At 34.2% G+C, this 57,671-nt stretch carries 48 protein-coding genes (1 of these 48 running past the window's edge); 10 read left to right on the plus strand and 38 right to left on the minus strand.

Annotated elements, in window-relative coordinates; genetic code table 11:
• Window positions 1-674 precede the first annotated feature (674 nt).
• The 3 genes from LQ677_RS09065 to LQ677_RS09075 form a co-directional block, all read right to left on the minus strand.
• Window positions 675-1,613, minus strand: a complete 939-nt coding sequence (locus tag LQ677_RS09065) for a mechanosensitive ion channel (RefSeq protein ID WP_025907316.1) — start codon at window positions 1,611-1,613, stop codon at window positions 675-677.
• A gap of 196 nt (window positions 1,614-1,809) precedes the next feature.
• The gene (locus LQ677_RS09070) at window positions 1,810-2,295 is read right to left on the minus strand and encodes a GNAT family N-acetyltransferase (RefSeq protein ID WP_239748495.1); all 486 of its coding nucleotides are present in this window, start codon (window positions 2,293-2,295) and stop codon (window positions 1,810-1,812) included.
• 112 nt (window positions 2,296-2,407) lie between these two features.
• Window positions 2,408-2,737, minus strand: a complete 330-nt coding sequence (locus LQ677_RS09075; protein ID WP_239748511.1) for a DUF4889 domain-containing protein — start codon at window positions 2,735-2,737, stop codon at window positions 2,408-2,410.
• Window positions 2,738-2,928: 191 nt separating this feature from the next.
• On the opposite strand from LQ677_RS09075, the gene LQ677_RS09080 reads away from it, so the two are divergent.
• Window positions 2,929-3,819 (plus strand): fructose bisphosphate aldolase, encoded by an 891-nt coding sequence (locus tag LQ677_RS09080; protein WP_239748521.1) that lies wholly within the window; start codon window positions 2,929-2,931, stop codon window positions 3,817-3,819.
• Window positions 3,820-3,895: 76 nt separating this feature from the next.
• On the opposite strand, the gene LQ677_RS09085 is transcribed toward LQ677_RS09080, so the two are convergent.
• Window positions 3,896-5,347, minus strand: a complete 1,452-nt coding sequence (locus LQ677_RS09085; RefSeq protein WP_204205757.1) for a SulP family inorganic anion transporter — start codon at window positions 5,345-5,347, stop codon at window positions 3,896-3,898.
• Between the two features lie 94 nt (window positions 5,348-5,441).
• Here LQ677_RS09085 and LQ677_RS09090 point away from each other — a divergent pair, with 94 nt between their 5' ends.
• Window positions 5,442-5,984 (plus strand): recombinase family protein, encoded by a 543-nt coding sequence (locus LQ677_RS09090; RefSeq protein ID WP_191836303.1) that lies wholly within the window; start codon window positions 5,442-5,444, stop codon window positions 5,982-5,984.
• A 307-nt stretch (window positions 5,985-6,291) separates the two neighbouring features.
• On the plus strand, window positions 6,292-6,636 hold the full coding sequence (locus LQ677_RS09095; protein ID WP_239748530.1) for a hypothetical protein: 345 nt from the start codon (window positions 6,292-6,294) through the stop codon (window positions 6,634-6,636).
• 41 nt (window positions 6,637-6,677) lie between these two features.
• On the opposite strand, the gene betA is transcribed toward LQ677_RS09095, so the two are convergent.
• Both betA and betB read right to left on the minus strand, forming a co-directional pair.
• Window positions 6,678-8,360: a choline dehydrogenase gene (betA, locus tag LQ677_RS09100; protein ID WP_159315997.1), complete on the minus strand. Its 1,683-nt coding sequence runs from the start codon at window positions 8,358-8,360 to the stop codon at window positions 6,678-6,680.
• A gap of 39 nt (window positions 8,361-8,399) precedes the next feature.
• Window positions 8,400-9,890, minus strand: a complete 1,491-nt coding sequence (gene betB / locus LQ677_RS09105) for a betaine-aldehyde dehydrogenase (RefSeq protein WP_191836302.1) — start codon at window positions 9,888-9,890, stop codon at window positions 8,400-8,402.
• Window positions 9,891-10,098: 208 nt separating this feature from the next.
• On the opposite strand from betB, the gene cudC reads away from it, so the two are divergent.
• Entirely contained in the window at window positions 10,099-10,653 is a 555-nt protein-coding gene (gene cudC / locus LQ677_RS09110) for a choline uptake/conversion transcriptional regulator CudC (RefSeq protein ID WP_107565381.1), read from the plus strand.
• Window positions 10,654-11,080: 427 nt separating this feature from the next.
• Here cudC and cysC read toward each other — a convergent pair whose 3' ends face one another.
• The 16 genes from cysC to LQ677_RS09190 all read right to left on the minus strand — a co-directional run bounded on the left by cysC (window position 11,081) and on the right by LQ677_RS09190 (window position 28,194).
• Complete coding sequence (gene cysC / locus LQ677_RS09115; RefSeq protein WP_048540525.1) at window positions 11,081-11,680, minus strand: adenylyl-sulfate kinase; 600 nt, start codon at window positions 11,678-11,680, stop codon at window positions 11,081-11,083.
• 19 nt (window positions 11,681-11,699) lie between these two features.
• Window positions 11,700-12,878 carry a sulfate adenylyltransferase gene (sat, locus tag LQ677_RS09120; protein WP_239748540.1) on the minus strand — a complete coding sequence of 393 codons (1,179 nt, stop codon included), beginning with the start codon at window positions 12,876-12,878 and terminating at the stop codon, window positions 11,700-11,702.
• Window positions 12,879-12,893: 15 nt separating this feature from the next.
• Window positions 12,894-13,802 (minus strand): sulfite exporter TauE/SafE family protein, encoded by a 909-nt coding sequence (locus LQ677_RS09125; protein ID WP_239748543.1) that lies wholly within the window; start codon window positions 13,800-13,802, stop codon window positions 12,894-12,896.
• Window positions 13,803-13,823: 21 nt separating this feature from the next.
• Window positions 13,824-14,438, minus strand: coding sequence for an NAD(P)-binding protein (locus tag LQ677_RS09130; RefSeq protein WP_239748551.1), 615 nt, complete (start codon window positions 14,436-14,438; stop codon window positions 13,824-13,826).
• A 25-nt stretch (window positions 14,439-14,463) separates the two neighbouring features.
• On the minus strand, window positions 14,464-15,204 hold the full coding sequence (locus tag LQ677_RS09135; RefSeq protein WP_239748559.1) for a sirohydrochlorin chelatase: 741 nt from the start codon (window positions 15,202-15,204) through the stop codon (window positions 14,464-14,466).
• Between the two features lie 15 nt (window positions 15,205-15,219).
• Window positions 15,220-15,990, minus strand: a complete 771-nt coding sequence (gene cobA, locus LQ677_RS09140) for a uroporphyrinogen-III C-methyltransferase (protein ID WP_204255550.1) — start codon at window positions 15,988-15,990, stop codon at window positions 15,220-15,222.
• 20 nt (window positions 15,991-16,010) lie between these two features.
• Window positions 16,011-17,714, minus strand: a complete 1,704-nt coding sequence (gene cysI / locus LQ677_RS09145; RefSeq protein ID WP_374199839.1) for an assimilatory sulfite reductase (NADPH) hemoprotein subunit — start codon at window positions 17,712-17,714, stop codon at window positions 16,011-16,013.
• A 14-nt stretch (window positions 17,715-17,728) separates the two neighbouring features.
• The gene (locus LQ677_RS09150) at window positions 17,729-19,549 is read right to left on the minus strand and encodes an assimilatory sulfite reductase (NADPH) flavoprotein subunit (RefSeq protein WP_239748574.1); all 1,821 of its coding nucleotides are present in this window, start codon (window positions 19,547-19,549) and stop codon (window positions 17,729-17,731) included.
• 102 nt (window positions 19,550-19,651) lie between these two features.
• A complete protein-coding gene (locus LQ677_RS09155) occupies window positions 19,652-20,383 on the minus strand; it encodes a phosphoadenylyl-sulfate reductase (RefSeq protein WP_037590199.1) in 732 nt (243 codons plus the stop codon).
• Window positions 20,384-20,960: 577 nt separating this feature from the next.
• Window positions 20,961-22,583, minus strand: a complete 1,623-nt coding sequence (locus LQ677_RS09160) for a BCCT family transporter (protein ID WP_239748582.1) — start codon at window positions 22,581-22,583, stop codon at window positions 20,961-20,963.
• Window positions 22,584-22,922: 339 nt separating this feature from the next.
• On the minus strand, window positions 22,923-23,612 hold the full coding sequence (locus LQ677_RS09165) for an LrgB family protein (RefSeq protein ID WP_037560312.1): 690 nt from the start codon (window positions 23,610-23,612) through the stop codon (window positions 22,923-22,925).
• A complete protein-coding gene (locus tag LQ677_RS09170; protein WP_239748591.1) occupies window positions 23,609-23,992 on the minus strand; it encodes a CidA/LrgA family protein in 384 nt (127 codons plus the stop codon). The genes LQ677_RS09165 and LQ677_RS09170 overlap by 4 nt, the downstream gene beginning before the upstream one ends.
• A 148-nt stretch (window positions 23,993-24,140) precedes the next feature.
• Window positions 24,141-25,037, minus strand: a complete 897-nt coding sequence (gene cidR / locus LQ677_RS09175; RefSeq protein ID WP_037590204.1) for a cidABC operon transcriptional activator CidR — start codon at window positions 25,035-25,037, stop codon at window positions 24,141-24,143.
• Between the two features lie 26 nt (window positions 25,038-25,063).
• Window positions 25,064-26,398 (minus strand): sodium-dependent transporter, encoded by a 1,335-nt coding sequence (locus LQ677_RS09180; protein WP_159316009.1) that lies wholly within the window; start codon window positions 26,396-26,398, stop codon window positions 25,064-25,066.
• Between the two features lie 70 nt (window positions 26,399-26,468).
• Window positions 26,469-27,614: an FAD-dependent oxidoreductase gene (locus LQ677_RS09185; RefSeq protein ID WP_374199840.1), complete on the minus strand. Its 1,146-nt coding sequence runs from the start codon at window positions 27,612-27,614 to the stop codon at window positions 26,469-26,471.
• Window positions 27,615-27,630: 16 nt separating this feature from the next.
• Window positions 27,631-28,194: a PadR family transcriptional regulator gene (locus LQ677_RS09190; RefSeq protein ID WP_103361078.1), complete on the minus strand. Its 564-nt coding sequence runs from the start codon at window positions 28,192-28,194 to the stop codon at window positions 27,631-27,633.
• Between the two features lie 214 nt (window positions 28,195-28,408).
• Here LQ677_RS09190 and scdA point away from each other — a divergent pair, with 214 nt between their 5' ends.
• The 4 genes from scdA to LQ677_RS09210 all read left to right on the plus strand — a co-directional run bounded on the left by scdA (window position 28,409) and on the right by LQ677_RS09210 (window position 31,347).
• Window positions 28,409-29,092, plus strand: coding sequence for an iron-sulfur cluster repair di-iron protein ScdA (scdA, locus tag LQ677_RS09195; protein ID WP_204173497.1), 684 nt, complete (start codon window positions 28,409-28,411; stop codon window positions 29,090-29,092).
• A gap of 25 nt (window positions 29,093-29,117) precedes the next feature.
• Window positions 29,118-29,873 carry a class I SAM-dependent methyltransferase gene (locus tag LQ677_RS09200; RefSeq protein ID WP_204173498.1) on the plus strand — a complete coding sequence of 252 codons (756 nt, stop codon included), beginning with the start codon at window positions 29,118-29,120 and terminating at the stop codon, window positions 29,871-29,873.
• A 58-nt stretch (window positions 29,874-29,931) separates the two neighbouring features.
• Complete coding sequence (locus tag LQ677_RS09205) at window positions 29,932-30,369, plus strand: VOC family protein (protein WP_051575467.1); 438 nt, start codon at window positions 29,932-29,934, stop codon at window positions 30,367-30,369.
• 111 nt (window positions 30,370-30,480) lie between these two features.
• Complete coding sequence (locus LQ677_RS09210; RefSeq protein ID WP_239748611.1) at window positions 30,481-31,347, plus strand: nuclease-related domain-containing protein; 867 nt, start codon at window positions 30,481-30,483, stop codon at window positions 31,345-31,347.
• An 866-nt stretch (window positions 31,348-32,213) separates the two neighbouring features.
• On the opposite strand, the gene LQ677_RS09215 is transcribed toward LQ677_RS09210, so the two are convergent.
• From LQ677_RS09215 to LQ677_RS09235, 5 genes are all read right to left on the minus strand, one after another.
• Entirely contained in the window at window positions 32,214-33,182 is a 969-nt protein-coding gene (locus LQ677_RS09215) for a sugar phosphate isomerase/epimerase family protein (RefSeq protein ID WP_239748626.1), read from the minus strand.
• 12 nt (window positions 33,183-33,194) lie between these two features.
• Window positions 33,195-34,235, minus strand: coding sequence for a Gfo/Idh/MocA family protein (locus tag LQ677_RS09220; RefSeq protein ID WP_239748638.1), 1,041 nt, complete (start codon window positions 34,233-34,235; stop codon window positions 33,195-33,197).
• 17 nt (window positions 34,236-34,252) lie between these two features.
• Complete coding sequence (locus LQ677_RS09225; RefSeq protein WP_048540505.1) at window positions 34,253-34,969, minus strand: ThuA domain-containing protein; 717 nt, start codon at window positions 34,967-34,969, stop codon at window positions 34,253-34,255.
• Between the two features lie 15 nt (window positions 34,970-34,984).
• Window positions 34,985-36,061, minus strand: a complete 1,077-nt coding sequence (locus tag LQ677_RS09230) for a Gfo/Idh/MocA family protein (protein WP_239748647.1) — start codon at window positions 36,059-36,061, stop codon at window positions 34,985-34,987.
• A 237-nt stretch (window positions 36,062-36,298) separates the two neighbouring features.
• Window positions 36,299-36,865, minus strand: coding sequence for a helix-turn-helix domain-containing protein (locus LQ677_RS09235; RefSeq protein WP_204173502.1), 567 nt, complete (start codon window positions 36,863-36,865; stop codon window positions 36,299-36,301).
• A 112-nt stretch (window positions 36,866-36,977) separates the two neighbouring features.
• Between LQ677_RS09235 and LQ677_RS09240 the strand changes: the two genes are divergently transcribed.
• Window positions 36,978-38,447: an L-lactate permease gene (locus tag LQ677_RS09240; protein WP_239748656.1), complete on the plus strand. Its 1,470-nt coding sequence runs from the start codon at window positions 36,978-36,980 to the stop codon at window positions 38,445-38,447.
• 170 nt (window positions 38,448-38,617) lie between these two features.
• Here the strand turns inward: LQ677_RS09240 and LQ677_RS09245 are convergent, their stop codons facing one another.
• From LQ677_RS09245 to LQ677_RS09265, 5 genes are all read right to left on the minus strand, one after another.
• Window positions 38,618-40,270, minus strand: a complete 1,653-nt coding sequence (locus tag LQ677_RS09245; protein WP_058612102.1) for a Na/Pi cotransporter family protein — start codon at window positions 40,268-40,270, stop codon at window positions 38,618-38,620.
• A gap of 148 nt (window positions 40,271-40,418) precedes the next feature.
• Window positions 40,419-40,787, minus strand: coding sequence for a Na-translocating system protein MpsC family protein (locus tag LQ677_RS09250; protein ID WP_126477819.1), 369 nt, complete (start codon window positions 40,785-40,787; stop codon window positions 40,419-40,421).
• Window positions 40,788-40,816: 29 nt separating this feature from the next.
• Window positions 40,817-41,299 (minus strand): carbonic anhydrase, encoded by a 483-nt coding sequence (locus LQ677_RS09255; protein WP_239748664.1) that lies wholly within the window; start codon window positions 41,297-41,299, stop codon window positions 40,817-40,819.
• 51 nt (window positions 41,300-41,350) lie between these two features.
• Complete coding sequence (locus LQ677_RS09260; RefSeq protein WP_239748676.1) at window positions 41,351-43,900, minus strand: DUF2309 domain-containing protein; 2,550 nt, start codon at window positions 43,898-43,900, stop codon at window positions 41,351-41,353.
• Window positions 43,884-45,413 carry an NADH dehydrogenase subunit 5 gene (locus LQ677_RS09265; protein WP_239748687.1) on the minus strand — a complete coding sequence of 510 codons (1,530 nt, stop codon included), beginning with the start codon at window positions 45,411-45,413 and terminating at the stop codon, window positions 43,884-43,886. The genes LQ677_RS09260 and LQ677_RS09265 overlap by 17 nt, the downstream gene beginning before the upstream one ends.
• 387 nt (window positions 45,414-45,800) lie before the next feature.
• Here LQ677_RS09265 and mbcS point away from each other — a divergent pair, with 387 nt between their 5' ends.
• Window positions 45,801-47,387, plus strand: a complete 1,587-nt coding sequence (gene mbcS / locus LQ677_RS09270; protein ID WP_239748697.1) for an acyl-CoA synthetase MbcS — start codon at window positions 45,801-45,803, stop codon at window positions 47,385-47,387.
• Between the two features lie 702 nt (window positions 47,388-48,089).
• Here the strand turns inward: mbcS and LQ677_RS09275 are convergent.
• The 6 genes from LQ677_RS09275 to mqo all read right to left on the minus strand — a co-directional run.
• Entirely contained in the window at window positions 48,090-49,277 is a 1,188-nt protein-coding gene (locus LQ677_RS09275) for a thiolase family protein (protein WP_239748706.1), read from the minus strand.
• Between the two features lie 31 nt (window positions 49,278-49,308).
• Entirely contained in the window at window positions 49,309-51,567 is a 2,259-nt protein-coding gene (gene fadB, locus LQ677_RS09280; protein WP_239748722.1) for a 3-hydroxyacyl-CoA dehydrogenase/crotonase FadB, read from the minus strand.
• Between the two features lie 54 nt (window positions 51,568-51,621).
• The gene (gene fadE / locus LQ677_RS09285; RefSeq protein ID WP_239748725.1) at window positions 51,622-52,827 is read right to left on the minus strand and encodes an acyl-CoA dehydrogenase FadE; all 1,206 of its coding nucleotides are present in this window, start codon (window positions 52,825-52,827) and stop codon (window positions 51,622-51,624) included.
• A gap of 80 nt (window positions 52,828-52,907) precedes the next feature.
• Window positions 52,908-54,407: a long-chain-fatty-acid--CoA ligase FadD gene (fadD, locus tag LQ677_RS09290; RefSeq protein WP_239705854.1), complete on the minus strand. Its 1,500-nt coding sequence runs from the start codon at window positions 54,405-54,407 to the stop codon at window positions 52,908-52,910.
• Window positions 54,408-54,421: 14 nt separating this feature from the next.
• Window positions 54,422-55,999: a fatty acid degradation protein FadX gene (fadX, locus tag LQ677_RS09295; RefSeq protein ID WP_239748726.1), complete on the minus strand. Its 1,578-nt coding sequence runs from the start codon at window positions 55,997-55,999 to the stop codon at window positions 54,422-54,424.
• 787 nt (window positions 56,000-56,786) lie between these two features.
• Window positions 56,787-57,671 carry the 3' portion of a malate dehydrogenase (quinone) gene (mqo, locus tag LQ677_RS09300; RefSeq protein ID WP_239740768.1) on the minus strand. The gene runs 600 nt beyond the window's last position, so the window shows 885 of its 1,485 coding nt (coding positions 601-1,485); its start codon lies beyond the right edge, outside the window; its stop codon occupies window positions 56,787-56,789.

Genomic DNA, 57,671 nt, shown 5'->3' on the forward strand with positions numbered 1-57,671 from the left:
TTTTATTTTGAATTTAAAATCATACTTTTTCCTCATAAGAATGCACCCCAATAGTTTGATTTGTTTAGGTCAAATATTTGGGTTCACATCAGACTTGAACGATCTCTTGGCTTTATTCAGGACTTAAGCTATGACTTCTGCGATCTCTTGGCTTTATTCAGCACTTAAGCCAAGACTTGAGCTATCTCTTGGCTTTATTCAGCACTTAAGCCATGACTTCAGCTTTCTCTTGGCTTTATTCAGCACTTAAGCCATGACTTCAGCTTTCTCTTGGCTTTATTCAGGCGTTAAGCCATGACTTGAGCTATCTCTTAGCTTTATTCAGGACTTAAGCCATGACTTCAGCCATCTCTTGGCTTTATTCACTACTTAAGCCAAGACTTTGACGATCTCTTGGCTTTATTCAGGACTTAAGCTATGACTTCAACGATCTCTTGGCTTTATTCAGGACTTAAGCCAAGACTTGGACTATCTCTTGGCTTTATTCAGGACTTAAGCCACGACTTGGACTATCTCTTGGCTTTATTCAGGACTTAAGCCACGACTTGGACTATCTCTTGGCTTTATTCACTACTTAAGCCATGACTTGACTCATCGCTTACCTTCACTCACCCATTATATATATCCACAAAAAAAGCTGAGACACGGATGTCTCAGCTTTTTCGAATCATCTTTTATTTGTCATTTGATTCAGCTTTACGTTCAATTTTTGATAATGTTTTTTCTGCAAATGACTTACCACCGATACCGAATGAGATAGCAAATGCTACTGCTACAGCACCTAAGATTAGTAAGAATGCTACATTAACAATGCTTTGAGCAAAGTTTAATTGATCTAATGTCATAAATACTGAAACGATGATTACTAAATATTTAACGATTTCAGATACGAATACGTTACCTGTAGATTTTTTAATTAATTTAGATAGTAAGTTACCACCAATGAAACCAATTAATAAGATAATTGCTGCTGAAATTACTAATGGTAAGTATCCAATAATTGCTTCACCAATTGTATTTAACACTTCTAAATTAACTGTATTTAATGATTCAACAACAAAGAATAAACCAATGATTGTTGAAATTACCCAGCCTGCAGCTGAAGGAATATCAATACTTTCTTTATTCTCACCAAAGTTTACATAGTGATTATATTTACTAACATTTAAATTTGTTAATAAGTTTTTAACTAATGTACCTAATACTTTTGCGATGAATAAACCAACAACTAATATAACAATCGCAACAATAATTCTAGGTAAGAAGTCTAATACACTACCCATCATGTTCTTAATCGGTGTTGATACAGAAGTCATATTTAATGCATCAAACACTGATGGTAAGAATAGTAAGAATATAATGAAGTAAGCTAATTTACCAAATGTCTGAATTAAGCCTTCAGACCCTGATTTGCCACTTCCTGATTCAGTTAGCCCCTTTTTCTCTAGCCATTTTTCAAAACCAACTGCGTTTAATCCTTTCACAATAACTGTTTTAACAATTACTGCAATTAACCAAGCGACAATTAATAAGATAATTGCACTAATTAAGTTTGGTATGAATGCTATAATGCTATCTAAAGCATTTAAGAATGAATCTGTTATTTTACTCATATTTAATTCCTCCTTTCTTGATATGTTACCCTAGTATAATAATACTAATCATATTTTTTAGAATAATTTTTGATTTGTTTAAAAATCTATTCTGAAAACCTAAATAAATTGAATAAGTAATTAATATTTCTAAAAAAATAAACGAGCCGATGATCTAACATCTACTCGTTTCACGTAAAACACAATTCCATATGTATCATATTCTTTTCATCATTCTTACTTCTTTTAATTCTTTATCAATATCGCTTATTTCAGATTTACCATCTTTTTTAAAGCCATGTTTTTCATAAAATTTAATCGTAGGATGATTATCTTCAAAAACCCAAAGACTTAATTCATCATATTTATCCTTCATTTGTTTTTCCGCTTCTTGCATCAAACGTGTGCCTATCCCTTGGTGTTGATATGCTTCAAGTAAGTAAATGACCATAATTTCACCGCATGTATCACTTGTATCTTCATCTTTGTCTTTACCATACATTAGAAATCCAATCACTTCTTCATCAACCTCTGCAACAATACATGGCGCATTAAATTTATGGTGTCTTACAATATATGACGCTAACGTTAATTGATCCAAATAGCTATCTGGAACAATTCCTCTATATGTCGTCAACCAAGACTCATAATGAACCTTAGCAATCGCTTCAACATCTGATTCTTGTTTATTTCTGATTAACATCACTTTAACCACCCACATTCTAAAGAAGTTAAATGTAATTTTACTATATGTAACTATTAAATAAAATAGTAAAAGTCCGAGACATTAGCATTTGTCTCAGACTTTATATTTCTTACATTTCCATATCATGTATTTTCATCATTAAACCATGTGGTATGTCATCATGTTTTACGACTTCTTTTTTATAAAATGTTTTGCCGTTATCGTTTGAAATTAATTTTACAAAATCACCTTTTTTAGGTTTGAAATCACTTGTTGATTCGATTTTGATATTTTCCGTAACTTCATTATTTTTCTCACTGACTACTTTTTCTGCAGTTGTACTATTCTCCATATAGCCGTAGTATGTACTTTTTTGAGTTGAAAATAATAATAAAGCTACGACTGCTAAAGCTACAATAGCTAAGCTACCTATTAATAATATTGCTGATTTTTTATTCATTGAGAATCCTCCCTAATGTACATCATAATGCGTATAAGCTTTTTATGAAATAATCATGCGTCAATCTTCTTAAATTCGACATATTTATTGAGCATTTTCTCTCTTAAAAAAACCATTAAAAGTTGAATAACTTGCGATAAATGGTAAAAATCATCATACTATAAGTGAAAATATCTAAAGGAGTGGAAAAAATGAACCAAGAACAATTTGAAAAAATAAAAAATGGTAAAGGTTTTATAGCTGCACTAGATCAAAGTGGTGGTAGTACTCCAAAAGCTCTTAAAGATTATGGTATTGATGAAAATCAATACAGCAACGAAGATGAAATGTTTACACTTGTTCATGAAATGAGAACACGTATCGTAACATCTCCAGCCTTTACTTCTGAAAAAATATTAGGTGCTATTTTATTTGAACAAACAATGGACCGTGAAGTTGAAGGTCAATATACTTCTGACTACTTAGCTTCAAAAGGTATCGTTCCTTTCTTAAAAGTAGACAAAGGTTTAGCAGATGAAGAAAATGGCGTACAGTTAATGAAAGTCATTCCTGGTTTAGATGAGTTATTACAACGTGCAAAAGAACGTAATGTATTTGGTACAAAAATGCGTTCAAACATTCTTGAAGCAAATCAAGAAGCTATTGCTAAAGTTGTAGAACAACAATTTGAAATTGGTAAACAAATTATCGAAGCAGGATTAGTTCCAATTATCGAACCAGAAGTGAACATTAATGCTAAAGATAAAGAAGAAATTGAAGATATCTTAAAAGAAGAAATCGCGAAAGAATTAGATAAATTAAACGACGATCAATACGTTATGTTGAAATTAACAATTCCAACAAAACCAAACCAATATAAATCATTAATCGAACACCCTAACGTTGTTCGTGTCGTTGCATTATCAGGCGGTTACTCAAGAGAAAAAGCAAATGAATTACTTAAAGAAAATGACGGACTTATCGCAAGTTTCTCACGTGCATTAGTAACTGACCTATTCGCTGGACAATCAGCAGAAGAATTTAATAGCGGATTACAAGAAGCAGTAGATTCTATCTATGACGCATCAGTCAATAAAAATTAATAACATAACAAAAGGCTTGGACAATTCATTAGTGTCCGAGCCTTTTTTGTATTGGGGTTAAATAAAATTTCCAATCTTATGTTAAATGTGTTTCATTGAGCTGACTTAGTTCGGAAATAATTTTCCTACTATCTGTATTTAATTGTTTAACAAATACTGTATTGTTTTTATCTTCGAATTTTTTTACCATTGAATCGATTGCATTGACTGCTGAGTCATCCCATAAATGTGCGTGTGTAAAGTCTAATTCAATCTGACTATTTTCAATAGAAAAGTCTAGCTGATTCATCATTGAATCTATTGAAACAAAGAATATTTGTCCGGTGAATGCATATTTATAAAAATGATTTTCTATTGTTTGATGAACATGAACATTTGATATTTTAGTAGCAAAGAATAAAGAACTAAATATAACACCGACAATAACGCCTATAGCTAAGTTATGTGTAAATAACACGATGATCACTGTCAAAATCATAACGACAGCATCTGTTCTTGGCGCTTGCTTAACGTACTTAAATGATTTCCAATCAAATGTACTAATAGATACCATCACCATAATACCCGCTAAAATTGGCATAGGAATTTGTACAACTACATCTCCTAATAATAGGATGAGAATGATTAAGAAGACACCCGCTGTAAATGTTGATAATCTACTTGTTGCACCTGATTTTACATTGATGACAGATTGACCAATCATAGCACAGCCACCCATTCCTCCAAATAGTCCTGTGATGATATTGGCAATACCTTGACCTCTAGATTCTTTATTTTTATTACTATGAGAATCTGTTGCTTCATCAACAATTTTAGCAGTTAATAAACTTTCTACTAATCCTACAATTGCCATTGATAAAGAATACGGCAAAATGATAGTTAATGTCTCTAAGTTAAAAGGAACTTGTGGTATTAAGAAATTCGGAAATGCTCTCGTTATCGTACCTAAATCGCCAACTGTTCTTACATTAGAACCTGTTACCATATATAGCGTTGTTAATAAAATAATTGCGATAAGTGGTGCAGGAATTGCTTTGAAATATTTTGGTACAATATAAACAATGAGTAATGTAATAGCTATATAAATATATGTACTTATTGAAATACCGAATATATGCTCAAGTTGAGACATAAAAATCATAATTGCTAAGGCATTTACAAATCCAATCATGACTGACCTAGGTATAAACTTCATGAGTCTACCAATTTTGAGAATTCCTAATAATAACTGTATAATACCCATGAGTATCGTTGCTGCAAATAAATAATCGACACCGTGTTCTCTAACTAAAGGTGTTACAATAAGCGCAACAGCTCCTGCAGCTCCAGATATCATAGCAGGTCTACCACCTACTATTGAAGTTGTCGTAGCAATAATAAAAGCAGCGTACAATCCTACCATTGGATCTACTCCTGCAATTATAGAAAATGCAATGGCTTCAGGAATAAGTGCTAGCGCTACAACAATACCAGCTAGTAAATTTTTCCCTGGATTAGAAAGCCATTCTTCTATATAAGATTTAAACATTATACATACTCCTATTTTATATATTTTCAATAGTGCTATTATAAACAAAAGAGTTTCATATGTATACATTTATGAAACTATTGAGGTGAAATTTATGAATTATGGCTATATTAGACCAATCGAATTATATGATACAGTCGCTGAACAACATTCAAAGTTAAGCAAATTTTCATTAACAATTATTGAAGAATCTCATGCACAAACTGAAATCAGAAAAGAATTAAATACTTTATTTTATAGTAAATTACAAAGCGGGGATAAATTATACATAACTGATTTATGTATTCTTGCAGATACCTCATACCAATTAGAAGAACTCATTACAATTGCCCAGGAAATCAATGTGGACATTCATATTATTAATGCTCAAATAACAATTAGTCAGCATGAGCAAATGAATTTTAATAAATTTTTAAATCTACTTAATCAGTTTCAAAGCGATATGATTAAATTCAGAACTAAGTCAGGTATCGCAAAAGCCAAAACAGAAGGTAAGACTATCGGAAGACCGAAGCGAAATGATCTTAATTTAAAAAACGCCATCGAGATGTACCATTCTAAGAAATATACTTTAGAAGAAATTAAAGAAGCGACAAACATTAGCAGAGCAACATTATATAGACATTTAAATAAATAACAATTAGGGACAGAATTCTTGGAAATGTCCGTAAGAGGTGCTGTTAGAGACACAATTCGGAATTATGTCCTTTAGATACACTGTTAGGGACACAATTCTGAGTAATGTCCCTTAGACACACTGTTAGGGACACAATTCGGAATTATGTCCCTTAGATATGCTGTTAGAGACACAATTCGGAATAATGTCCCTTAGACATGCTGTTAGAGACACAATTCGGAATAATGTCCCTTAGATATGCTGTTAGGGACACAATTTCGAATAATGTCCCTTAGAAACCCATCTCTTATTACCATTATTCAGGATTATGGTAGTTAGAACTTTCTTATTACCACTTTTCAAAATTGTGGTAGTTAGCGACTTCTTATTACCACTTTTCGGAATTGTGGTAGTTAGCGCGTTCTTATTACCACTTTTCAGAATTATGGTAGTTAGCGACTTCTTATTACCATTATTCAGAATTATGGTAGTTACAGCTTTCTTATTACCACTATTCAGAATTATGGTAGTTAGCGCGTTCTTATTACCACTTTTCGGAATTATGGTAGTTAGAGCTTTCTTATTACCACTTTTCGGAATTATGGTAGTTAGCGACTTCTTATTACCATTATTCGGAATTATGGTAGTTAGCGCATCCCCATATAACAACTAAAGGCTGAGACAATTTCTGTCTCAGCCTTCATTCTTCTCCTATTATTTCACAACGCCTGCGTCTTTAGGGTGGACGCCGTGTTTATAGTAATCTATTTCTTCTGGTTCTAATGGTTTTTTACCACGAATGATGTCTGCTGCTTTTTCTGCTAGCATCAATACTGGTGCATGGATATTACCGTTTGTTGTACGTGGCATTGCTGATGCATCGACTACTCTCAAGTTCTCCATACCGTGTACTTTCATTGTTAATGGGTCAACTACAGCCATTGGATCTGATGCTGGTCCCATTTTAGCACTACATGATGGGTGAAGTGCTGTTTCTGCATCTTTTTTAACCCACTCTAAAATTTCTTCATCTGTTTGTACTGAAGGTCCTGGAGATATTTCTCCATCATTGTATGGTGCTAGAGCTGGTTGTTTCAAGATATTTCTTGCAACTCTAATTGCTTCTACCCATTCTTGTTCGTCTTCTTTTGTAGATAAATAATTAAAGACAAATTTAGGTTTTTCAAATGGATCTTTAGATTTAATCTTCAAGCTACCTCTAGAGTTAGAATACATTGGTCCGATATGTACTTGGAAACCATGTTTCGTATCTGCTTTTTGTCCATCATAACGTACTGCTAATGGTAAGAAGTGGAACATTAAGTTTGGATAATCAACTTTATCATTAGATCTTACAAATCCGCCACCTTCAAAGTGGTTACTTGCTGCTGGTCCTTTTCTACCGAAGATCCATTGTAATCCGATAAAAGGCATTCTAAATTTATTTAAACTTGGCTGCTCAGATACTGGTTTAGAAGATGCATGTTGTACATATACTTCTAAGTGGTCTTCAAAGTTTTCACCTACACCTGGCAAGTGTACACGTGTCTCTATACCTAATGAATTTAAATGTTCAGAGTCACCAATTCCAGAAAGTTGAAGTAATTGTGGCGTATTGAACGCACCACCTGATAGAATAACTTCTCCTGCAGCAACTGTATGTGTCTTACCATTTTTCTTGAATGTTACACCAGTTGCTCGTCTACCTTCATAATTGATTTCAGTAACAAAAGCTCTTGTTTGAACAGTTAAATTCTTACGTTTCATAGCTGGTCTTAAATAAGCAATTGATGCTGAAACACGTCGACCATTATGAATTTGGCTATCAAATGGACCAAATCCTTCTTGTCTAAAACCATTTACATCAGGTGTCTTATTGTATCCAGCTTGAACGCCCGCTTCAAAGAAAGCTTGGAATAATGGGTTTGTTGCTGGTCCTCTTCTCAATTTAATTGGTCCATTGTGACCACGATATTGATCTGATTTATCTGCTCCAAAAGTTTTTTCTAATCGCTTAAAGTATGGTAAACAATTCGCAAACTTCCATGTTTCCATGCCTTCAGGTTCTCCCCAACCTTCATAGTCCATTGGGTTTCCTCGTTGATAAATCATACCATTGATTGAACTTGAACCACCAAGTACTTTACCTCTTGTATGTGCTACTTTTCTACCGCCCATATGAGGTTCGCCATCTGTTTCATATTTCCAGTCATAGAAACGATTACCCGATGGATACATAAGTGCTGCTGGCATTTGAATTAATAAATCCCATGGATAGTCACTTCTACCCGCTTCTAATACTAATACGGTCTTATCTTTATCTTCACTTAAACGATTACCTAATACAGATCCGGCACTTCCGCCTCCAATAATTATATAATCATAAGATTGCTTCATCTCAAAATCCTCCTATATACTCTTTCTTCTTTGTTGTATTTATTTACTAAACCAATTCACTGGCTCAGGTTGAATATTTGTATAAATATGTTTAGAAATTAAATATTCTTCTAATCCTTCTTTACCTAACTCTCTACCTATACCAGATTGTTTATATCCACCCCATGGTGCTTGTGCAAAATATGGATGGAAGTCATTAATCCAAACTGTACCCATTTTCAATTTATTAGCCACACGATTTGCTTTAGCAATATCTTGCGTAAATACGCCGCCTGCGAGTCCATAAATAGAATCATTCGCTAATTCAATCGCTTCTTGTTCATTAGAGAATCCTTCAATTGTTACGACAGGTCCAAATACTTCTTCTTGTACAATTCTCATAGATGTATCACAGTTTGTAATGACAGTTGGTTCAAAGAAGAAACCATCTTGTAAGTCTGCTCTGTCTGGTCGTTTACCACCAGCAGCAATTGTCGTACCTTCTTCTTTCGCAACTTCTATATATTTTTCAACTTTATCGCGGTGTTCTCCTGAAATTAACGGTCCCATCTCAGTAGTTTCATCAAAACCATTACCGATTTTAATTTTATTAACACGTTCAACTAAAGCTTTTTCAAATTTATCTTTAATATCGTTATGTACGATAATTCGAGATCCAGCTGAACAAACTTGACCGGCATGGAAATAGCCACCATTTAAAGCTTGATCAATCGCTAAATCAAAATCTGCATCATCGAAAATAATATTCGGATTCTTGCCACCTAGTTCTAAAGCAATATTCGTTACATTGTCTGCTGCACGTTTCATAATATGCTTACCTGTTTGAATACCACCTGTAAATGAAACGAGATCGACTTCTTTATGAGATGCTAATACTTCACCAACTTCAGAACCTTTACCTAGTACAAGGTTGATGACACCGTTAGGAAATCCAACTTGTTCCATTAATTCAAATACACGAATTGTAGTTAATGGCGTAATCTCACTTGGTTTCATAACTAACGAACAACCTGTTACAAGAGCAGGTGCTATTTTCCATGAAGCTTGAAGTAACGGATAATTCCACGGCGTAATTTGCGTCACAACGCCTACAGGTTCTTTTACTAATTTACTTTCTGAATGAGGTATTGGGGAATCAATAATTTCACCACCATCATGTCCTGCTAAACCTGCAAAATACATAAATACATTATGAATATCATCCATATCTGCATATGATTCTTCTAATGTCTTACCAGTATCTAATGTTTCAAGTTCTGCTAGTTCTTCTTTATGTTCTTTAATTAAATCTGCAATTTCTCTAACTTTGCGACTTCTATTTTCAGTCGTCTCACCTGACCATTCACCAGCTTCAAATGACTGTCTAGCTGCTAAAATTGCTTTTTCAGCATCTTCTTCTGTACCTTCTGCTACTGAAATCACAACTTCTTGATTATATGGATTCACAATGTCGCGAGTCGCTTTATTAGAAGCTTCTACCCACTCACCATTTATAAATTGACGTCTAGATAAATGCTCTATATATCCCATTCAAAATACCTCCGTTAACTTTGTTAAATTTTTATTTAACGAACTTTACAGATTTTATGTTAGCATAGAATTATGAAAGGCGTCAAATTTCCAAAGTCCATTTATGATTTGTTTTTAATAGGTATTTCAAATAGACAAGTAATGGAAAAGCAACTACAATGTAAAAGGATTCATGGTACAATTAAGGTAACTATTGGAGGTGTATGTAGTGGTACGTTCAGATAACTACAAAAAACAACTAGACCAAGCTAAAGACATCGTGATTAACGGTATTGGAGAAACGATGGATTTATATGGTATTAATCGAAGTGTTGGAAATTTATACGGGACGATGGTATTTGAAGGTAGTATGACACTAGATGAAATGCGTGAACAACTTCAAATGAGCAAACCAAGCATGAGTGCTGGTGTTAAGAAACTACAAGAATTTGATATCGTCAAACAACAATTTACAAGAGGAAGTAGAAAACAACATTTCATCGCTGAAAAAGACTTCTTTATCTTCTTTAATAACTTTTTCTCAAGAAAATGGGATCGAGAAATTTCTATTAATATGGATTCTGTTAAAGACGCAGAAATCTTGCTACAAAAAATCATAGACGCAGATGATGTCGATGAAGAAACTAAAGAAGAAGCAATCACCATTCATACACAATTAGAAGAATCAAAAGTATATTATGAATGGTTAGCAAATATCAGTAACGCTATTAAAACTGGAGAGATATATAAGTATTTCCCAATACCAAGTCAAGAAGACAAATAAGTAAAAGCGCGAGGTAGCAATGCATACCCCGCGCTTTTGCTATTTTTGTTGGCACCAGTATTTGCACCTTTGACCAGAACTGCTAATAACGGTATCAGTATTTGCACCTTTGACCAGAACTGCTAATAACAGTATCAGTATTTGCACTTTTGACCAGAACTGCTATTAACGGTATCAGTATTTGCACCTTTGACCAGAACTGCTAATAACGGGGCCCATATTTACAAAACTCGTAAAAATTGTAAATACTGACCCTCTTATGAACACTTCTTGCCAAACTTGTTCGTAACAACACCCTTATGAACACTTCTCACTAAACTTGTTCATAACAACCGCCTTATGAACACTTCTCACCAAACTTGTTCGTAAGCACTCCACCACAAATCAAAAAGCTCACAACACTAGCCAGCGTTGTGAGCTTTCTTCATTATAAATATTGATTTTCTTTTAAGTATGCAACGATTTTCTCTACAGATTCTTCTACACTTTCGTTTTCTGTATCAATGACTATTTCAGGGTTTGATGGTTCTTCATATGGTGCATTAATGCCAGTGAATTCTTTGATTTCACCGCTTCTTGCTTTTTTATACAGTCCTTTTGGATCTCTTGATTCACACTCATCTAAACTACATTTAGTGAAGACTTCGATGAATTCACCATCTTCAAGGATATCTCTAACTGTATTACGGTCTTCTTCATATGGTGAGATGAATGCTGTCATTGTAACAACACCAGCATCTACCATTAATTTACCGACTTCACCGATACGACGGATATTTTCTTTTCGGTCTTCTGGACTGAATCCAAGGTTTTGGTTTAATCCGTGACGAATGTTATCTCCATCTAAACGATATGACGTGATATTTTGTTCAAATAATGCTTTTTCTAATGCTACAGATATTGTTGATTTACCTGATCCTGATAATCCAGTAAACCAAATCACAACACTTTTATGACCGTTACGTTCTTGTCTTTGTGCTTTTGTTACTTCAGAATCATGCCATGTAATATTTGTTGACGCGCTCATTATTCCACTCCTAAAGAAATTAATTTTGTCTTAAACCTTTAATTAATACTTCTGCTACTTCTGGTCTTGAGAATTCTTTTGGTAATTGTTCACCGTTACGAAGTTTCTCTCTCACTTTTGTTCCACTTAAATGAACATGATTTGATTTGTCATGAGGACATGTCTTAGCTGTTGTCATGTTGTCACAAATCGTACAGAAGAATGCATGTTCAAATTTAAAGATTTGAATACCTATTTCATCTTCATATTGTGAAATTAATTCTTGTGCGTCATATGTACCATAGTAGTCACCTACACCTGCATGGTCACGACCGACGATAAAGTGTGTACAGCCATAATTCTTACGTACTAATGCATGTAAAATGGCTTCACGTGGGCCTGCATATCTCATTGCTGCTGGATAAATCACAAGTCGTGTTCTTTCTTCTGGGTAATAATGTTTCAAGATAACTTGATAACTTTCCATTCTTATTTCAGCTGAAATATCATCAGACTTCGTTTCACCAACTAAAGGATTTAATAATAATCCATCCACTGATTCAAGCGCTATTTTTTGAATATATTCATGCGCACGATGAACTGGGTTTCTCGTTTGGAAACCTACAACTGTTTTCCATCCTAATTCTTTAAATAATTCACGTGTTTCACTTGGGTCTAAATGGAAATCACTAAATTCATCATGTTTTGGTCGATCAACTAATTGAATTGGACCAGCTAAATAAACATTACCTTTTTCATATACACGTTTCACACCTGGGTGATCCACATCTGTTGTGCCGTATACATTTTGAGCTTCTTTAGCTTTATCATACGTATATTTCTCTTCAAGCTTTAACACACCATATAAATGATTGTCTTCACCATATAAAGCGATGTCTGAACCTATTTCATAGTTGTTTGCTTCTTCTTCAGTAACAGGTAATGTAATAGGAATACTCCATACAAGTCCATTTTCTAGACGTAGATTTTCAACAACACTGATATAATCTTTCTCACCTAAAAATCCTGTCAGTGGACTGAAACCACCAATTGCGATTAATTCTAAATCGGATAGACTCCAAGGATTTAATGTTAATTTAGGATATGATTGTGCCGCTTCAATAAGTTCTGCTCTTTCTTGACCTGTTACTTGGCGATTAATTAATTCTCCACCATGAGCTTCGATTGTTTCTTTAGTCTTTTGAGTTACTGATACCATCAATATTCACTCCTATTAATTAATTTGATCTACTTCTTTTGATTTTTGATTTTGAATATTAAAAGGAAATTTATTATGTTGGTAAAGTGTGAATAGTACTAGACCTAACCAAGCAAGGATAATAACACCTTTTATAATATTGACTGTTGCTTCACTGCTAATTAAAGTACCTAATAACACGCTACTATTTGTAAATATGATTAGACCACCGACAAGTACCGCTAAAACATACACCGGTAAAGTCTTCACTAACCATGCTGAGAACGGTGCTGCTACGACGCCACCAAATGCTAACGCAACAACAAGTAAAATGTTTATTTGACTCCAACCTAAGAAGATAATAAATCCTAATGAAGTTGAAATTGTCACAAAGAACTCACTCGCTGAAACTGTTCCGATAACATATCTTGGTTCAATTTTATTTCTTGATAGTAATAATGGTGTATTAACTGGACCCCAGCCACCACCACCAATTGCATCTAAGAATCCTGCAATTGCACCTTGTGGAACAAGTAATAAAGCTGAAAATCTGCCGTCTTTCACTTGTTGGTTTTGTTGTTTTTTAAATACAAATTGATAAATAATATAAAGTCCCATTGATAATAAGAATAAGGCGATGAAGGGTTTAATAAAATCACTGTGCAAGTTACTCAATATACCCGCACCGATAAATCCAGTTATCGCGCCTGGTAAAGCAAGCTTTAGAATGATGGACTTATCAACATTTTTAAACTTTAAATGTGAAAGTCCTGATGCTGCTGTTGTTGCCACTTCTGAAAAATGAATGGTTGCAGATGCGATTGCTGGTGCCACTCCAAAAGTTAATAGTAATGATGAAGAGGTTGCACCAAATCCCATCCCAAGAGAACCGTCTATAAGTTGTGCTAAAAAACCTACTAATGCAAATATCGTTAACTTTCGCATACGCTACTCCTCTCTGGCTTTCTATTTAAGTTGTCGTTTCAACCAATTGATGAATTTATTTTGCTCAATCGTATCGAAATATTGATGAGACAAAATATTCTCTAATAATTGATTTTTTTCTGTTTGCTCTATTTCTAGTGATTTAATGATTGTGCGACATTCATATAAAAAATCTACATATTCTGTATAATCTACTGAATATTGTTGTTCTAAATCTTTCAAAATATTACGCACTAACTTTGGGCTTGCACCATTTGATGTGACGCTTATCTGCAACTTACCTCTATTTAATGTCCCAGGAAATATCACATTGCCATCTTGTGCATCACCGACCATGTTGATTAGACAATGTTTAGGGGCATTATCTTTAATGACATCGGTTATTTCTGGTGAGTTCGTGGCATTTATAATAAAATCAACATATTCTATATCAGATATTTCAAAGTCCTTTTTGTGCCATTTCAATTTCCTTTCAATTTCATACTGCTTTAACTTGTCAGTAAGTTCTGGTGAAATAACATGAATCAACGCTCCACTATTTATCAGTGCGTTCACTCTACGTTCAGCAATTTTACCGCCACCAATAACTTTGACGATTTTATCTTGTAAATCTAAATTGATTGGAATGTATGCCACAATAAATCATCCTTTAATCTGATATTTAAACTGTTTGAGTCGTTAGTGTTTCTAACACGCGATCTTTCAATGCTTCTTGTATGGATGGATGATGACCTAAATGTTCGCATACGATGATGTCGCTTTTCGTATTATGCTCCGCTGCTGTTTGCTCTATGTGACGCTCCAAGACACCTGTAAACCAAAGATATGGCGCAATGAATACTTGTGAATATTCTTCATGTAATGCATCTTGCAAAGCTTCTTCAAAAGATGGCTCACAGGCAGCTAAGTAACACACTTCAACATTTTTAAATGCTGTCGTTTCGTATAAGGATTGACCTATAGCTGTAATATCTATCTTCGTTTGCGGATTATAACTGCCTCTTCCAACAACAAGTAATTTAGCATCTTCTTGAATCGCAACTTTCGTTTCTTCAATACGTTCTTTAAGAATGGCTGTTAATCTTGGTTGAACACCTAAAGGCTCTCCATAAGTAAATGTTACTTCTGGATATTGTGTCTTAATTTCATCTATCTCTTTCGGTATATCTTTAAAATAGTGACCTGCACTTAGTAATAATACGGGTATAACGGATATCTCGGTTGCACCTTTTGCAATGAGCTTTTTGACGCCTTGATGAATATCTGGTTGTGCTAATTCTAAGAAACAAATTTCTTGTAACGGTATATCAATAGACTGTTTCACTGATTCAATAAAAGAAATTGCCTCATCTGTCGCTTCTTTAATTCTGCTTCCGTGACTGACATATAACACGCCTATCATTGTATCCCTCCAGTATTAATAAATAAGTTGTGGAACGTTCTGTTCTGATGCCACTTCTTCAAACCAGCTCATGCGTTCTCTCAGTTTGACGACTTCTCCAATAACAATCATTGCAGGGTTTGTAATTTGATGTGATTTCTCTACAATGTCTTCTAAAGTCCCTGTCACTGTGACTTGTTTTTGTGAAGTTCCACAATGAATTAATGCTACTGGTGTTTGAATATCTTTACCGTGTTTCACTAATAATTTTTGGATGTCAGGCAACTTCTTTACACCCATATAAATACAAAGTGTTTCAGGTCCTAGTGCTAAGTGTTTCCAATACTCATCTTCATCAACACTGTCTTTCATAACACCTGTTATAAAGGCAACAGATGAACTATAATCTCTATGTGTCACTGGAATACCAGCATAAGCTGGTGCCGCAACACCAGCAGTAATACCTGGAACCACTTCGAACGGAATATCATAGTTCTTTAATGTTTCTGCTTCCTCGCCACCACGACCAAAGATAAATGGATCGCCACCTTTAAGTCTTGTTACGGTGTAACCTTCTAGAGAAAGTTTTACGAGCAATTCATTAATTTCATCTTGAGTTAAAGAATGCTTATTCGGACTTTTACCGCAATAAATCATTCTCGTGTCTTCAGTTGCATAATCTAATAATGCTTTATTGACGAGTCGGTCATATAATATGACATTAGACTGTTTAATGGCTTTAATACCTTTAACCGTTATTAAATCTGGATCGCCCGGTCCAGCACCAACCAAGAATACTTTCCCCATTCTTACACCCCATTTTCTGATTAACTATGGAAGTCTTGTCCTGATTGCACTTCTTTAATTATGCCTTTACGGATAACAAAGTCTCCAAAGTGTTCTCCATCATTTTTTTCTTTACCGTATTGAATCAGAATTGGTTTTAAGCTTTCTAAAATCTCATCTTCACCAATATTTTCTTTAAATAATTTGTTTAAACGATTTCCAGTGAATCCGCCGCCAAGATACATATTATATTTACCTGGCGCTTTACCGATAAATGCAATTTCAGCTAATGCTGGTCTTGCACATCCATTTGGACAACCTGTCATTCGAATCGTAATTTCTTCTTCATTTAAACCTGCTTCATCTAAAAGTCCTTCAATTTTATTGATCAATGTTGGAAGGTAACGTTCTGATTCAGCCATTGCTAAACCACACGTTGGAAATGCTACACATGCCATTGAATTTCTTCTAAGTCCTGTATAATGTTCACCATCTGTTATGCCATATTGATCAATAATTTTTTGAATTTGTTGTTTTTTACTTTTGGCAACATTGGCAATGATTAAGTTCTGGTTAGGCGTTAAACGGAAGTCACCTGTATGAATTTCAGCTATTTCTCTAAGAGCTGTCTTCAATTTGTAATCAGAAGTATCTTTGACACGTCCATTTTGGATAAATAATGTAAAGTGCCATTTTCCGCTTCCTTCAGTCCAACCGTATCGGTCACCATTATGTTTAAATTCAAATGGTTTCGCCTCTTCAATTTCCCAACCTAAACGTTTATTCAATTCTTCACGAATAAAATCAACACCAAGACGATCAACAGTATATTTAAATCGTGCGTTCTTTCTGTTTTCTCTATTACCATAATCACGTTGGATAGTTAAAATCTTCTCACAAACATCTACCGCTTCTTCTTTAGGGAAGTAGCCTAATAGACGTCCTACTTGAGGGTATGTCTTCGTATCACCGTGTGTCATACCCATACCGCCACCGACTGTCACATTAAATCCGACTAATTGATCATCTTCAATAACTGCAATCAATCCGATATCTTGTGAATAAACATCAATATCATTTGATGGTGGTACAGCGATACCGATTTTGAATTTTCTTGGCAAGTATGTCTTACCGTACATTGGTTCAACTTCTTCTTTTGTATCGACTATTTTTTCATCGTCTAACCAAATCTCATGATACGCACCAGTTTGAGGTGATAAATGATCACTTATTTTTGTAGCAAGTGTGTCTACTTCTTTGTGCACGCCTGATTGATATGGATTTGGATTACACATGACGTTTCTGTTAACGTCACCACATGCTGCTAATGAATCCATAACAGCATGGTGGATACTTTGCATTGAACTTTTTAAGTTTCTTTTTAAGATGCCGTGGAATTGAAATGCTTGTCTTGTTGTCAGTTTGATTGTGTTGTTAGCGTATTCTGTTGAAATATCATCCATCGCAATCCATTGATCAGCAGTAGCCGTACCACCTGGAACTCTTACTCTAATCATGAAACTATATGCTGGTTCTAACTTTTGTTTACGACGCTCATCACGAATATCCCTATCATCTTGCATATAACTACCATGGAATTTAAGTAATTTAGTATCGTCTTCAGCAATTGCTCCAGTTATTTCATCTGCTAAACCTTCTTTAATTGTTCCTCTTAAATAATTACTTCTATTCTTAATGTGTTCCATTTCATCTAATTTGTCGGATAAATTAGTTTGAGTGCTCACAATATTGCCCCCTCTTAATAAATATCTCTTTGATATCTTCTCTCTTTTTTCAATTCAGTTAAAAATGCTTCTGCTTCTTCTTCGTTATAATGCCCTTCTTTTTGAATGACATTTAAAATGGATTGATGCACATCTTTAGCCATATGTTTTTCATCTCCACATACATAGATAGCTGCACCTTCTTGAATCCATTGATAAAATTCTTTACTGTTTTCTTCAATTCTATGTTGTACATATACTTTTTCTTCTGAATCTCTTGAGAACGCGACACTTAATTTATCAAGCACGCCATCTTTCAACCAACCTTGCCATTCTGTTTGGTATAAAAAGTCTGTCGTAAAGTGTTGTTCGCCGAAGAATAACCAAGCTTTATTAGTAAGCTCTAATTCTTCTTTTTCTTGAATATATGATCTAAATGGTGCAACACCTGTACCTGGACCAATCATAATGACAGGCGTTTCACTTGTTTTAGGGAACTTAAAGTTTGGATTCTTCTTCAAGTAAATTGGTACTGTATCACCAGGTTGTAATCGTTCTGCAAATTGAACTGAGCAAACACCTTTTCTATCTCTATCATGAGAATGGTAACGAACTGCTCCAATCGTTAAATGTACTTCATCAGGTGCTGCTTGATGGCTACTTGCGATTGAATATTCACGAGCTGGCAATTTTCTCAATATTTGATGTAAAGCATCTGGTTGTAAATCTTCAGGTGGAAAATCGTTTAATAAGTCTATAAAATCACGACCTTCAACGTAACCGTATATCCATCTATCTTTTTTAACTTTTTCAGATAACACGCCATTACCAAAGATATTCGCAGCTTTTGTAACGATTGGTTTAGTTAATTTAGTAATTTCGAAATGATTAGTTAATGCATCACGTAAAGTTAACGTATCGCCTGAATCATTAATTGGTACGATTTCTTCAGGATCCCAAACGAGTGTTTCAATTAACTCTGATACAATTTCAGGATCATTTTTCGGGAATATGCCGATACAATCACCTGGTTCAAATGAATCATTGAAACCTTCTAAAGAAAGTTCGATATGTCTAACTTCTTTATTTGAACCTCTACCGTTCAAGTTAATATTTTCTAAAATTTCTGCTTCGTATGGATTCGAGCGTGAATACGTTTGAGTTGCTGATAAATCTTCAGCTTCTAATTTAACGGGTTCTTCTGCTGTTTGACCGGATACTTGGCCAATTGAATTTAAAATGTCTTCCATCCATTTTTCAGCAGGTTCATCAAAGTCTAAATCACAATCTACTCTTGGATGTATTCTCTCTGCACCTAACTCTTCTAATCTCTTATCAAAATCTTTACCAGTCTGACAGAAGAATTCATACGATTCATCTCCAAGTGCTAGCACTGAGAATCTAACATCATTCAACTTAGGTGCCTTACGACTATGTAAAAACTCATGGAACGTAATTGCGTTATCTGGTGGATCTCCTTCTCCATGAGTCGCTGTGATAATAAATAAGTCTTCTACTTTCTTTAAATCTTTTGTCTTAAAATCTTCCATACATGCAAGATTGACATTGAATGATTTTTCTTTTAATTTACTTTCTAACGTTTCAGCTAAACCTTGAGCATTACCAGTTTCAGAACCAAACAATACTGTAATATCTCTCTTCTTAAACTTAGGTTCACTGCTTACTGCTGTAGATTGCTCAACAACAGGTGCACTTGCTTGACCACCTTGTACGACTGACGCCGATAAGTAACCACTCAACCAAATCTTTTGTTCATTTGTAAGTGTTGCAAATACTTGATTTAACTTTTCTGACTTCTCTTGATTAAAAGGGCTATTTGTTACTGATAATTCCAAAGATGTCACCTCATCCTGTCCAATTATTTAAGTTTTAAATACTATTCTTATGGGAATAGTCTGATTTATGCTAAAAAAAGATTAATAAATCTCTTAATTAGATTACTTAGGTTTATTATTTACTGTATGCAAACCACATTCAGTTTTGTTGAAATTCGTCCATCTTCCTTCACGTGAATCACCTGACGAAGATACTTGAGCTGTACAAGGAATACATCCAATACTTGGATAATTAAAGTCATGAAGTTCATTGTAGGTTAAATCGTGGCGTTCGATATATGCCCATACATCGTCCCAAGTCCAATAAATTAAAGGACAAACTTTTATAGATTTAAATCTTTCATCTTTATTAATAAAATCGGTATTTTGTCTACTTGGAGATTGTTCTCTTCTTAATCCTGAGACCCAAGCAGTAGCGCCCGATAATACTTCTTCTAACGGTTTAATCTTTCTGATATAACAACATTGATTCGGGTCACTTGTCCATAGTGCCGGTTCATATTGATCTGCTTGTTGCTCTAGCGTTAAATCTGGCTTTTTAAGTTCAATATTTAATGTTGGATATCTTTCTTTCACACGGTCTATCAAATCGTATGTTTCTTGAAAATGTAAGTCAGTATCTAAGAATACAATTTTGGCATCTGGTTTAACTTTTGATATTAAATCTATCAAAATCATACCTTCTGCCCCAAAACTACATGAATATACGATAGAATCTCCATAATGTTCATACGCCCATTTAATTATTTGATATGCACCTTTAGTTTCATCGTCAATATCAATATCTTTAAAAGGATCAGTGTCAAAACGTTCATATGTTAACACTTCGGTCATGATATATAACGTCCTCCTTATGCTTATTTCTACAAGCTTTTTAAGTTTAAAATCAATGTTTTTAACAGAATTTATTTTAAACAGATAAGTTTACTAAGAAATAATAAATTATGATGATTAGCATACCCGATACAGCATATGATGTCAACTGTTCTTTTTAAATTTTCAGTCAATTTAATGAAGAAATTATTCACTCAAAATGATAGTCGTTGCGAACACTTCAGTGTTAGTTTGTTTTTAACTGGGGGCTTAGTTACAAAACTCCCTGGATTTGTTACTAACGGCACCCTTATTTACAAAACTCCTTGAATTTGTTACTAACGGCGCCCTTATTTACAAAACTTCTTAGAATTGTTACTAACGGTCTCGTTATTTACAAAACTCCTCGAAATTGTTACTAACGGGCTCCTTATTTACAAAACTACTTGAAATTGTTACTAACGGCCTCCTTAGTTACAAAACTACTCCAATTTGTAACTACTCGTGTCGTTATTCACATTTCTTACTAAAACTGCTATTAACAAAATTAAGATATAAAAATTTCCAACAAAATCATGTGATTTTGTTGGAATTTTCTTTATAAGTTATCGTCTTCTTTTTCTGCTCGTACTTGAACGATTCTTAATGATCGTCGTTCAACTGCTTTTAATTTTTCAGCTCGTTCTTCTAATTTAATTCTATCTCCGCCTAGTGTCCGGATAAATGAAACCATCATCATCACAAATATAACAGTTAGTGGCACACTTGCTAATATGGATGCTGTCTTCAAGACGTCTAACGCACGTTCTCCACCTACTAACATTAATGAAAATGGCAATAAGCATAATGCAAACGCCCAGAATAAACGATTTGCCTTTAATGGTTCGTCTATGACTTCTTTTTGAGTTGCTGCTGCTAATATATATGATCCTGAATCAAATGTTGTTGCTAAATATAAGAATGCTGATATTAAGAATAGGACAATCATTACTTTTGGAAATGGTAATTGATGCATCACTTCTATTATAGTGGCTTCAGCGCTATGTTGATTCAAGAATTGATTGACATCAAATTGTCCTGAAATTTGTAAGAACACTGCATAGTTACCAAAGATACCAAAGAATAATACACACCCTAAAGTCCCATAAATAATTGTACCTAATACGACTTCTTTTAACGTACGACCTTTGGAAATTCTGGCAATAAATAAGCCAATAAATGGTGCATATACTAACCACCAAGACCAATAGAATATCGTCCAATCTTGAGGGAAGTTTGTTTCTTTTCTGTCACCAATACCGCCAAATGGTTCTAACCATGTAGCCATTCTAAAGAAATTCTTCAACATATTTCCTAATCCTGATACAGTCGTTTCCATAATAAATATCGTTGGTCCAACAATCAGTACGATTCCTAAAATTAAGAATGTTAGCCAAACGTTAATATCGCTTAATTTTTGTATACCTTTTTTCAGACCTGTATAAGAACTAAATGCAAAGATGACCGTAATGATGAGTAAGATAATACTTCTCATAACCATATTCTCACCGTCAAGTCCTGTGAGTCGCTCTATCCCTGCAGAAATCATTGGCACACCTAGTGCTAATGATGTCGCTGCACCGCCTAACAATCCAAAAATAAATAAAATATCTACAATTTTACCGAGTAATTTATCCGTTTGACCTTTTAAAATTGGTCTACATGCTTGGCTGATTTTATAGATTGGTTTCTTCTTAACAAATACTAAATAACCAATTGGCAAAGCAGGTAACACATAAATCGCCCAAGCTATTGGTCCCCAATGAAACATGCCATACATTGTTGCATACTCGAGTGCTTCATCTGTCATACTACCCGCACCATACGGCGGCACTTGATAATAGTATGCCCATTCGATGACACCCCAGTATAGAATGTCTGAACCGATACCCGCGCAAAACAGCATCGAAATCCAACTAAAATTATTAAATTCAGGTTTATCACTTGCTTTACCTAAAGTGACATTCCCGTATTTCCCAAACGCTATGTATAATACAAATGCAAAAACAATCAATCCAAGTAATAGATACCATGCACCTAATGAATCCGAAATAATATCATTGATACTTGTGATGACTTCTTGACTAGCTTTAGGGAATACCATCATCGGTATAACAGCGATAAGTAATACTGCAACCGTCCCATAAAATGTCCACCAGTCCATTACTTTATGTTTCTTCACTTCTGAACACTCCTCGTTGTCGATTAATGTACATCGTTAAATAATCATTTTTAATGAACACGATGATTTAAATCACAATGAAGACGATATAGAAGTTTTAATAAAAATGCAAATTACATACAATGAAAAGCATCATTACTTATGAATAAATATATATAATACGCATTTTATAATCATTATACATATTGCTACAACGGTTGTGTTAAGTTAAAATTTAACGAACATAACAAATCTAACGTACTTTTATTATGTATTTTTATACATGTTTTATGAATATAAATTTATATAAAAAAGAAGGAAATATGACATGAATTTTGCCATATCTCCTTCTATATCTCATTAAATATAAGTGGTCATTAAATAAAGTACTGGTAACATAATCGCACTGAGTACAGCTGTTAAAATCATACCAATTGTACTAAACGCACCTGCTTCAATATTAGATTCCAAAGCTTTTGCTGTACCAAATGCATGTGAAGCATTACCATACGTTAAACCTTTTGCTAAATCACTTGTAAACTTCGCTTTGCTAATATAAAAATTACCTAAAATACTACCAATTAAACCTGTCGCTATAATAAACATAACTGTTATCGTATCTGTTCCACCCATTTGGTGAGACACTTCAATACCTACTGCTGCTGTCATCGATCTAGGTAAAATTGTGACAATCGTTGAACTCGGATATCCCATTAAAAAGAGAACTCCATAAATAAGAACAAAGTTAACCATAATGCCTGCTAATACACTTGAAATAATAATTTTGAAGTTCGCAACAATCAACTTTCTATATTTATATAACGGATAAGCTAAACTCACAACTGAACAATCTAAAAATTGATGAATCCACGAACCACCTACCATGTAGTCTTTGTAATTCATACCTAACACTAATAAAATTGTGACAATCATAATTGAAGCAATCAGTGCTGGATTAAGAATAGGATGTTTATATTTAATTTGTAGTTTCTTAGCGATGATAAAACAAGCTAATGTTAAAAGTACCATCAATAAAGATTGTATAATCATGATGCATTCTCCTTATCCGTTTTATTAATATTTAAAAACTTTTCACATACATAACCAGATGAGAGTGCTACTAAACTTGTACTCACAATGAGTAACACGATCATAATGATATAACCTGGTCCAATCTGATCTGCAATATCCATTATGCCTACAATTGAAGGCACGAAAAATAAAATCATAACATTAATTAATTTATTAGCACCGACTTCTATCCATCGTTCAGGTAAAATACCTGTTAGAAGTAATAAAAATAATAATGCTAGTCCAACAATACTACCTGCAATTGGTATATGTAATATTTCTTGAAGCCATTTACCAATTTGAGTAATCATATATATGAGAGATACTTGAAATAGTATCTTTATAAACAATTTGATCATATGCGCTCATCCTTTTAATAAGACTTATAGACAATATTATAGGACGGTTCAAAGTATTAATAAAATACATATTATCGATTTAACATATTCCGTATTGGAATAGTTTAAACATGTCATTACTGCTCAAAGCAAAAAACAGGCTAGAACATTATGTTCCGGCCTGCTTCTTGATTAATGATTCTTTTAGAAATAATATCCATTCTTTCGTAACTCTGTTAACATAGGCACCTTTTTTCCAAATTAATCCGAGATGCCAATATATCTTTTCACCTTCAAGTTCAATCATTGTTACATCATCACTCATTTGTTCAGCAATACTTTGTGGCACAATAGATAGACCAAGTCCTCTTTCTATCATATTGCTGATAAAGGTAAGCTGTGATATTTTAGCAACTGTCTTTGGATAGAAACCTTCTTTCCGACAGTTCTCAATAATCATATCTCTTAAATAATAGTCATCGTGAAACAAGACAAATTCTTCATCTTTTAATTCACTGATTGATACTTGATGTCTCTTGGCAAGTTTATGTGACTTATTCACTACTAAAAACAATTCCTCTTTATAAAGTGGCACGCTGTTATATTTAGATGAGTCTACTGGTAATGTCGTCACACCAATATCTACTTCATCTTTATTAATATAATGTTCTACCGCTTTACCGCCACCTTCAGTAACTTCGTATGTGACGTTAGAATATTTACCATGAAAATTCTCGAGACTATCTGTTATAAGATCCACTTTAATCATAGGCGACAAACCTAATCTAATATGTCCACGTTGCACTTCAAAGATATCATTCAATTCGAGCGTCAAATGATCAAATAATGTTAAGAATTCTACCGCTTTATCGTAAAATACTTCGCCAGTATCTGTTAGTTTAATGTGTTTTTGTGAACGATCAAACAGCGTGACATCAAATTCATTTTCAAGATTTTTCACAGCTTTACTAATTGTAGATTGCGCTACAAATAAATGTTCTGCAGCTTGGGTCATACCACCATTTCTAACAATTTCCACAAAATATTTTAACTGTTTAAACTCCATTTGCTATACCTCATTTCATGACAGAATTAAAGCGAACATATAAATACGATAAGTATAATAATTGGAATGATATATCTCATTAAGAACTTCCATAATTTAAACCATTTTAAAGACAGTTGATTCCCCATTTGGAATTCTCTTTTTACAATAGCTTGATCCATTCTAAACGAAATAAATATAGCAATTAGTAAACAGCCAATTGGCAATAATATATTGCTCACTAAATAATCTGTAGCATCAAATATAGACTTTCCAAAAATCGAAACATCTGCAAGAACACCATATGACAGTGATGATGGAATACAAGCGATAAATGTCAGTAATCCTAATATCCACACTATTTTCGAACGTGATCTTTTGCCTTCTTTTTCGAAAGCTGAAATGATAATTTCAAATTGACTAAATGAAGAAGTCAATGTCGCAAATAAGAATAACAGTAAAAATAACGTTAAGAATACTGAACCAAATGCCATTTGGCCAAATACATTAGGTAATACGATAAATAATAATCCAGGACCTTCAGTAGGTTCTAATGAAAAAGCAAATACAACTGGGAATATCGCCATTCCCGCTAATATAGACACGATAATATTCATAATCGATACCGACATAGCTGACGTTGGTAAGCTTTCCTTTTTACTTAAATAGGAACTATAAGTAACCATACATGAGAATCCAACAGCTAACGCGAAGAATGACTGACCTAACGCATACAATACGCCTTCAGCTGAGAAGTCTTCAAAGTTGAAACTAAAGAAGAACGATAATCCTTCAGACGCACCTTCTAAAGTTACTGCTCTCACAACAAGAATAATAAAGAATATAAATAATAAAGGCATTAATACATTATTTGCACGTTCAATACCTTTTTTAATACCGAAGTTTAACACAACAACATTCATTAAAATAAAGACAAACACACCGATTAATACAGTAAATGGCTCTCCTATAATTTGTTCAAAGACTTTACCGTAGTTTGTACCATCAGATATAAGATTGCCTGTTAATCCCAATGCTGTATAAATTGTAATCCAACCACCTACAACACTGTAAAAGGATAATAATAAGAAACATCCAATAACACCAAGTCTGCCCGTTATTCTCCATGGTGATTTTGGTGCTAGCGTATCATAGGCTGCAACAGCTTCTTTGTTTGTTGCACGTCCAATGATAAATTCCGAAATCAACATCGGTAAGCCAATAAATAATGTAAATATAATAAATAACAATAAGAAGGCGCCACCACCGAATTGACCTGCAACATAAGGAAACTTCCATATTGCGCCAATACCGATTGCAGCACCTGCTGATGCCATAATAAATCCTATCTTAGATGACCATTGATCTCTTTGTTTGACCATGTTATCACTCCATTCAGTTCTTCCTTAATTGAAGTATAACGTAAATTAATCATCTACACAGTAAGAATTTTTATGACATTAGTTCTACATTTGTAAATATACTGCCCATTTTTTCAGCAGCATTATCCGAAAACATTAAATCTAAATTATCTTGAGATTCTTGTGCATGTTCTTCAGAAGCTTTGTACATTTCATCTTCGTATGCTGTTATCATATCTTCTAAATTGTCATGATTTTTAAATGCGCGTGCTAATAAATACGCATCATATAATGCTGTATTAACACCTTCGCCAGCGAATGGGCTCATAACGTGAGCCGCATCACCTAACAATGTCACATTCGATTGACGATCCCATTTGAAACCAATTGGCAATTTATAAATTCTTCTAAATAAAGCTTGATCATCAGCGTATGAAATGTATTTTAAAAGGTCTTTATCCCAATCTTTAAAATCTTGTAATAAACGTGATTTTAGTTGGTCAGGAGACAAAGCTTTATACGTATCTAAATCTTTATAAGGCATGCGATAAGTGACATAAACTTTAATCGATCCATCACCGTTCAATTGCCCGAGTATAGCTTGTTCACCGCCAAGCGCCATGATTTTACCATTCTTATTAAAAGCAGCTAAATCTGGAAATTGTTGTTTCACATCAGAAACGTTTAGTTCGACCATTGAAATACCTGTGTAGCTGATTTCTTGCTCTGTTATAAATGGTCTCACTTTAGAAAATGATCCATCTGCACCGACTACAACATCAAAGATTTCACTCACATTATGATTAAAAGTGACTTTAACTTTATGATTATCTAACGTTTCTATTGCTTTAAATTCATAATGATAGCGGATGTTTTCTGGATTGATTTCGTTAAGAATCATATCGCAAAGTTCACCACGGTCAATCTCTGGTCTTCCACCCTCACCTTCTGCATCATCTTCAAAATACAATGTGCCATCTGGTCCTAGTATTTTTGTATCTTCGCCTTCAAATCTTGCCATACTTTTAAATGTTTCAATAAGACCAGCTTCTTTAATCGGCAATTGTCCGGATTCTTCGTGAATGTCTAACGAACCTCCTCTATTGCCATTAATATTGCGCTCACCTTTTTCAAATATCGTAAATGGAATCCCTTGTTTCTGTAATAACAAACCGAGCATTAAGCCACTAGGACCTCCACCTATAATTGCGACTTTATTATTTTTATTGCTATTCAACATGTTTACCTTCTTTTTAATTTTTATATAAGTTTTTTGCTTTTTCTTTTGTTTCATTTATAAATGATTCGAATTTCGCTTTCTTCTCATCATCTTCTACTGCTTCTCTTCCCGCTAACATAATTTCTTTAAATAAATCTCTAAGTTGATTTCGTGCATCTTCCATTGCTTTAATATCAACATTTTGGAATCCTTCTAATCGTTTCGTAAATTCATCTTGATCGATGTTTTCATTTAAAAATGTTTCACCCTCATCTGTAATTGTATAAACTTTTTTATTACCATCTTTAGAAATTGATACAAAGTCTCTATCTTCTAACATTTGCAAAATTGGATAAACAGAACCTGGGCTTGGTGCATAGAATCCTTTGAATCTTTCTTCTAAATCTTTAATGACTTGATAACCATGTTTTGGTTCTTCTTTTAACATTTTTAAAATAATAAATTGTAAGTTCCCTTTCTTAAAGAAACGATCTCTTCCCGGATGTCCGCCAAAACCTCTGCCAAAATCAAAGCCATCACGATTCATCATATGACCTCTGTGATTGTTAAATCTTCCCTCAAAATTTCTTCTAAACATATAATCACCTTTCTTCTTTTCGATATATCGTTATATTATCCGATATATCGAAAAGAGTCAAGCGATATATCGGAATAAATTTTATCGACATCTTTTCATACCATATTTTTTACAATTTTATGTAATTTTCATGGAATTCCTTAATACTGAGAATGTTTCTCATATAATATAATTGAGATATATAGAAGGTAAATATTTTAAAGGAGGTCATTACATGATTACTAAAGAGCGTCATGTTGCTGATGTCGTAACAGATATTCCAAAGTCTGCTGATATTTTTCGTAAATACGGTATCGACTTTTGTTGTGGAGGTGATGTATCCATTGATGAAGCCGTGTCTAATAATAAAAAGGTCGATTTAGAAACATTGTTAAATCAACTCAATAGCATACCTGCCGATCAACAAAATGGCGGAATTGATATTAAATATTTAGATGCTGCTTCACTTATTCAGTACATTCAATCTCGATATCATGAAGGATTGAGAACTGAGTTCCAAAACTTAACACCTTATGTTACAAAGTTGGCTAAAGTTCACGGTCCAAGTCATCCATATTTATTAGAACTAAAGGACTTATATACTAAATTAAAGTCTGCATTATTAGAACATATTGATGAAGAAGATCATCAGTCGTTCCCTAAACTTTTAGATGTATCAGCAGGCAAACAAGTTGATCAATTAAACGAAACGATTACATCTTTAGTTGATGACCATGACGAAGCTGGACAATTATTACGAGAAATACGTACCATCACAAACGATTACCAACCGCCTCTAGAAGCATGTGGTACATGGAGACTTGTCTATCAACGTTTAGAACAATTAGAACGCGACACACATGAACATGTTCATTTAGAAAACCACGTATTATTTAAGAAATACAAACATCTACTTTAAAAACTTTTTAAAGGAATGATTCATTATGAAAAAAGAAGCTGGACATACATTTTTAGCGAAGTTAGGTAAGAAAAGATTAAGACCTGGTGGAAAAATTGCGACAGATTGGCTCATTAAAAAAGGACATTTTACGAAAGATAAATATGTATTAGAAGTTGGTTGCAATATGTGTACAACAGCTATGCAAATTGCGAAAACTTACGGATGTAGAATTGAAGGTGTCGACTTAAATGCTAAAGCTTTAGAAAAAGGTATTAAAAATGTATCATCTGCAAACTTATCTCATTTAATTAATGTTCAAAAAGCTAATGCGATGAACTTACCATTTGAAGATGAACAATTTGATATCGTATTAAATGAAGCTATGCTTACGATGCTGCCAATTAAAGCGAAAGAACAAGCATTAAAAGAATATTACCGCGTCTTGAAACCAGGTGGCATCGTATTAACACATGATATCGCCATTATTAATGTTAAATCTAAAGATGAAATTATCCATCATTTAAGTGATGCCATTAACGTTAAAGTAACCCCACTACCAACAGCAGAATGGTACAAACTTTATCAAGATGCTGGTTTCAAACAAATAGAATCGCATATTGGCGCGTTAACACTGATGACGCCAGCTGGCATGATACGAGATGAAGGTGTATTGGGTACGCTTAAAATTATAAAAAATGCCTTAAAAAAAGAAAATCGCTCTATGTTCTTTAATATGTTTAAAACAATGAAACGATATAAAAAAGATATGAATTATATTGTTCATGCTGTTAGGAAATAACCGTCTCAACAGATATAATAGTTATAATATAACTATTAACTGAATTGGAGATGTAAACATGAAATTAAATAAAATGGACCATGTAGGTATAATCGTTGAAGATTTAGAATCTGTTAAAGCATTTTTTAGTACGTTAGGATTGGAACTGATTGGAGAACAAAATATTAACGGTGAATGGATCGGCAATATTTATGGTGTAGATGCTTTAGAAGCAAGCATTGCTATGATGAAAGTTCCTCACGATGAAACAGCTATAGAACTCATACAATTTCGTGACCAATCATCAACGACCAACAAATCTATACATTTCCCAAGAAATGTAGGTGCTAGTCATTTTGCATTTTCAGTTCAAAATATTGAACAAGTTGTAGAACAATTGGCCACAACATCCTCTCAAGTGATTGGAGAAATTACGCAATTCGAAGACATCTACAAATTGTGTTATATCAAAGGTCCAGAAGGTATTTATATCGAATTAGCAGAAAAACTCAAATAAGTTATAATAAAAACATTTTGGAAATCAAGATAATCGGTTTCTAAAATGTTTTTATTTGTATTTTAGTGGAATATTATATATAATAAATGTAAAAAAATAGGAGGTTGATAGATGGTACTCACACGATATAACAAGGCAATCTTTGGTCGAATAGATGCCAATCAAGACACCCAAGAAATTTATCGACAAATCCAAGGAGAAGAAGGTGAACAAATTGTACAACAAATGTTAGAACAAGAACTTAAGTTAAATTATGTGCATAACATTGAATTAAATATAAAGAACCAAATTCAACTCGATTTCCTCATTGTAGATGATGATAAGATGATTAATTTAGAAGTCAAACACTATAAAGGCGACTACTATATCATCGATAATCAAATGAAAAATAGTTACGGGAACATATTCCAAACCCCCTTTTCACAAATGAAAAGAGCCGAATATGAACTTGAATTGATTAAATCACATCTCAATATTAAACGAGATATTATATCTTATCTCGTATTTACAAACCCCACATTTACACTTCACTCTGACATACCTAATCGTAAACAGGTACTGTTACCAACAGAGTTACACAAAATTCCTAAGTTATTTAATAATTTTAAAGTAGACGAAAATAGAGCCATCCTCAATAAAATCAAAACACTTAAACAAGATTTTTCGAAGACCTACCCTAGACATATAATTCCATTCGAACAAATCAAACCAGGCTTAAGATGTCCACATTGCCGTAAAATCAACCAAATACAATTAGATAAACGAATGAGATTCGGTCATTGTATGTATTGCTCAAGACATATACAGAGACAGTTACTCTACTTAGAAAATTTAAAAGAATTATACGTATTAAAGAATGGGCCATTTACTTTAAAAGAAGCAGAATTGTGGTGTGGTGGGGATGCGCATGCTATCAGAAGAGTGTGCAAACGTCATTTTAAGAAGAAGGGAAAACATAAAAGTTATTTTTATTTATAGAATAATGCCTTCTAAAGTAAGGAATTTGGGCTCTTCTTGGCTTTATTCCTGCTTTAAGCCAAGACTTGGGGGATCTCTTGGCTTTACTCCTTCTTTAAGCCAAGACTTGCGGGATCTCTTGGCTTTACTTCCTCTTTAAGCCAAGATTTGAGCCATCTCTTGGCTTTACTCCTTCTTCAAGCCAAGACTTGGGGGATTTCTTGGCTTTACTTCCTCTTTAAGCCAAGACTGGGGGATCTCTTGGCTTTACTCCTTCTTTAAGCCAAGACTTGAGCCATCTCTTGGCTTTACTTCCTCTTTAAGCCAAGACTTAGACAATCTCTTGGCTTTACTCCTTCTTTAAGCCAAGACTTGGGGGATCTCTTGGCTTTACTTCCTCTTTAAGCCAAGACTTGGGCAATCTCTTGGCTTTACTCCTTCTTTAAGCCAAGACTTGGGCAATCTCTTGGCTTTACTCCTGCTTTAAGCCAAGACTTAGACAATCTCTTGGCTTTACTCCTGCTTTAAGCCAAGACTTAGACAATCTCTTGGCTTTACTCCTGCTTTAAGCCAAGACTTGTGGGATCTCTTGGCTTTACTTCCTCTTTAAGCCAAGACTTGGGCAATCTCTTGGCTTTACTTCCTCTTTAAGCCAAGACTTAGACAATCTCTTGGCTTTACTCCTGCTTTAAGCCAAGACTTGAGCCATCTCTTGGCTTTACTCCTGCTTTAAGCCAAGATTTGAGCTCAAATTTATAAAATGACTGTATATTTTTGTATATTTCTAATTTTTAAAAGTGAATCTACTTATCCCCATCCCCCTAGATTCACCCCCCTCAAAAATAAAAACCATGGTATCAGCCCTCAAGCTGAAACCATGGTTTTCTTCATGCCCACCATATATTATCTAATGATTCGTTTATATTTACTGCTTGTAAATTATGTGCTGCTTTTTGGAATCCTTCTTCTACTGACATGATTGGGTCTTCATGTTCTATACTCACGACATAATCATATCCATTGATTCTCAATGCACTAATAATATCTCCCCATACTTGTGGGCTATGTCCATAACCGACTGTTCTGAATGTCCAAGCTCGTGATTGAACTGAACTATACGGTTGCATATCTGTTAATCCGTACATATTGACATTTTCTTGGTCGATATAAGTATCTTTTGCATGAAAATGATGAATCGCACCAGCTTTACCTAATATTTTAATGGCTGCTATCGGGTCAATGCCTTGCCACCATAAATGACTTGGATCTAAGTTCGCACCAATCGCATCGTTTGTCGCTTCTCTAAGTTTTAAAAGTGTATGTGGTGTATGTACTGAGAATCCAGCGTGTAGTTCAATACCTATTTTAACGTTGTGGTCTTTAGCAAACTGGGCCGCTTCTTTCCAATAAGGTATCAACTTCTTCTCCCATTGCCACTCTAATATTTCTGAGTATGCTGTTGGCCACGGTGTTACTGGCCAGTTTGGATGTTTAGCGTCTTCATCTGATCCTGGTATACCTGAAAATGTATTAACAACTGGGACACCTAGAATCGAAGCTAATTTCACCGATTTAATAAATGTTTCATGTGCTTGTTTAGCATGTTCTTTATCTGGTGAAACAGGATTGTCATGACAACTGAATGCACTGATTTCTAATCCACGTTTCTTGATAGCATCCATAAATGCTTGTCTTTTACTTTCATCTTCTAACAATTCATCTACATTACAAAAATGGTTACCCGGATTCCCACCTGTACCGATTTCGACCATTTTCAATCCAGAATCTGCAACATGATCTAACATTTCTTCAAACGTTTTATCTTGAAAAAGTACTGTAAATACACCAATTTTCATATGTAACACCCCTTATTTTAATTTAACACTCGTACCTTGTTCACTACTTTCATAAATTGCATCTATTAATGCACTCACGCGTCTAGCTTCTTCAGGTTTCACGACTAACGACTCTAGTCCTAAACAACTATTCACAAAGTTTAAAGTCTGACGTTCTGCAGCAATATTTTCATTATGTTCAGCATATGCTTGTTCGTTGAAAAATGTACCAAATCGAGGTTGATAAATTTCAAATGGATAAAGGTTAATACCCCCATCTACACCAGACATACTTAAGTGAATTTTATCTTCTTTAATATTTGCAGACCATGAGCATTCGAACTGCATCGTTGAACCGTCTTCAAATGTTATAAATGAAGATACATGGTCATCTACTTCAAACGTTTCATGATCAAATGTTCCCCAATCATTGATTTGATTAGGTGTCTGACTCAAACGATTGTACGTCTTACCTAATACTTCGACTGGTTTCCCATCCGTTTGTAACCATAAAGCAAGGTCTAATAAATGGCATCCATAATCAATTAGACTGCCGCCGCCTTGAAGTTGTTTATTTGTAAACACACCCCAACCTGGCACTTTTCTTCGACGCAATGCTTGTACTCTCGTTACAAGCGCATCACCTACAACACCTTCATCAATTGCACGACGAGCTGTTATTGCGGCATCTGTAAAGCGATAATGATAGCCTATTGCGAGCACTTTACCAGATTGATTTGCCGCTTCAATCATTGCATCACATTCTTTGCGATTCATAGCCATTGGTTTCTCACAAAATACATGTACACCTGCATTTAACGCGGCAACTGTTATTTCTGCATGAAATTTATTTGGTGTACATATGACGACCGCATCTACACTATTAAACATCTCCTCATATTCTGAAAAGACATTTGGAATTTGAAATTGTGATGATACTTTTTTAGCGAGTTCTTGATTAATATCTTGTACACCAACAATTTCAACTAAGTGATTTAATTTTTGTAAAGCTGGTATATGTCTGTTTTGTGCGATACCTCCGACACCTATAACACCTAGTTTAAGTTTATCCATAAATATAATCTCCTATTTTATTTCTTACTAATTTCTTCTAAAGGTTGTGCATTACCATATTGATGTTTAGGTGTGCGATCATTTTTCGCCCACTTAACAGCATTTTTAATAACTTGTTGAATTTCTTCATTATAATAAGTAGGGTAACTTTCGTGTCCCGGTCTAAAATAAAAAATCTTTCCGTTTCCGCGCTTAAATGTCGCACCACTTCTAAACACTTCTCCACCTTCAAACCAACTGATAAATATAGTTTCATCTGGTGCCGGTATATCAAAGTGTTCGCCGTACATTTCTTCTTTTTCTAATTCAATATATTGCCCTAATCCATCTGTAATTGGATGTGTTGGATCAACTACCCAAAGTCGCTCTCTATCATCTGCTTCGCGCCATTTCAAATCACATGTCGTACCCATCAAACTTTTGAATATTTTAGAGAAATGTCCAGAATGTAACACGATAAGACCCATACCATCTAGTACACGTGCTTTTACTTTTTCGACGATTTCATCTTTCACTTCATCATGTGCTTTATGACCCCACCATAACAAGACATCAGTCTCAGCTAATACTTCATCCGTTAATCCATGTTCCGCTTCATCTAATGTTGCTGTTTTAACGTCATGTTCTTCGCCTAAAAATTCAGCAATAACATTGTGAATACCATTAGGATAAACTGCTTTTATTTCTTCACTTTCTACTTCATGTCTATATTCATTCCATACTGTTATGTTCATTAATAAAACCCCTTCTTAGTCAAAATATACTGCTTTACCAGTCTTAGCTGATTCATAAAGTGCTTCTAATATTTGTGTAATCACAATTGCTTGTTCTGGTTTCACAACAGGCTCTGTATCATTAAGAATGCTGTCAATCCAACTACGTGCCTCTACTTCAGCTTCGTCTACTTTTTCACCTTCATAAAAGTCAACGCCTTTATTTTCAAGTTCTACTTGCGTTGTATATAAAGAACCAAAGTCTTCTCCGTGGATTCTTAAGCCATCTTTCATATCGGCACCGCCTTCAGTACCAGATAATGAACATTTTGCTTCATCTACTTCTAAAGAGTTTAACGCCCAACTTGATTCAAGCATGATTGTCGCACCATTTTTCATCTTAATAAAACCGAAAGCTGAGTCCTCTACTTTGAACTTTTCAGGATTCCATGGTCCCCATGCATTTGCTGCATTTTCTTTCTTACCTAACTTATGAAAAGTTGAACCCATTACTGATTCTGGTTCGTAATTATCCATCATCCATAACGTTAAATCGAGTGCATGTGTCCCAATATCAATTAAAGGACCGCCACCTTGTTGTTCTTCGTCTAAGAAGACACCCCAAGTCGGCACTGCTCTACGACGAATAGCGTGTGCTTTTCCAAAATAAATATCCCCTAAATCACCACGCTCTGTCGCTTTATGTAAATATTGACTGTCAGGTCTAAATCTATTTTGATAACCAATCGTAAGTTTCTTGCCATTACGTTTAGCCGCTTCAATCATTTCTTGCGCCTCTACAGTTGTCTTAGCCATAGGTTTTTCACACATAACATGTTTACCTGCATCTAATGACGCAACCGTTAATTCCTTATGAGAACTGTTCGGTGTACATACATGAATGACATCAATAGCATCATCCTTTAAGAGTGATTGGTAATCTTCGTAAACTTTCGCATTATCCGTACCGTATTCCTTAGCTGCTGCTTGTGCTTTATCAATATCAATATCACAAAAAGCAACAATGTTTACTTCGCTTATTTTTTGTAAACTCGGTAAATGCTTACCATTCGCAATACCACCACAACCAATAATTCCTACATTCAAACTCATATGTACAACCCCTTTTATGTATTTATGCGACAGTTAATAACATTAAGCAATCGCTTACATTTTTGTTTATATAACTATGTTAAAATAAAAAACAATAAACACCAACGAATAACACTTGTAAAGACACTTATATTTTACATCTGAATATATTTTCATAAGTTAAAAATATTTTCAGTATGATAAATAGAAAAACAGTAGAAATTCAAATTAAAATTGAATTTCTACTGTTTGTTGTTTTTACATCCTTTGTGCTTTATTCGAATCTATTACCAATATATATTCACAAAATTCTTTACCCTTATTAATAAAACGATGGCTTTTATGTGCTTCAAAGTAAAACGAATCTCCTGAATCTAATTTGTAATTTTGTATATCATTACCTTCTCTTAATTCAATTGTAACTTCTCCTCTAAGAATATAAATATATTCTCTAACTCCTGGACAATGAGCTGGGAACACACCTGTTTCCGAATCAGGTGGTAATGTGTTTACGATAAATTCTATATCTGAACCCACATTTGGTGAAAGTAGCTTCCTCTCAAACCCACTGTCAGGATCAATATATTTAAGATGTTCATTAGATTTTATTTTAATAGTTCTTCCTGTTTCTTGTTCACCTAATAATTCAGAAATTGTGGTATCTAACCCTTCAGCTATTTGTGCTGCAACTTTTATTGTAGGTTGTTTTTCATTTCTTTCTATTTTAGACAACATTGCTCTACTGACTTTAGATTTCTCAGATAGCTTTTCGAGTGAGTATCCTTTTTTTATTCTTTGTTTTTTTATGTTTTCATAGAATTCCATATTAAAATTTCTCCTATAGTAGATATTTTTCTTGATATTATCTCCAACCTGTATTATATTTAACTCAATTCTACTATAGTAGAATTTTTATATCAATAAAGTGGGTGATAAGATGAATTTACTAATCGCTATACTTCCATTGTTAATTATCTTTATTTGTCTATTTATATTTAAATGGTCTGCTCTAAAAACTGGAATTACCGCCTTTTTATCTACCGTGATCTTGGTATTTATAAATAGTCCATATCATATTTCTTTTGAAATAATAATGAATTCAACTATTAGTGGTATATTAATATCTTCAGTGGCGGCTTATGTAATATTCTTTGGAGTATTACTTTTTCATCTAATGAATGAATCTGGAAAAATTAACGATATCTCAAATCAAATGAAAAATTTAACTAATGATACAGTACTTCAAATAATTATTTTGAGTATTGGTATTTCCCCACTCGTAGAATCTACAAGTGGCTTTGGTACTGCTTTTTTAGTAATTACACCTATTTTAATATCTTTAGGGATCAATAATTATAAAGCAGCTTGTATCGGTATTTTAAGTTTACTAGCAGTACCTTGGGGAGCTTTAGCTACTGGTACAGTAATTGGTACTGAGATAGTAAATCTAAATTTGAAGTTTGTTGGTTTTTTGACAGCAATATTAACTTTCACAACTATCGTATTCTTTTTGAGCACATGTTTATTTATTCTAGGTGGAAGTAAAACACTTTATAATAATATCTTTAAAACTTTAATATACGCTTCATCTTTTTCTTTAACCAATATTATATTTAATTATTTTGTAAGTGTTGAACTTGCTGGAGTATTTAGTTCTTTAATAACCTTGTTAATTGGAATCATAAATATAAATATACAAAATAAAAATATATCTATAAAAGACTATAGATATTTAACTAGTCTTTTAAGCCCATATATCCTTTTAACATCATTAGTTTTTATGACTCGAACAATATCTATCTTTGAAGAATTTTTAAGAAATCATTTTGTTATTTCTTTTGAAAAATATAATTATCAATTAATGTTGTTGTATTCTCCATCATTTTGGTTAGTTATTACTTGCATTTATACAATAATAAGATTCAATATCAATAAATCGACCGTTAGAATAGCTCTACAAAAAACTTTTAGACAATGGAGCCTATTTGTAATATCTACTACTCTCTTTATAGCTTTAGCTGAAATAATGGATGCTTCTGGTATGATTAACTCAATTTCTACGAGTTTAGGTAATAATTTAGGTAATTATTTTATTATTATATCTGGCGCAATCGGAAGTATAGGTGGTTTTTTAACAGGTAGCAATACAGGAGCAAATGCGATGTTTATGAAACTACAAATTCATACTGCCCATCAATTAGATTTATCTACAGGATTAATTGCAGGATTACAAAACGCTAGTGCTTCAAATGCAACAATGAGCACTCCTTCACGAATTATGCTTGCAACTGAATTATGTGAAATAAAAGGCCAAGAAACAAAATTACAATCTCAAATAATAAAAATAGTCATTTTATCTACATTAATATTAATTACTACTACGTTTTTAATTGGGTTAATGATTTAAACATAATATATAGCGATTTTGTGCTGTGCTGACGCCTGAGGGAATAGTATGTGTGAGAGACTACAGGCTCGAACCATACCCTAGGCAAGCATGCACGAACAAAATCGCATATTATAAAAATACCACCTCATTTCTACCTGATTAAATCAGCGAAATGAGGTGGTATTTATTTATATTTTCACTTCAGTTGTTTGTGTGTATGAATGTTCTCCGAGGTTAATCATAGATTCTGATATATTTCGTGAGTGGTAACCAATTCTTTCAAGGATTGATATCATGTCGATATATACAAGGCTACCTTCTGGTGAACATTCTCCAGAGCTTAATCTCTTGATATGTTTTTTACGTAAATCATGCTCTAGTACATATGAATCTTGGCTTCGTTTCACAACTTCGTCTTTTTTCAAATTGTCATAAACATCAAATACTTCAAACGTTTTTTCATATGAAATTTTTACGTGATCATATAATCGTTCAATGCTTTCTTCTGCTTTTGATGAAATTTGAATATCAGCTGATTGTTTCTTCTGCAATTCTTCTAAGTATGATTCTGTTAACGTTGATACTTTCAATATTGTTCTATTAACATCATATAAAACAGATAGCCTTTCAGCATCTTTAGCTGATAGTTTCTTCTCAGATAATTTATTTAAATATTGACGTACATTATCATACATATTATCTACTGCAAGGTGTTTATCTTTATGCTTTTTAATTGCTTTTTCATCAATATTTTCAACATTATTCAACATTGAAACAGTCATTTTACCGATATTTTGAATTTCATCTTGAGCCTCTTGAAGCGCGATACTAGGCGCTCGATTAATTAAATTATTATCAAGATATTTCGGTTTATATTTTTCATTTACATCTTCACCTGGAATGATTTTCGTTACAATCCAAGCTAATGCGAAGATGAATGGTAACTGTATAAGTGTATTTGTTACATTGAATGTTCCGTGTGCAAATGCTATAACCATTTTTGGATTTAAATTCATAGCGTGTTGAATCCATTCCATCGTCATTTCGTAGAATGGTAATATTAATAGAAATACTGCTGCACCGATAACATTAAACATAACATGCGCCATCGCAACACGCTTAGCGGCGATAGAGCCAGCTAAACTTGCTAATACAGCTGTAATCGTCGTTCCAATATTATCACCTAATAAGATAGGTAATGCACCATGCAATGATACTAAATCATTGGCATAGAAACCTTGTAAAATACCAATCGTTGCACTTGAACTTTGAACGATTAACGTCACAAATGTACCTGCAAGTACACCTAATATCGGCGTAGAAGACATATCTAACATAATTTGTTTAAAGCCTTCTAAATTAGCAAGTGGTTTCACCGCGCCACTCATTAATTCTAGACCATAGAATAGCGATCCAAATCCGAAGAAAATCATACCAATATTTTTAACTTTTCTTTTTTGAATGAAGAAAATTAAAAACGCACCTAATGCTAGTATTGGTAAAGCATATTCACCAATGTTAATCCCAATAATAAACGCTGTGACCGTCGTACCGATATTGGCACCCATAACAACGCCTATTGCTTGTCGCATCGTCATAAATCCAGCACTTACGAGTCCGATTGTGATAACTGTTGTTCCTGAACTACTTTGTATTAAAATTGTCACGATCATACCTGCAAGTACACCCATAATAGGATTACTTGTAAATCTATTTAATATACCTCTTAATCTGTCGCCTGCTGCTGCTTGTAAGCCATCGCCCATTTGTTTAATCCCGTATAGGAAGATACCTAAACCACCGATGAATGTAAAAATCATTTGTAATGCCGAGAGTTCCATAACACACCTCTTTAAAGTTATTGTAACCATTGTGAATAATAAACTATAATTGTTAAGCTAATGTAAATTTTTAATTAACTTTTATTAAAATTATGATTATCTTTCTATTTTTTATTTTTAAAGGGTTTTCATTATCGATTTCTGGCAATTATTTATTAAAAAGTTCTTCAATATTATGATGCATTTTAAAAATCATCATACGTTCACCAGTTCTTGAACTTAAATCTGTATGGAAACTTTTGACGTCTTGTTGGGTAATATCAAATATCATTTGGTATAAATGATCCATGTCTGATTCTACTAATTTTGAACGTGTACGTTTTATACTCAATAAACCTTCTTGTGTTTCACATACGCTATATTCTGCAGGTGTAAGGACACCTTGTAAATCAACAATAATCATATCTCTTAAAATATCTGTCTTAACAGATAGAGATCCTCTACCTAGATATTCTTTTTCCCATTGTGTAATGGCTTTACTAATTTTTGATTCACATGCTCCTTTAGTCATTTCCATATTTGTCTCTCCTTAATGCTAATTTTGCTTTATGTTAAATATTCAGCAATTATTTCAATATTGTTTTGATTGATGGTCATACCTTTTATTGTAATACCAGATGGTATAAGTGGATGATTAGAAACTTGATGAATGCTTTGTTTAATACTTTGATGAATATCACTTTCACCATTTAACCATTCATGAATATTGTCACTACTAAACTCAGGCTTACAATTTTCAAATAAGTAGTCGAGTGTTTTAATTTTTTCTGTATGACTTTTGACACTTTCAGGTAATGCGATCACTTGTTTATCATCTGACTTTCTAATGATATAAACATTCTCTATATCATATTCGTAAATCGCGATAATAATAGACCGCATCACATCACCATATGCATGCGCAATTTCTGCCTGAAAGCTTTGTATCGACATGACATGATTTGGGTTGAAATTTAAAGATTCAACAAGTTGGCTTTCTAGATGTGTATTTAAATCAGATAGTATGAGTATATTTTTTTCATCATTCATATTATACATCCTCTCGAGTTTTGGACATAAATTGTTGTCCTGCTCATTTATTTACCATTTATGCCATTCACCATTTTCATCTATACTTGATAGCAATAACCAATCATTTTTTACTTTTGTGTTAAGCGCAGTATTTTCATTGAGCAATTTACGAATGTAATCATTCGGCGCTTGTATCACAACTAATAATCGAATCGGTGCATGATAATATTCCCCATCAGCTTTCATAACTGATTGCCAAGGTAAACCTGTCAGTAAATCACTACCGTTTCCTTGCATAACACCTATGCCGCTCGTCACCGTCTGGGTGATTTTATTGCCGCTTCCGTAATAGTAAGGTGCTACTGTTGAAGCATAATATTGTAAGTTAATCCATTGAGCAACTGTCGCCGGCCCACTTAAAATCGTATTTAAAATTTCACCATCTTGATCTTTCGTCCAGTCATAATTATGCAAGAATGCGCGACCATTTAATTGAGATTGCTCTGTTAATGTTCTCTTACCAATAACAAATGTTGCATTTCTAGCTAATCCCCATTCTGGTCGAATTTCACTCCAGTCACTTGCCAACTGTTCTGCTTTAGTTGTGGATTGTTCGTTTGAATGTTCCATACCTGGAATATCTTTAAGTCTTAAACGATTCGCTTCATGCCCAGCTTTAGGCAAAGCTAGTTTTAATTTTTGTAAAGCGCGCTCAGCTTTATTCGAAAGTTGTGGCACATATAGCCATTCTAATTGATCAGTTGTCGTGCTATGTTGAGCAGCAACAAAGACTGTATCTTCCGGAATTATAATGTGATAGCTTTTGAGACCTTCTCTAACTTCAGGCAAATTACATAAAGTTGCTAATACTTTCGCATTAAAGCCACTCGCTGAACCACCACACGCGCCACAATCTAATGAAGCTGCATAAGGATTGTTAGCACTATGACTACCGTGTCCACATATGACCACTAAAGGCGCAAAATCTTCCGTTAAATCCATTAATTTCAATGCTTCTCGTGCGTAAGTAAGCTGTTCTTGTTTCGTAAATCCAATAGGTAAATCACCAAACCGATTGGGCGCATGATCTATAGAAAGTTTCGTATCCGGTTTATTCATAAGATTTTTATTAAATCGATTGACCAAATCTCCTGTACGTTTAGGCATAAAGCTTCTCGCAATCGTTTGTAAACTTAGCCATGAACCTGTTAATTCTGGAAGTAATAGACTTGGTAATACATTTTGTTTCATTTTTTTAAATGTATAAAATATTGACGAAACACTTTTTTTCTTTTCAACGTAATGATTGGATTGATGTGCATCTTCGTATTCATAAATCTTATGTTGTGGTTTATTCATTACTGGTAAAGCATTATGTGTATGTTGATGCCCGAGTTCACATTTTTCAATCGGTAATCCAAAGAATCCTGCGATACCAATCGTTTCGAAAGGACCTTCCATTTCTAATTGTCTTCTAAAAGGTTCCGAACGCGTATCAATACAAAAAGCGAGCTGAGCCTCGACAGGTGCTTTATCATCTTCATGATGGATATGAGATTGAATTTCACTTTGTAGTTGTGACGCATACGTATCTTCCCAAGCTTCTAGCAATAATTTATGTTGTGTAATACGATCAAATTGATGTGCAAATGCTATATAATCTTCTCGTTCACCTTGAGATAATGCGAACCAATTTTCCAACGTTAAAATGCCACTTTCAAACCAAGATCGTACTTGAGAAATGTCATAGTCAGTATGTTGTTGTTCTTGAGCATGCTCACTCATCAACGTCCATTCCAAAGCTAATCTTATGGCTAAAAAATCCGTCAGCAAGTTTAAACGTTCGTCTTTCCAAAGCATCATACCTGCCCATCCTGGTAAAGCCAACAAGTGTATTTCAAGATATGATTGTACTTGTGCTTCTGATATACCAAGTTTGTCTAAACAGCTTTCTATTGTTTCAATAGATGTTGATGGTAGCATTTTTATTTTATGCCTTTCTGCCTTCGATAAAGATGGATCCAAATGAGCTAACCTCTTCCAGTTTTTAAAGAAACCTTTACCATCTTTATGGATTGCCCATCCTGATTGATTATCATCAAGATATAATTTACTCCACTTAATCACTTGTGCATTCAAATTATCTAAATACGCCTGTCCAGAATATTGTTCAATACGTGTACTTAAAATAATGTCATCATCTTGTTGATTATTTAGTGCAACATTTTCTAATGACGTTCTTAATTGTTGTTGCTCTTTTTCTGTAAGATTTACTTTGTGAGTTCTATTAAACAAGATGCTTTCAGCGTATTCTCTTAACATCACTTTGTTTAATGGCGTATTATCGTTCGATAGCCATGCCGATAATCGTTCTTCTATATATTCCTGTTTAATTTCTCCATTTTCAATTGCAGCAAATAGTAAACTTTTGTTCGGATACAAATCGACATTCTGTACCTTTTGAAACCATCTCGCAACATCTTCAAAAGTACGATCTTCTAAACCCGCCCAAGGATGTCTTGCTGCAAATATATTAATAGGAGAAAGTGGTGTTATGACACGACTCGCCTCTTTAATTGAATATGTAATGTCATTTTGTGATTCAATTGTTTGCGTCATGCTGATAACCTCCTTTAAACGTATGATTTTTCAAATAGCGTGGATGTGTTTCAATATTTTGCACTTTCGATTCACCTAAATGTACAATCCATAAATATATAATCGTGACGATTTTAGATGAATGATTTCTTGCAACCCACAAGTTCAGTGCACTTCCTATTAACAGCAATACAATCATGATAATGACTGCAAATATAGGTGTATGATTCACATTTGTTGCGTACTGATGTAACAAATCATGGAATAAATGATGTACACCAAAGTAAGATAAACCAACAATTAACAGTGCTAATAATCCAATGATTCTACCTAATTTACCTTCACCATATGCAACCAGTTGCGTCCATGAAACAGATAATGACCAAGCTAATATAAGCGCACTAATGATTTGGTAACTACTTGTCGGATCCATTAGCCAAAAGATAATACCAATCATAATGGATAATAATCGACCAACAAGAACCCATATATACGACACACTTTCATTCATTCTTGAAGGCATATCAAAAGTTCTTACAGCAGAACCAGAACGTAAAAATAATGTCGCTTTAAATAGTCCATGTAACATCAGATGAACGATAGCTGCTGAATAAACACCTAAAGCACATTGGATAAGCATAAAGCCCATCTGTCCAATCGTTGAACCTACTAACTGTCTTTTGTAATCCACATGTACTAAACTGATGCCAGCTCCCATCAATACTGAAATCGTTGCGATAATGATGAGCAACCCAATTATCCATTCATTTGTAAAAATCGGTGCAAATCTCGTTAAAATTACACCACCAACATTGACAATACCGGCATGCATAATCGCTGAAACAGGTGTTGGAGCCGCTACAGATTCTATTAACCATCTGTGAAATGGCCACTGAGCTGCTGGAATGATGACCGATAACACTAACATCAACTGAATAACCACACCTTGCCATGAATCAAATTGGTCACGATGACCATTACTAAAAATAGTAGACTGTTGCCATTCACCCGTTACATTGTATGTCAGCAAAATCGCGATTACTAAAGCGATCCAACTAACGATAAAGATCATGCTAGTACTTTTCGCTAAACGTTTCGTAATGTGCCATTGTTTGTTTAAACCGATTAAACGCGTTAAACAAAATAACGTTAACCCCCATAATATCGCCATTAATCTTAAATCATTACTTAACCAAGCAACTGAAGCAAACACCGTTAGAAATGTAAATAATGAAAAATATTTACGATACTGTGCATCTCCATCTAAATAACGTAAAGAAAATCTTTGAATAATAAGACCTATACTCAAAATAAATAGTGCGAGCAACCATGACAATTTATCTAAATGCCAAAATCCTATATATACATTTCCACTTGTTATACATAAGCCAATTAATGCGATAAGCACTGGTATAAATGCGATTATTAAGTGAACATTAATATATGTCTTTGCCACTTTTGGTGCTAAATATATGACGCTACTTATAAGCGCTAATCCAATTGAAATAAAAAATAATACTAATAAACCTGTCATGTCGGTTGCTCCTTTTCTGTTAAAAGCAATAAAAAAAGCCGACAATTTAAAACAAACCTCTCGTGTAGATTTGCTTTAATTGTCGGCTTCAATCAAACTAACGCTTATCGTTATTTTAATTGCTTCCTTATTATTTATATGTAATCTTTTTGAAATTTTTAATCGTAAGTCATTGCACCGTTTTTACTTTTTCAATTAACCAATATCGATTAGCCACTTGCTAAAGTTTAGATGCTATGAAATTTTATATACTTTAATAACATATATTTATTTTCAACAAATGTCAATAGTTTGACTATTTAAAATATTCTATAGTTTCATTTATTCGTATTAATGATTATTCACTGTTAGAATAAAACAATATATTAAACAAACGAGGAGATTAACATGAATAGATCAGACTTAATAGCACCAGAAACATACAATATTGTTAATGAAATCGAAAGACATGCAGCAGATGAAACGAAAGAAGCCATTATATTCGAAGATGTCGATGGCAACGTTGAAACGATTACGTACGCTAAACTTATACAAAATTCAAATAAAGTGGGCAACATCTTTAAAGCACAAGGTCTTCAAAAAGGCGACAAAGTACTTATTATGATGCCACGTTCTATTAAAACATATGAAGTTTACATTGCTGCACTTAAACTTGGACTTATTATCATCCCAAGTTCAGAAATGTTAAGAACTAAAGACTTACAACACCGCATTACGCATGGTGAAGTCAACGCAGTCGTAGTCATCGACCAATGTACAGGCGAATTTGAAAATATTCAAGAATATGATGAACTCACTAAATTTATTGTAGGATCTAAGCAACAAGATTGGATTTCTATCGATGAAGCAATTCAAACTGCAAGCGCAGAACTTACAGTAGATGAAACAAAACGTGATGATATCGCAATTTTATCATATACATCTGGTACAACTGGTTTACCAAAAGCTGTTATACATACACATGGATGGGGATTTGCACACATTCAAACAGCGCCAAAACATTGGTTAAGTATTACAGACAAAGATACTGTATGGGCAACTGCAGCACCAGGATGGCAAAAATGGATTTGGAGTCCATTCCTTTCAATATTAGGATCTGGCGCCATCGCATTTGTTTATAATGGTAAATTTAATGCAGCTAAATATTTGGACTTACTCGAAAAACATCAAATTAACGCATTATGTTGTACACCTACTGAATACCGATTAATGGCTAAACTTCCTAATCTTTCAGACTATACATTGAAACATTTACACAGTGCTGTATCAGCTGGTGAACCATTAAATAAAGAAGTCATCGAACAATTCAATCATAACTTCAACATTAAAGTAAGAGATGGATATGGCCAAACTGAGAATACATTACTTATCGCATTTTTAAAAGATACAGAAAGCAGACCAGGTGCCATGGGTAAAGCAATACCAGGTAGTTATGTAACTGTAATAGACGAAGATGGTGACCCTATAACTAACGGTGCCACAGGAGACATTGCCGTTTCATTAGATTCACCATCATTATTCCAAGGCTATTTTAAAGACGAAGAACGTACCGAAAAATCAAAACGTGGAAACTATTATGTAACTGGAGACCGCGCAAGATTAGACGAAGATGGCTACTTCTGGTTTAAAGGTAGAGAAGATGACATAATCATTAGCTCAGGTTATACAATCGGACCGTTCGAAGTAGAAGATTCACTCACTAAACATCCGAAAGTACAAGAATGCGCAGTCGTTGCTAGCCCAGATGAAATCAGAGGTAATATCGTCAAAGCATTTGTCATCTTACAAAATGATATCGTAGGCGACGAAGCACTCGTCAAAGAATTACAAACTTACGTAAAAAGTGACGTCGCACCATATAAATATCCAAGAGCAATCGAATTTGTATCCGAACTACCAAAAACAAACTCAGGCAAAATACGCCGCGTTGAATTAAGAGAAGCTGAAAAAGAAAAATATAATAAACAATCATAGGAAAAGAAGTAATGATTGGAGGGGAGCGGGACAGAAATCTAATTTGTATAAAAAGATTTCGTAGTCCCGCCCCGGCAAGGATGAATAGAGTTGAAAAAACTTGAAACAAGCGTATTTCAATTCAGTCATCTACTGCCAAGATACTAAAACTGGCTGAGACATACTTTATGTACCAGCCTCTTTTTTATTTGAGATGAGATTTCGAGAGATGTGTTGGCTTTATTCAGGATTTAAGCCACGACTTGGGCCATCTCTTGGCTTTACTCTGTACTTAAGCCATGACTTGGACCATCTCTTGGCTTTACTCTGTACTTAAGCCATGACTTGGGCCATCTCTTGGCTTTACTCTGTACTTAAGCCATGACTTTCACTATCTCTTGGCTTTATTCTGTACTTAAGCCATGACTTGGGCTATCTCTTGGCTTTATTCTGTACTTAAGCCACGACTTCATCCATCTCTTGGCTTTATTCTGTACTTAAGCCACGACTTTCACTATCTCTTGGCTTTATTCTGTACTTAAGCCACGACTTCGGCCATCTCTTGGCTTTACTCTGTACTTAAGCCACGACTTCACCCATCTCTTGGCTTTACTCAACCATTAAGCCAAGAATACCCCACCTCTCCTCCAAATCTCTAACACACTCACCCCCTCACACCAACAAAAAAAGCATTCGACCGTATGATCGAATGCTTTACATATATTATCTTACATATTCAAATATGCCTGCTGCTCCCATTCCGACGCCGATACACATTGTTACCATACCGTATTTGGAGTCTGGGCGTTTACTCATTTCTGACAATAGTTTACCTGTTAACATAGCACCTGTTGCACCGAGTGGGTGACCGAGCGCTATTGCACCACCGTTAACGTTTGTCTTATTAATATCTAACCCTGCTTCGTTAATAGATGCTACTGTTTGTGATGCGAATGCTTCATTGAGTTCTACTAAGTCGATATCATCTACTGATAAATTCGTTAATTCTAATAATTCTGGTATTGCATAAGCTGGTCCTATGCCCATTAATTTAGGATCTACACCTACCGCTTTAAATCCTACAAATTTAGCAATTGGTTTAACGCCTAATTCTTTTACTTTATCGCCTGACATCAATACAACAAATCCTGCTCCGTCTGTTAGTGGAGCCGATGTTCCTGCTGTAACTGTGCCGTCAGCTTTAAATACTGTTCTTAATTTAGATAATGTTTCTAAATCTGTTTCTGGACGAATGAGTTCATCTTGTTTAAATATTTCTTTCGTTACATTTGGACCGTTCTCATCGTATTTAACTTTATGCACTTCAATTGGTATAATTTCATCTTCAAACTTACCTGATTTTTGTGCTTCTGATGCTCTTTTATGACTTTCAACTGCATAAGCATCTTGTTCTTCTCTTGAAACTTTATATTCTTCAGCAACCATTTCTGCCGTTAATCCCATTGGATAAGAAACACCTGTATCCGCTTCTTGTAACTCCGGATTATTCGTTGGCTCATTACCACCCATTGGTACAGCACTCATTAATTCAACGCCACCTGCTACAAGCACATCTGCCTGCTCAGACATAATTTCATTTGCTGCTATCGCAATAGTTTGCAAGCCTGAAGAACAATAACGATTAACCGTTTGTCCAGGAACTTCATTTGGTAATCCGGCAAGTAATGCTATTGAACGTGCGATATTTTGACCTTGTAATCCTTCTGGAAAAGAGTTCCCCACGATAACATCTTGAACCATACTACCATCAAATGTACCACCTACACGATTGAGTACACCTTTTAATACTTGAGCTGCAACTTCATCAGGTCTTTCATGAAATAATGCACCACCTGGTTTAGCTTTACCTGCTGCAGAACGTCCGTATGCTACTATATATGCCTCTTGCATTGATATCCATCCTCTCTTATTCAACACTTCATTAGTTACGTAATGGTTTACCTTTTTCTAACATATGCGTAATACGATCATATGTTTTTTCATTTTTGAGTAGAGATAAAAAGCCTTCTCGTTCAAGCTTTTGAATATATCGTTGATTAATATACGTATTACGAGGTAAATCTCCACCTGCAAGTATATGTGCAACTTTTAAAGTAATTTCGTAATCATAATCACTAATGAAGTGACCAATTCTTTGCGCATCTAGTTCAGCTTGTGCTAAAGCTTTAAAATCTCTGCCTAGCGCTGGATATTGAGTTTTAGGTTTAGGAATATAGTTTGCTTCAGATTCATATCTCGCTTTATTTAAAGCAACTTCAACACGTCTTTCTTTGTTGAAAATGATCGTATCGATATCTCTTAAATAACCATATCTCTTAGCTTCGTATGCATTTGTAGATACTTTAGCTAAGCCTACATTCATTAATACTTTCGTAATCGATGCTTGTTTGTCATCATTTTTATGATTTGTTCTAAGCACTCTATCTGCAAACTCTGCTAATCCACCACCTGAAGGTAATAGACCTACACCAGTTTCAACTAGTCCAATGTACGTTTCACTCGCAGCAACGATAAATGGTGAATGTAAGACAACTTCACAACCGCCACCTAAAGCTCTACCGTGAACTGCAGTTACGATAGGTTTAAGTGAATATTTCATTCTACCGAAACTTTCATGTAATTTATCAATTGCTGGACCTACTAATTCATCTACTTTCTGACTTTCATGTGCTTGTTTCATTAAGAACAAGTTTGCACCGACACTGAAATTATTGCCATCTGCATATATAACCATGCTTGTATAATCTTCTTGTTCTAATAAATCAATCGATTCGATTAAGTCGCTCGCAAAGCCGTCAGATATAATATTATTTTTACTTTGAATTTTAAGTAATAATTGATCTTTGTTTGCTACTGATAAATTAGAATCTTCTCTATTCCAAACTTCACGATCGATGAAAGCTGATGTCGGTGTGACACGTTCTATTGACTCGCCTTCTTTATAGAAGCCACCGCTTTGTTGTTCGATCCATTCAGGTAATTCACCCAGTTCTTGTTTCATTCTATCTTTAACACGGTCAAAGCCCATTAAGTCCCAAAGTTGGAACGGTCCTTTTTTCCAGTTAAATCCCCATACAAGTGCACGGTCTACATTTTTAAAGTCAGATGCAGCTTTAGGAACATTAATCGCTGAATAATAGAAATTATTTCTTAATGTTTCCCATAAGAATTTACCTGCATCATCTTCAGCATTAAAAATGACATCTAAATTGGATTTTAAGTCTTTACTAAATTTAGTAAGAATTTCGAATTTAGGCGGTTCAGGTTGTACGTACGTATCGCTTTCTATATCGTAAACAAGTCTTGTCTTTTTATCTTTTTTATAGAAACCTTGTTTCGTTTTTCTACCTAACGAACCATTTTTCACAAGTGTATCGGCAACTTTAGTATCTTTGAAATATGGTTGCTCTTCAGGCACTTGTTGGAGTCCTCTCGTAACGGTAACGGCAATATCTAGACCTACTAAGTCAGATAAACCATATGTTCCAGTACTCGGTCTACCAATTGCTCTACCCGTTAAAGCATCTACTTCAATAATTGAAAATCCTTGTTCTTCGCCGCGATACATAATGTCATTCATCGTTTGTGTACCGACTCTGTTCGCTACAAATCCAGGCACGTCATTCGCAACGACAACACCTTTACCAAGTACTTCTTCAGCAAATACTTGTGTTCTTTCAACGATCGCATCTGACGTATTACGATTCGGAATGACCTCTACAAGTTTCATAATGCGAGGTGGATTAAAGAAATGTAATCCTAAAAATCTTTCTTTATCTTGATCGCTAAATGCTTTAGATATTGCTTCAATTGGAATACCTGAAGTATTCGTCGCAAATATCGCACTATCTTTCGCAACTTGTGTAACTTGTTTCCAAACTTGATGTTTAATATCTAATTCTTCTTTAACCGCTTCAATATAAATATCAGCATCATCTTCACCTGATAAATCATCTTGAAAATTACCGTAAGATAAATTAGATGCAAACTCTAAATCGAATAATAAAGGTCTTTTAGCATCTGTAATCACATCATATGCTTTTTTAGAAATTTTATTCGGGTCTTTTTCATCGATTACTATATCTAATAATTTTACTTTTAAACCTGCATTCACTAATAGTGCAGCAATTTGACTACCCATTGTACCTGCACCTAGAACGGTCGCTTTACTTATCGTCATAAAAAGTCCTCCAAATTCATATATTCTGAGTGTGTTTCGTCTTGCTCAGTTAGCTTAAATAAATGCTGAATCTCCAGTTAATGCACGTCCAATTAACAGTGCATTGATTTCGTGTGTACCTTCATATGTGTATACTGCTTCTGCATCTGAGAAGAATCTCGCAATATCATATTCCGCTAAAATACCGTTACCACCTGTGATACCTCGACCCATTGCTACAGATTCTCTTAATCTAAGTGAATTCATCATCTTAGCAGTTGAAGTGGCAACTTCGTCATACTCACCATTTTCTTGCATTCTAGCAAGTTGGGCACATATAGACATTGAATGTGCTAAATTTCCTTGCATCATAGCTAATTTTTCTTGGATTAATTGATATTTACTAATTTCTTTACCGAACTGTTTACGTTCTGTTACATAATCAAGCGTTGCGCGTAAAGCACCTGCTAAAGCACCCGTTGCCATATATGCAACTCCTGCACGTGTAGAATAAAGTACTTTCGCAATATCTTTAAAGCCATTTATATTTTGAAGTCTTTGATCTTCTTCAACTTCTACATTGTCTAATTTAATAATTGTATTTGGAATAATTCTTAAAGCGATTTTATTTTCAATCACTTCAATATCTACACCTGCTTGTTCTGGTCTAATAATAAAGCCTTTAGGTTTACCTGTTTCAACATCAACAGCATATACCGGAATAACATCTGCTAAATTCGCGCCGCCTACCCATTTCTTTTCACCATTTAAAATCCATTTATCGCCTTCACGTTTTGCAGTTGTTTCAAGTCCACCTGCAACATCTGATCCGTGTTCTGGTTCTGTTAACGCAAAGCATGTTCTTAATTCATGTGATTGTAATTTAGGGATGTAGTAAGCAATTTGTTCTTTACTACCACCAAATAAGAATGAATTATGTCCCAATCCTTGATGGACACCTAATAATGTCACTAAAGATACATCGAATCGTGCTACAACATAAGACATGAAAAATTGGAATAATTGACTAGGTGTCTTAGCACCTTCACGCCCTTCAAATAATAATGGGTTTTGGAAATAGTTGAGTTTACCCATATCATCGAAGAAGTCTTCTGGCACTGTTGCATTCACCCAATGTTCGTTGATTGTTGGACGATATTTTTCTTCTAATAAATCATCAAGTTGTTTTAAGAACTTCACTTCACCATCTGTTAATTGTTTCGAAATATTCAGTACATCCTCTGGAAATAATGCTTTTAATGTTTCTAATTTTGTTGACATATATATGACCTCCAAATATTATTAAAGTGCTTACATTTACATCTAAAAAAATTTAGTATTCATGTTAGCATCATCTTTGTTTATTGTTGAAACTTTCTCTTCATCATAGCTTTCACTTCTAACTTATCTGGTTTAGCAGTTGAAGTTAATGGCATTTTCGTTACGGATAGATAATTCTTAGGTACTTTATAACTCGCTAAGTTCTCACGCATATAAGCATCTAATTTCTCTACGAAATCTGGGTCTTGTTCATTGAGTAACACAGCAGCCGCTACAGTTTCTCCAAATTTTTCATTTTCATAACCTACGACAACACATTGTGCTACGAGTGGATGACCAGCTAGAACAATTTCAACTTCAGATGGCAAGACGTTCTCTCCACCTGTAATAATCAGTTCTTTCTTTCTATCTACGATAAATATATCGCCATCTTCATCTATACGTGCTAAATCACCTGTTAAGAAGTAGCCATCATGGAAAGATTTATCCGTTTCTTCTTGTTTTTGCCAATAACCAGGTGTAACTTGTTTACCTTTAATCGCTAATTCACCAATTTCACCTATAGGTACGTCATTAAAATCTTCATCAAATAATCTTGATTCTACGTACATAACAGGCTTCCCTATACTCATTGGCTTTTTAAGTGAATTAGTAGGTGTATTTATCATCGCTAATGGTGCTTCTGTTAAGCCATAACCATTAATAATATTTAACCCCATGCTTGCAAATTTTTTCTGAACACCAGGTAACGGTGCTGAACCACCTTGAATAAGAAAATCAATATTGTCAAAATTCTTCACATCAAAGTTAGGTGCTACTAACATGGCGTAATACATTGTTGGAATAAGCGATAAGTAATTCGGTTTATATTTAGCCATTAAATCATTGAGTTGTTCACCTTCGAAGTAACGATGTAATACGAGTGAGCCACCTGCCATCAACAATGGAATGACTAAATCATTAAATCCAAATACATGGAACATTGGTAACGAAATAATAGATGAAAATCCTGAATTCACTTTATAAGTGAGTATCGTATTAATCGCATTCGATGTGAATGAATCATAAGTGAACATGACACCCTTTGGTAATCCTGTTGTACCACTTGTGTACATTAATGCCGCTAAATCATCACGACCTACATCTACTGTCTTGAATGGTTTATGATTTTTAGGATTTACAAGTTCATCATATTCAGGTGAATCGATATCCATGTGTAAATAGTCATCTGCAATCCCTTGTAAACTACTTAAATGACGATTCGCATAGAATATAAACTTCACACCTGAATCTTCAATAACACTTTCAATTTCGTTCGGTTTGAGTCTCCAGTTCATTGGGAAGTATACTGCGCCAATCTTAAATGAAGCGAATAGTAAGTCAATCACCGCTACATCATTTGGTGCAAATATCCCAACGACATCTCCCTTTTTAATACCTTGTTCTTCAAGATGGTTGGCTAAGTTCTCAGCACGAATATTTAAATCTTGATAAGTCCATTCTGTTCCTTTTAGTGGATCAGTAACTGCCGCCTTTTCTTCGTCATATTGCGCTCTCGTTTTAATCCAATCGTAATTCATATTAAACTACCCCCTTAATAGTTTGAACCATTGTCTTTAATACATTGTTGCAATCCTCCCCAATTTTCTTGATAAATTTGCTGATCCGTTACTTTAAGTTCTTCAGCAATTATCGGTTGAAATGCTATATTGGATAGAATATCTTTCTCTAAATCTAATCCAGCTGCAATTTCAATTAATTTGACACCTTCATCGGTTAATTGGAATACAGCGCGTTCCGTTACATAATAGACCTCTTGATTTAACGACTTAGCATATGATGCATTGAAGTCCATATTATGCACTTGTTCAACAAATTTCTGAGCATGACCTTCTTTTTCAACAACTAAACCTTTATCATTCCAAGTAGTCTTACTTCCTACTACCATTGTTCCTGAGAAAATAATTTTTTGGACCGTTTGACTAATATCTATGAATCCCCCACAACCATTCATTCTATCGCCATATTTTGAAACATTGACATTACCAAACTGATCCACTTCAGCAAAGCTTAAATAAGCTACATCTATGCCTCCGCTATAAATAAAGTCCCATGTCATTTCATGTCGCATCTTCGCATCTAAATTGTAATTTAATCCGAAGTTTTGACCACTTCCTATCATTCCACCAAATACACCTGTATCTATATTCAGTTGAACTAAATCTTCAGCTTTCTCCTCAACCAATAAATTCGATAATTCATTGTTAATACCAAACCCTATACTCACAACATTACCTACATTTAAAAATTGGGCAGCTCGTCGTAAAATCACTTTACGTGTACTCAATTCATTAACTGGTTCAGGCATACTAAGCACTTTATATTCACCCGAAATAGCTGGGTCATAATAATTTTGAATGGTCTGTCTATGATGTTTTGGGTCATCATTTACACATACATAATCCACAAGCTCTCCAGGAATAAAGACTTCTGTCGGTTTAAAGCTACCATGTTGTACAATTTCTTTAACTTGTACAATAACTTTTCCGCCATTTTGATGCGCCGCTAAAGCAGCACCATAGCCTTCTCCCAAATGTGCTTCATGATGCATATAAATGTTCCCCTCGCTATCAGCGTATGTACCACGAAGCAATGCAATATCAACTTTAGGAAATTTATATTGTAAATATTCCTCATTATTAATTTCTAATAAAGAAACGATATCTTCCTTAGTCACATCATTGACTTTTCCGCCATCAAATCTAGGATCCACGGAAGTGTGTAAACCTATTTTAGAAATCATATCTGGAAATTTGGCTAACGAATTACGATAATGTGTAGCTAACAATCCTTGCGGTACAAAATATGCTTCTACATCATTATTCTTTATCGCTTCTATCGTTTTAGGTGAAGCAATGATAATACTCATAATGAGCCTTTTAACCATACCTCTACTCACAAATGAATCTAAATCATAACCATCACCACGATAATCACTAATATCATTCGCAACCATAAAAGTTAAATCATTAAGATTTCCATAATCATCATGAGCTTTAACCAAATGCTTTAAGACACTCACAGGTAAATTGCTCACTGATAAAGCTGCCAGTGAAATAACATCTCCACTTTTGACAATGTCTTTCAAATCTTCGAACGAAATAATTTGCATACGATTATCCCCTATCTTTCATAATTACAATCATTCCATAAAAGACCTCCCCAATAAAATGTAAGCCCTTACATTAGTAAATATAACATAGTGTAAATATGAAAGAAAAGTAAAAAGGTATACGACAATATCTTTTTAATTACAAATTCGCAATAATTGCAACTAACACTTAGCACCTCCTCACATACCGTAATTATAATATTTTTCAAAATAATTATCTGTCGTTTAGAACCTTATTATCTACTGTTACTTATTGCATCTATAAAAATATAAGTTATATAAATAAAATATTAAGACTATTAAATTACTCATGCATCGTATATATACAATCATTGAAATACCAATCACCAAGCGAAAAAATCACATCTCACACTAAAATAATTTGAAATTTTATTGTTTGATAAATGAAATAATAATACACAAGCAAATAATTAGAAGGAATAGTTGGAGTGGACAATTCTAAAAGTAGGATTTCTTAAAAATTGAACGATTCATTTATACGCGCACGATATCTCTCAGTCTTCGTGCGTTACACCCTGATTTTATACCTTAGCGCACGATATCTCTTAGTCTTCGTGCGTTATGCCCTGATTTCGTACCTCAGCGCACGATATCTCTCAGTCTTCGTGCGTTATGCCCTGATTTCGTAACTCCGCGCACGATATCTCTCAGTCTTCGTGCGTTATGCCCTGATTTCGTACCTCAGCGCACGATATCTCTTAGTCTTCGTGCGTTTAAACATAAAAAAGCCATTCCGACTTAACGGAATGGCTTCTGTTGTTCAAAATTATTTGTTTAATTCTAAAGCTTCTGCTGTTTGTTTACGAGTTTTCTTCAATAAATCAGTATCTTCGATTAAAGATTCACCATATGAAGGGATGATTTCTTTAATTTTAGATTCCCATTTATCCATATATTGAGGGAAGTTCTTCTCGATTACTTCTAAAGCTACAGATACTGATGTTGATGCTCCTGGTGATTCACCTAATAAAGCAATTACAGTATGGTCTTCTGAATTTACAACTTCTGTACCGAATTGAATAAATCCACGGCCATGTTCTTCTGTATCTTTAATAACTTGTACACGTTTACCAGCGATATGAATATCCCAATCTTCGTCTTTTGCATCTGGTACAAATCGACGCAATTCTTTCATACGATCTTCTTTACGTTGTAATACTTGTTGAATTGAATATTTTACAAGTGATAAGTTTTTAACACCTGAAGATAACATTGTCACAACATTACTTGTATTAATAGATTTAAATAAATCTAAGTTAGATCCGTTTTTCAAGAATTTTGGACCGATTGCTGCGAATGGACCAAATAGTAAACTTTCTTTTCCTTGAATATAACGTCTGTCTAAGTGAGGTACAGTCATTGGTGGTGTGCCAGGTGGCTCTTTACCATAAACTTTGGCATTATGTTCACTTACAACTTTAGGGTTGTTACATACTAAGAATGCACCACTAATTGGGAATCCTCCAAGATGTCTACTTTCAGGAATTTTTGTTTTTTGTAGTAATGGAATGGCATGTCCGCCTGCACCGATAAAGATATAATCAGCAACATGCGTTTCTACTTTACCAGTTTCTAAGTTACGAACTTTAACTTCCCATTTACTATTAGAAAGTTGTTTAAAGTCTACTACTTCATGACGGAAATGAACTTG

The sequence above is a fragment of the Mammaliicoccus sp. Q-M61 genome (assembly GCF_022386055.1).
Taxonomy (GTDB): domain Bacteria; phylum Bacillota; class Bacilli; order Staphylococcales; family Staphylococcaceae; genus Mammaliicoccus; species Mammaliicoccus sciuri_A.

What these genes read in the sequence shown, in the direction of transcription:
- fadB (WP_239748722.1), bottom strand. Translation starts at nt 51,567, where the DNA reads ATGACGATAAGTAAAGCGACCGTTCTAGGTGCAGGTACAATGGGTAGT.
- LQ677_RS09265 (WP_239748687.1), bottom strand. Translation starts at nt 45,413, where the DNA reads ATGACAGGTTTATTAGTATTATTTTTTATTTCAATTGGATTAGCGCTT.
- LQ677_RS09095 (WP_239748530.1), top strand. Translation starts at nt 6,292, where the DNA reads ATGGTAGTTAGAACTTTCTTATTACCACTTTTCAAAATTGTGGTAGTT.
- sat (WP_239748540.1), bottom strand. Translation starts at nt 12,878, where the DNA reads ATGGTATCAGTAACTCAAAAGACTAAAGAAACAATCGAAGCTCATGGT.
- cysC (WP_048540525.1), bottom strand. Translation starts at nt 11,680, where the DNA reads ATGAGCGCGTCAACAAATATTACATGGCATGATTCTGAAGTAACAAAA.
- LQ677_RS09170 (WP_239748591.1), bottom strand. Translation starts at nt 23,992, where the DNA reads ATGATCAAATTGTTTATAAAGATACTATTTCAAGTATCTCTCATATAT.
- LQ677_RS09260 (WP_239748676.1), bottom strand. Translation starts at nt 43,900, where the DNA reads ATGACGCAAACAATTGAATCACAAAATGACATTACATATTCAATTAAA.
- LQ677_RS09190 (WP_103361078.1), bottom strand. Translation starts at nt 28,194, where the DNA reads ATGTTTAGAAGAAATTTTGAGGGAAGATTTAACAATCACAGAGGTCAT.
- LQ677_RS09085 (WP_204205757.1), bottom strand. Translation starts at nt 5,347, where the DNA reads ATGTTTAAATCTTATATAGAAGAATGGCTTTCTAATCCAGGGAAAAAT.
- LQ677_RS09235 (WP_204173502.1), bottom strand. Translation starts at nt 36,865, where the DNA reads ATGGAATTCTATGAAAACATAAAAAAACAAAGAATAAAAAAAGGATAC.
- LQ677_RS09075 (WP_239748511.1), bottom strand. Translation starts at nt 2,737, where the DNA reads ATGAATAAAAAATCAGCAATATTATTAATAGGTAGCTTAGCTATTGTA.
- LQ677_RS09250 (WP_126477819.1), bottom strand. Translation starts at nt 40,787, where the DNA reads ATGGAAATGACTAAAGGAGCATGTGAATCAAAAATTAGTAAAGCCATT.
- LQ677_RS09220 (WP_239748638.1), bottom strand. Translation starts at nt 34,235, where the DNA reads ATGGATAAACTTAAACTAGGTGTTATAGGTGTCGGAGGTATCGCACAA.
- LQ677_RS09200 (WP_204173498.1), top strand. Translation starts at nt 29,118, where the DNA reads ATGAAAAAAGAAGCTGGACATACATTTTTAGCGAAGTTAGGTAAGAAA.
- LQ677_RS09275 (WP_239748706.1), bottom strand. Translation starts at nt 49,277, where the DNA reads ATGCAAGAGGCATATATAGTAGCATACGGACGTTCTGCAGCAGGTAAA.
- LQ677_RS09180 (WP_159316009.1), bottom strand. Translation starts at nt 26,398, where the DNA reads ATGGTCAAACAAAGAGATCAATGGTCATCTAAGATAGGATTTATTATG.
- LQ677_RS09155 (WP_037590199.1), bottom strand. Translation starts at nt 20,383, where the DNA reads ATGACCGAAGTGTTAACATATGAACGTTTTGACACTGATCCTTTTAAA.
- LQ677_RS09245 (WP_058612102.1), bottom strand. Translation starts at nt 40,270, where the DNA reads ATGGAACTCTCGGCATTACAAATGATTTTTACATTCATCGGTGGTTTA.
- scdA (WP_204173497.1), top strand. Translation starts at nt 28,409, where the DNA reads ATGATTACTAAAGAGCGTCATGTTGCTGATGTCGTAACAGATATTCCA.
- LQ677_RS09090 (WP_191836303.1), top strand. Translation starts at nt 5,442, where the DNA reads ATGAATTATGGCTATATTAGACCAATCGAATTATATGATACAGTCGCT.
- fadX (WP_239748726.1), bottom strand. Translation starts at nt 55,999, where the DNA reads ATGCAAATTATTTCGTTCGAAGATTTGAAAGACATTGTCAAAAGTGGA.
- LQ677_RS09230 (WP_239748647.1), bottom strand. Translation starts at nt 36,061, where the DNA reads ATGAGTTTGAATGTAGGAATTATTGGTTGTGGTGGTATTGCGAATGGT.
- LQ677_RS09205 (WP_051575467.1), top strand. Translation starts at nt 29,932, where the DNA reads ATGAAATTAAATAAAATGGACCATGTAGGTATAATCGTTGAAGATTTA.
- LQ677_RS09255 (WP_239748664.1), bottom strand. Translation starts at nt 41,299, where the DNA reads ATGAATGATGAAAAAAATATACTCATACTATCTGATTTAAATACACAT.
- LQ677_RS09165 (WP_037560312.1), bottom strand. Translation starts at nt 23,612, where the DNA reads ATGATTATACAATCTTTATTGATGGTACTTTTAACATTAGCTTGTTTT.
- LQ677_RS09210 (WP_239748611.1), top strand. Translation starts at nt 30,481, where the DNA reads ATGGTACTCACACGATATAACAAGGCAATCTTTGGTCGAATAGATGCC.
- betB (WP_191836302.1), bottom strand. Translation starts at nt 9,890, where the DNA reads ATGGGATATATAGAGCATTTATCTAGACGTCAATTTATAAATGGTGAG.
- mbcS (WP_239748697.1), top strand. Translation starts at nt 45,801, where the DNA reads ATGAATAGATCAGACTTAATAGCACCAGAAACATACAATATTGTTAAT.
- fadE (WP_239748725.1), bottom strand. Translation starts at nt 52,827, where the DNA reads ATGTCAACAAAATTAGAAACATTAAAAGCATTATTTCCAGAGGATGTA.
- LQ677_RS09225 (WP_048540505.1), bottom strand. Translation starts at nt 34,969, where the DNA reads ATGAACATAACAGTATGGAATGAATATAGACATGAAGTAGAAAGTGAA.
- LQ677_RS09080 (WP_239748521.1), top strand. Translation starts at nt 2,929, where the DNA reads ATGAACCAAGAACAATTTGAAAAAATAAAAAATGGTAAAGGTTTTATA.
- LQ677_RS09215 (WP_239748626.1), bottom strand. Translation starts at nt 33,182, where the DNA reads ATGAAAATTGGTGTATTTACAGTACTTTTTCAAGATAAAACGTTTGAA.
- fadD (WP_239705854.1), bottom strand. Translation starts at nt 54,407, where the DNA reads ATGAATTACGATTGGATTAAAACGAGAGCGCAATATGACGAAGAAAAG.
- LQ677_RS09135 (WP_239748559.1), bottom strand. Translation starts at nt 15,204, where the DNA reads ATGATAGGCGTGTTATATGTCAGTCACGGAAGCAGAATTAAAGAAGCG.
- LQ677_RS09240 (WP_239748656.1), top strand. Translation starts at nt 36,978, where the DNA reads ATGAATTTACTAATCGCTATACTTCCATTGTTAATTATCTTTATTTGT.
- cidR (WP_037590204.1), bottom strand. Translation starts at nt 25,037, where the DNA reads ATGGAGTTTAAACAGTTAAAATATTTTGTGGAAATTGTTAGAAATGGT.
- LQ677_RS09125 (WP_239748543.1), bottom strand. Translation starts at nt 13,802, where the DNA reads ATGCGAAAGTTAACGATATTTGCATTAGTAGGTTTTTTAGCACAACTT.
- cobA (WP_204255550.1), bottom strand. Translation starts at nt 15,990, where the DNA reads ATGGGGAAAGTATTCTTGGTTGGTGCTGGACCGGGCGATCCAGATTTA.
- betA (WP_159315997.1), bottom strand. Translation starts at nt 8,360, where the DNA reads ATGAAGCAATCTTATGATTATATAATTATTGGAGGCGGAAGTGCCGGA.
- LQ677_RS09065 (WP_025907316.1), bottom strand. Translation starts at nt 1,613, where the DNA reads ATGAGTAAAATAACAGATTCATTCTTAAATGCTTTAGATAGCATTATA.
- LQ677_RS09070 (WP_239748495.1), bottom strand. Translation starts at nt 2,295, where the DNA reads ATGTTAATCAGAAATAAACAAGAATCAGATGTTGAAGCGATTGCTAAG.